The organism is Microbacterium sp. CH-015, assembly GCF_049707015.1.
Taxonomy (GTDB): Bacteria; Actinomycetota; Actinomycetes; order Actinomycetales; family Microbacteriaceae; genus Microbacterium; species Microbacterium aurum.
Window position 1 is genome coordinate 57672 of the sequence record NZ_JBNAFJ010000008.1, and the last position, 57671, is coordinate 115342.

Consider the following 57671-nt stretch of genomic DNA (forward strand, 5'->3'; position numbering starts at 1 on the left):
AACTGGTTGATGCCGGGGTTGTCGCCGCCGAGCACTGCGCCGACCTTCTTCGTCGTCGTGAGCGAGCCGGCGACATAGCCGCCGAGGAAGCTCGAGTCGTTGACGTTGATCGAGTAGGCCTGCACGTTGTCCGGCAGCTCGTCGACGTAGATATCACTCGGCACGCCGAACAGCTGGTCGGGGTTCTCGTTCGCGACGGCGAGCAGCGAGTCAGGGTCGAGGCCCGGCGCGAGGATGATGTCGGGGTGCGTCGCAACCGTCGAGCGCAGGACGGCCTCCTGCTGCGAGACCGATTCAGCCTCGACGACGCGGCCCGTCACGCCGAGCTCCTGCTCGGCGAGCTTCGCGCCCGCGATCGACGAGTCGATGTAGCCGCCGTCGCCGGCAGCGCCGGGAGTCACGAGGGCGTAGGTGAAGGTCGCGTCATCGGTGCTCGTCGCGGCGGTGGACTCGCCGGCGCAGCCGGCGAGGGCCAGCACACCGGTGAGAGCGAGGGCGGCGGCGGCCGCCATTCGGGTTCGGGTCATCGGTTCTCTCCTTGAGTGGATGTGGAAGTTGGAGCAGGGTGGGGCGTCTTTCGGCGGAGGGACAGGCGCGAGCTGCGTACCCACAGGCGCGTCACCTGCCCGCGGGATTTGGCGCGCAGTCCGACCAGGACGAGAGCGACGAACGCCGCGCCCTGGGGGATGAACTGCGTGAGGTTGGCGGGTACGTCGAATTGCTGCAGGCGGATGCTGGCGGCGCTGGCCAGTCCGAAGATGCCCGCCGCAGGAATCAGGAAGGCCGGCCTGTTGAGGGCGAGCAGGGCCGCCGTGATGCCGATCCAGCCGCGCTCGGCGCTCATGTTGCGGGTGAACAGACCGAGGTCACCGATCGACAGGTAGGCGCCACCGAGCCCGGCGATCGCGCCGGCAGCGATGAGCGTGAGCACCTGTGTGCGTCCGACCTTGAGTCCCGCGCTCGCGGCGGCGCCGGGTGCCTCGCCGACGGCGAGCAGGTGCCGGCCGGGCCGGGTGCGGAACCAGATCGCGATGAGCGCCACGAGGATGTACGCGAGGTACACCAGCCAGTTGAGTCGCGAGAGCAGGTTGCCGACGAACGGCAGGTCGCTGAGCAGAGGGATCACGATCGCGGGCACCGTGTCGACGTCGGGCTTGTAGGTGCCGACGCCGCCGAGGAACGACCGCATGAAAAAGACGGTCGATTGCAGCACCAGGATGTTCAGACCGATCGCGAGCACGACGAGGTCGACGCCGAACAGGTGCGCCATCGCCATGATCGCGCCGATGACTGCTCCCGCCGCCGCGGCCGCGAGGACGCCGACGAACGTGTTGCCGGTCGTCGCGGCCACGAGGATGCCCACGAAGGCGCCCATGAGCACCTTCGACTCGATCGCGAGGTTCAGCACGCCCGCGCGCGCCGAGAGCATCGACGCGATCGCGGCGAACAGGATCGGGGTCGTGAGCCGGATGCCGGAGTTCAGGAAGTCGGCGAAGAAGATCATGAGGCGGGTGCTCCGATTCGGCGGGGCGGCTCCGCGGCATCCATCACACGATTCGCCCGACGTCGCTCACGTGCCCGCTCGATGCGGGTGAGCAGCGGCGCCTGCACCGCGACGAGCACGATCATGAGGGCGAGCACCGTCGAGCCGATCTCACGCGGGACGCCGAGCATGATCTGCAGTCCGTTGACGGCTCCGACCGTGACCCCCGCGTAGAGGATGCCGACGATGCCGGCGCCGATCGCGGTCGTGCCACCGAGGATCGCGGCGGTCAGGCCCGTGAGGCCGGTGCCGTCGCTGAACCCCTCGACGACGCGGTAGTTCGCGCCGAGCACCTGGATGCCGCCGCCGATGCCGGCGAGCGCGCCGCCGATGAGACCCGCGCGCAACACGCTCGACGACGCCGACATGCCCGCGTATCGCGCGAACAGGGTCGCCTCGCCGCTCATCCGCTGCTCGTAGCCGCGCGTCGTGCGGCTCATGTAGAACCACACCGCGACGCATGCGATGACCGCGAGCACGAAGCCGACGCCGACCTTCGTGGAGGTGTCAAAGAGCGCCAGGCGCGCGGTCGGCAGGATCGACGGGGTGTAGCCGACGGTCGACGCCTCCGCGCGGAGCGGGTAGTTCACGAGGAAGTCGAGCAGGAGCCCCGCCATCGCGTTGAGGACAATCGTGATGATGAGCTCGTTGACGCCGAGGTAGACCTTGAGGATGGCGGGGATCACGCCCCACAGCGCGCCGATGATCGCCGCGGCTGCGAGGCACAGGACGGGGTGCACGCCGGCCGGTGCGGGGATCGCGAAGCCGACGACGGCCGCGGCGAGGCCGCCGAGCGCGTACTGGCCTTCCTGCCCGATGCTGAACAGACCGCTGCGCAGGCTCACGACGGCGCCCAGCGCACAGAAGATGATGGGGCCCGCGAGGCTCAGCGTGCCGCCGAGGTTGCAGTAGGCGGGGTCGCAGCTGAATCCGGCCTGGATCACGGTGCCAGCGGCCTCCCACGGCGAGACGCCGAGGGAGGAGATCAGGAGTCCGCCGATGGCGAGCGCGAGCACGACCGCGATGGCCGGCAGCGCCAAGCGCCACGCGTTGCGCTGCACACTCTCTCGCATCTGCTGGTCCTCGTTCTGCGCCGTCTGAGCCGAAGGTTTCGGCGGTGGCTTTCGGCGTGGTTCGAGGATGCCGGGGGCGTGTTACGAATTCACATGGGTGATGTTTCCCTGGTGTTACGAATTCACATGGATGGGGTGGGGCGGCATCCCTTCACGTGGCAGTCGTGGTGAGCCCGCGGGGTTGAAGGGCACCACAAGTGCCACCCCGGCGGGAGTCAGGCTGCGACGAAGGCGCCGGCGCGGAGGACCGGGACGGCGGCGACGGCATCCAGTTGCGCGGCGTGCAGGGTCTCGTCGCGCAGGTCGCGGGCGAGGAGCTCCTGTCCCGACCCGCTCGAGGTCAGCAGGTGCCGGGTCGCGCGTGCCAAGCCCCGGTGAGCCTCGCACGCGGCGGCCGCCTCGGGCGACGTGTGGTCCAGCCCCAGCGCGCCGATCGCGTCGATGACGGCACCCGCGCCGAGCAGATCCTCGACAGCGAAGCGCAGCGGTGCGCCGGGCTCGCGGCCCGTGAGCTCGCCCGCCGCGATGACCGCAACGCTCGTCCGCGCCGCGCGGCGGGTCTGCTCGGCGAGCACCTCGCGAGCGACGGCGGCCGCGTTGCGCAGGCATCCGAGCAGGACGACGGGGCTGTGCGCGGCGGCCGCGGCGTGCGCCGCGACGCGGGCACCGTTGAGCGACACGGCATGCGCCGCGGCATCCAGCGGCACCGTCTCGCCCTCAGCAACCCGGTCGGTCACCGTGGAGCTGAACCGCAGCACATCGACCACGACGACGATGTCGGATGCCGCGAGCCGGTCGAGCCCGTCGACTCCCCACTCGAAGCGGATCTGATAGCGGGACTGGTCGAACGGCGTGCTCACCGCTCCAGCGTAGGCGGCGGCGCCGCGCGCCGACGCCGCCGCAGCCCCGCCCCGCGCGCCGCCGGCGCGCCCGCGCGCCATCTCCGCGCCTCAACCCCGCGCGTCCACCACGGGGGCGAGCGCGAGCACGAGCCCCAGCACGTTGCGGGCGCCCCGCTGCAGCTCCCCGCGCGTGAGGCCGTCCGTCCGGGCGAGGGAGGCGAGGATCGAGTCGTCGGCGTAGGCCTGGGGGCCGGCATCCGTCTTCACGCCACCGGGCATGAGCACATCGACCTGCGCCCGGACGCGGTAGGCGTTGTCGGCGAGGTCCGGGAAGTCGGGGTCGACGGCATCCTCCATCCACCAGTCGGTGATGACGCAGCCGGTGTAGCCCCATTCGCCCCGCAGGATCGTCGTGACGAGGTCGTGGTGGTAGTGCGCCCACACCCCGTTGATCTTGTTGTACGAGGTCATGAGCGTGCGGGGCGCCGCCTCACGCACGCAGATCTCGAAGCCGCGCAGGTAGATCTCCCGCAGCGCGCGCTCCGACACGCGGGAGTCGTGGCGAGTGCGGTTGGTCTCCTGATTGTTCGCCGCGAAGTGCTTCGGGCAGGCCGACACCCCCGCCGACTGCACTCCCGCGACGACCGCCGTACCCATCCGCCCGGTGACCAGCGGATCCTCGGAGTAGTACTCGAAGTTGCGCCCGCACAGCGGGTCGCGGTGGATGTTCATGCCGGGGCTCAGCAGCACGTCGGAGCCCTTGCGCACCATCTCCTGGCCGTGCAGCGCCGCGAGCTCGCGCACCAGCGGGGCGTTCCACGTCGAGGCCAGCGCGGTGCCCGACGGCAGCAGCGACGCGTAGGCCGCGAGGCGCAGGCCGCTCGGTCCATCCGTCGTCGTGACCGGTCGCACGCCCCGCTCGCGCAGCCCGGCGCTGACGCCGCCCAGCACGCCGGCGTTGCCGGCGGCTCCGAGCGGGCTGTGCATCGTGATGTCGCCGCGGGCGAGGAGGGCCAGCTCATCGTCGGAGAGCTGCGCGACGAAGGCGTCGAGCGTCGCGTCGCCGGCGGCGACGTCGTCCAGGCGGATGCCGCGGTCACCGGTCGGGGCGATCTCGGCGGGCAGGGCGTCGAGCACACGCTCGCGCCGGGAGACCGTGCGGGTGGGCACGTCCTCCCACGCCGGCACGGGCCGGCCGGCGTCGTCGCGGCCGCGGGTCATGCGGCGGAAGGCGTGCGCGGGATCCACGGCGGCGGCCTCGCTGAGCTGCCGGACGACGCGCAGGCGGTCGACGCGGCGCACGGCGACCTCGGTCGCGGTGCGCACGTTCGTGCCGACGAAGACGGGGTACGCACCCGGTTCGAGCACGTACGCGCTGCGATGACCGGTCACCCCGCCGTCGTCATACGACGCGAGATCGCGGAGGTCGAAAGTCAGCTCCAGCCGGGCGCTCTCGCCGGGGGCCAGCAACGGTGTCTTCGCGAAGGCGGCGAGCCGGCGCGCGGGCTGGGCGAGCAGGCCCTCGGGCGCACCGACGTAGACCTGCACGACCTCCTTGCCGGCGTGCTCGGCGCCGGTGTTGCGCACGTCGACGAGGATGCGGACGATCTCGGCATCCGCCCCGCCCGCGTCGCCCGCCTCGCCCCGGCGACCGGCACCGTCCGAAACCTCGGCGACCTCGACCGCGAAGGTCGTGTACCCCAGGCCGAAGCCGAAGGGGAACTGGACGCGCTCGGGGGCGAACGTCTCGAAGTAGCGGTAGCCGACGAAGACGTCCTCGGCGTAGACGCCGACGTCGGGATCGCCGAAGTTGCCGGCGCTCGGGTAGTCGTCGTAGCGCCACGCGATCGTGTCGGTGAGGCGCCCGCTCGGTGCGACCTCTCCGGCGAGGACGGCGGCGACGGCACGTCCACCCTCCATGCCGCCCTGCCACGCGTACAGCACGCCGCCGATGCGGTCTCCGTAGTCGGCGAGCCAGCCGAGGTCCATGACGTTGCCGGCGTCGATGACGACGACCGTGCGGGCGAAGGCGGCGGTGACGGCGTCCAGCATGGCGCGCTCGTCGTCGGTGAGGAAGTAGCTCCCCGGCGTCAGCGTGCTCTCGCGCGCCTCTCCGGCGGCCCGCCCGATCACCACGACGGCCGTGTCGGCGCGCGTCGCGGCATCCGTCGCGACAGCGGGATCCAGCGGCATCTCCGGGAAGTGGTGCGGCCAGTTGCCCCACGTGCCGTCGAAGCTCGGCCGGTGCGCCGCGCACCACTGCCGGTACTGCTCGGCGACCCCCTCGTCGACGGCGACACCGGCGTCGCGCAGCCCCGCAGTGAGGTTCCAGACATAGGGGACCTTCACGTCGCCGCCCGAGCCGTAGCCGACCGCGAACCAGTCGTACTGGACCCGGCCGAACACCGCCGTCGGACGGTCTCCGAGCGGCAGGACGCCGTCGTCGTTGCGCAGCAGCACCACGCCCTCCGCCGCGGCCTGGCGGGCGAGGGCCGCGAGCGCCGGGTCGAGGGTGGGATCGGCGTCCTGCAAGATGCTGGAGATCTGCGCGACCGATTCGACCGGCGGCAGCGCGTGGGACCGATCGCCGGACTCGATGGCGGCGGGCTGGGGCATGGAGCACCTCGTGGTCGTGATGGGGTCGTGTTGGGGGTTTCGCTCGGGGTCGTGCCGGGGTTGCCTCGGGGGGTTATACCCGGGGGGGTGCCGGGGTGCCTCGGGGGCTTGTCCCCGGGGTTGCGCCGGGCGTCGCCTCCGGGTTGTCTCTGGGCTCTTGCCCGGAGTCCCCCAGGCTGGGAGCGCTCCCACACTAGCGCACCATGCTGTTCGCGATGGGTGCGACACTGGAGCATGCGGATCCTGCTGAAGCTCGTTCTCGACTGCGACGCCGACGCCGCGTGGCGCGCGCTGCACTCCCCCCGCGCGATCGCGGAGCTCTACGGCCCGCTCGTCGACATGGCGCCGATGGCCGCCGCGGGCCTGCCCACCAGGCTCGATCCGGGCGCCGACGTGCCCGTCGCGCTGCGGCTGGGCGGTGCGATGCCGCTCGGCCAGCAGCTCATCCACGTCAGCGAACGCCTCACCCGCGACGAGCGCGGCCCGGTGCGGATCCTCCGCGACAGCGGCATCCCACTGACCGGACCGCTGTCGGCGCTCGACGTCTGGGATCACCAGATGGCGGTCTCCCCTGCGCTGGGCGATGCCGGCAAGACCTTGTGGCGGGACCGCCTCGTCATCGGCGGCGCTGCGGCCCCCGCGCTGTGGCCCGTCCTGTGGGCGACGTGGCAGTGGCGCGGTGCGCGGCTGCGCGCGCTCGCCCCGACGTGGGCGCACGACCCGGAGCCGGACCCGGCCTGACGCGCGAGGCCCACGCGCGCGGGGCCTGGCGCGCCGGCCGGGCTTGCGGGCGCACGGGGAGGGTCCGAGGGCACGCGGCCGCCGCGGCGCGGCTACTCCGCGAGAGCCTCGACCGCGGTAACGCGGGTCGCGAGCCGAGTCGGGACCACCGTGGCCACGGCGGTGAGCAGCGCGGTGGCGACGACCACCACGAGCACCGGCAGCCACGGGATCGCCGGCGCGACGAGCGTTGGCGACGACCACGCGGGCGGCACCGACACCGAGCCGAGCAGAGACTGCGCCGCGACCCAGCCGTAGACGACCCCCAGCACGAGACCGAACAGCAGAGCCGTGATCGTGACGTGGACGGCCTCGAGCAGCACGACGCGGCGCACCTGCGCGGAGGTCAGGCCGAGCGCGCGCAGCAGCCCCAGTTCGCGCCGCCGCTGAACGATCCCGATCGTCAGGAGGTTCACGAGGCCGACGCCCGCGATGACCGCCGACACCGCAACGAGCCCCATCATGATGGCGGCGAAGGTATCCATGACCCGCATCATCTCCGCCGGCGGCTCGCCGCCGGACGAGGCCGTCATGACGGCCTTGACCGACTCGTTCGCGACGGCGAACATGACGACGAGGGTGACGCCCATGACGACGCCGATCGCCATGCGGCTGGCTCGTTCCGGGTAGCGCAGCGCGTTCTCGGCCGCGAGTCGCGCCGGCGCGGAGCGTCCGAACAGCCGGCCGGTGAGCCGCAGCAGCGGCGGCATGATGAGCACCGCACCGAGCGCGAGGCCGGAGAACGAGAGGATGCCGCCGACGAACGCCACCACGACGCCGAGCGGGTTCAGCATCCCGACCACGACGCCGAGCGCGAGAAGCGCGGCACCGGCGACGAACAGCGCCACTGCGGCGACGTTGCGCCCGCGGGACGCGGCCGCCTCGTCATGCCGACGGGGCGTCGAGCCCGCAATCGCCTGCAGGGGCGTCACCGACAGCACACGGCGCGACCCGCTCCACGCGCCCGCCCACGTCGTCAGCGCGACGACCGCCGCGGGGAGCACGAGGACGGGCTGCAGGATGTCGTAGGCGACATCGAGGCCGAGCGCGTTCCCACCCCACCACAGCAGCAGCGCGGCCGCCGCGACACCCGCGACGAGGCCGACCCCGGCGCCGAGCGTGCCGACGATGAGGCCCTGGCGGGCGACCTCACCCCGCTGCGACCGCGCCGACGCCCCGATCAGGCGCATCAGCGCGATGCGGCGGACCCGGCCGGCCACGATCGTCGCGAAGGTGTTGGCCGTCACGATCGCGGCGACGTAGATCGCGACGCCGACGAGCAGCACGCTCAGGATGCCGAGGACCACCGTCACCGTCTCGCCACCGCCGAGATAGGGATCGGCATCCACCCACGCCGCGATGTATCCGGTCGCGCTCAGCAGCAGGACGCCGAAGGCGGCCGAGATCGCCGACACGAGGATCGTCGCGCCCATCCCGCGCTCGCGCAGCCACGCCGCGGACCGGGTGCGCCGCGGCATCCGGGTCGCCGTCTCCGATGTCGTCTCCGGCGTCTCCGGCGTCGCGACGGCGGTCATACCGCCACCTCCGCAGCGAGCATGAAGGCCGAGACCTGTTCGACGCTCTGGCGCGGCTTGTCGGCGACGACGCGACCGTCGCCGAGGAACAGGACGCGGTCGGCGTGGCTCGCGGCGACCGGATCGTGGGTCACCATCGCGATCGACTGCCCATGCTGACGGCCGGCGGCGGCCAGCAGGGCGAGCACCTCACGGCCGGAGCGGGAGTCGAGGTTGCCGGTGGGCTCGTCGGCGAAGACGAGGTCGGGCGCCGTGGCGAGGGCCCGGGCGATCGCGACGCGCTGCTGCTGCCCTCCGGAGAGCTCGTGCGGGCGGTGCCGCAGCCGCGGCCGCAGGCCGAGGGAGTCGATGAGGCCGTCGATGCGCGCACGCTCCAGCGCGCTCGGGGTGCGACCGTCGAGGTCGAACGGCAGCAGGATGTTGCCGAGCGCGTCGAGGGTCGGCACGAGATTGAACGCCTGGAAGACGAAGCCGACGCGGCGTCGCCGCAGGATCGTCAACTCGAGGTCGGACAGGCCGGTGATCTCGGTGTCGCCGATCCAGGCGCGGCCGCTGGTCGGCGCATCCAGGCCCGCCATGATGTGCATGAGGGTGGATTTGCCCGACCCCGACGGCCCCATGATCGCGGTGAACTCCCCGCGGCGGATGCCGACGGTGACGTCGTCGAGCGCCCGCACCCCGGTCTCGCCCGCGCCGTACGTCTTGCTGAGGCCCTGCACCCGCGCCGCGAGGCCGAGTTCTGTCGTCGTGATCTCCATGCCGTCGACGCTACGGAGGGCGCGGCGTCGGCCGCGTCCGCCGCGGGTCGCGCCCGCGTACATCGCGAGGATGATCCGCCCGGTGCGGTCGGCCGGCCGGCGCCGGCCACGGTCGGCCGGCCGCGGTCGGCCGGTCGCGGTCGGCCGGTCGCTCGGTCGGGTCGCTCACCCCGTCACCCCGTCCCGCCGTCGCGAAAGCAGGCTGAACCGGCTCATCGGGGCGTGCGGCGGCCGGTTTCGGTCGATTCGCCCTGCTTTCGAGACACGCTGGACGGGGGACGGCGCGGACGGGGCCGCCGAGCGGGCGCGCCGACGGGGCGGGGTCAGGCCAGGCCGTGCTCGAAGGCGAAGACGACGAGCTGGACGCGGTCGCGTAGGGCGAGCTTGGCGAGGATCCGGCTGATGTGCGTCTTCACGGTCGCTTCGGAGAGGAACTCGCGCTGCGCGATCTCCGCGTTCGACAGTCCGCGGGCGGCGAGCGCGAAGATCTCCCGCTCACGGTCGGTCAGCTCCTCGAACGCCGGGGGCGCGGGGCGCACCGCCGGTGCGGCGAAGTGGGCGAACAGGTCGCGGGTGGCGGATGCCGCGATGACGGCCGACCCGGCGTGGACCGTGCGGATCGCGGCCAGCAGGAACTCCGGATCGGCGTCCTTCAACAGGAACCCGCTCGCCCCCTGCCGGATCGCGCGCGCGGCGGCCTCATCGAGGTCGAACGTCGTCAGCATGACCACGCGCGGCGGGGCGTCGGCGAACGACGTGTCGGCGAGCAGCTCGGCAGTCGCGGTGAGTCCGTCCATCACCGGCATCCGGATGTCCATCAGGACCACGTCCGGACGGGTCGCGCGGATCACCCGCAGCGCCTCGGCGCCGTCACCGGCCTCGCCGACGACCTCGAGATCGGGTTGCGAGGCGACGACCATCCGGATGCCGGCGCGGAACAGCGCCTGATCGTCCACCAGAACGACGCGGATCGGCACGCTCACTCGCCGCCGCCGATCGGGAGCGTGGCGCGGACGACGAAGTCGCCGCCCTCGCGACCGGCGTCGAGTGTGCCGCCGACGAGCTGCGCACGCTCCCGCATGCCGATCACGCCGTGCCCGCGGGGCGCCTCACCCTCACCGGCGGGTGTCCCCGACGCCGGGACGCCGGGCGCCGTGGTCTCGTTGCGCACGCTCAACTCCACCCGGTCAGCATGCCACGCCAGCGCGACGTCGACGGGCGCGCCGGCGCCGTGCCGGAGCGCATTGGTGAGCGCCTCCTGCAGGATCCGATAGACCGCGAGCTGCACCCCGGTCGGAACCTCGCCCGCCGGCGCCGGATCGACGTCGACCCGCAGCGCGATGCCCGCCGCGCGCACCTGGGCATACAGCTGTTCGAGGTCGGCGAGCGTGGGCTGCGGGCCGTCGGCCTGCCGGTGTCGCAGCTGCGCGAGCAGCATGCGCACGTCGGAGAGCGCGGCCCGCGCGGTCGTGGAGATGGTGCCGAGGGCGGATGCCGCGGCATCCGGATCGGACGCACTCGCGTAGCGGGCGCCGTCGGCCTGCGCGATCACGACGGCGAGGGAGTGCGCGACGACGTCGTGCATGTCCCGGGCGATCCGCGTGCGCTCGGACTCCGCCGCCGCCTCGGCCTCGGCCACCTCCTGGGCGCGCCGGTTCTCGCGGGCGCGGATGCCGGTGCGCACGAGCGCGCCGACCGTCCAGGCCAGTCCCAGGCCGAACATCGCGGCGAGGGCGACCGCGAGGGCCGTCGTGATCGTCGACACGCTGAGGCCGCCATCCGTCAGCGGCGCGAACAGGTAGATCGTGATGACGAGCGCGCCGACGAACGTCGACGCGAGCCCTGCCCAGAAGGTACGGCGACTGCCGTAGGCGGCCGTGGCGTACAGCACCCCGAAGACGGCGATGTCCGCGGTGCTCGGCGGGCGCGCCATCGCCATCTGCACGATCGCGCCAGCCCAGGCGACGGTCAACGCGAGCCCGGGCGCGGCCCGGCGCAGCGCGAGCGCACCGCCCATCAGCAGGGCGACCAGCACGGTCCCGAGCGCGTTGTTGTCGTTGAAGCGGCCGATCGACAGGTCGAAGGGGAGGGCGACAAGCGCGAACAGTCCCGCCACGACGATGTCGATGACGAGCTGCGTGCGGGTCAGCCGGCGGAACACGCTTCGACGCTACGCGACCGGGCGTGGGGCGGCATCCACCGCGAGATGTATCCACGAGGTCGGCGCGTCCTCCACGAGGTCGCCGCTTCACCCGCGAGGTCGCCGCTTCGCCCACGAGGTCGCCCCTTCCCCCACGAGGTCGCCGCTTCGCCCGCGAGGTCGTCCCTCCGGCCGCGAGGTCGCCGCGGCGACCTCGGCACCCAACCGGCGACCTCGGCACCAAACCGGCGACCTCGGCACCAAACCGGCAACCTCGGCGCCCAACCGGGGACCTCGGCGGCGGATGCGGCGAGATGGGGTCGGTGGTCAGGTCGCGGGGATGACGGGACGGTGCTCGTAGAAGGTCTGCAGGACGACGGTGGTGCGGGTGCGGACGTTCGCGGCGAGGCGGATGTCGCGGACGAGATCTTCCAGTGCGCGCGGCGAAGCGACCCGAGCCAGCAGCATGTACGCCGCGTCGCCGGCGATCGAATGGCAGGCCTCGATGGCGTCCAGGTGCTCCAGCAACTCCGGCGCGTTGTCGGGCTGCGCCGGGTCGAGCGGCGTGATCTCGATGAACGCCGCCAGCGGGCGACCGACCTGCTCGGGATCGACGACGGCGCGGTAGCCCACGATGACCCCGCGTGCCTCGAGGCGCTTGAGCCGGGCCTGCACGGCCGACACCGACAGTCCGACCGCTGCCGAGAGGTCGGCGAGGGTCACCCGCCCGTCATGGGAGACCTCGGCGATGATCCGCTGGTCGACAGCATCTTCCATAGATGGAAGAATATCGGAAGCAAGACGGTATCACCGTAAATTTTCCTGCAATCGAAGATCGGAGGTTCACATGAGCATGATCGCGTCCGCCCGCACGTCCATCATCGGAGAGCCCGAGGTCGTCGAGGACGGCCGCCCCGTCCAGCACCAACCGGCGTGGCTCGCGCTGAAGGATGCCGCCACCGCCCTCCAGGACCTGCAGGCGCAGGACGGGTCGATCGCCGACGCCGACGCCCGCGGCGAGGCCCGCTCCCTCATCGAGATCATCGTCGGCGCGATCCGCGCGCTGACACCGCTGTTCCCGCACGACGCCGAGTACCTCTCGGCGTCCGTCCACGACTTCGAGCGCTGGGTCGACACCGGCCTCGGCATCCCCGACTTCCTGGAGTCGCTCGTCGCGTTCCAGCCGCAGCAGCATCGTGTCGACGGGCTCACGCACCTCGTCGTGTTCCCGATGTACACGCAGAACGGGTCGCGTGACCGGCACGTCGAGGCGGTGCTGTGCGAAGTGATCTGGCCGGAGTTCATCGCCGAGCTCGAGGAGACCTACACCAACGGGCTGTTCGTGAGCCTGCGGTTCATCGACTTCACGCCGGGCTACGACACCGATTCCGCCGTGCTCTTCCCGGAGACCGTCGCGATGCGCGAGATCCCGGCCTTCACGTGGGGGGCGATCTTCCAGGACCGAGAGGCGGCACGGTACCGGCGCGTCGTGGCCGCGGCATCCGAGATCACGAAGCTCGAGGTGCCCGAGGCGGCGGCGCGGATGCTGGCCGACCAGCAGCTGGCGGAGGAGACCTTCGTCATGTGGGATCTCATCCACGACCGCACGCACATGCGCGGCGATCTGCCGTTCGACCCGTTCATGATCAAGCAGCGGATGCCGTTCTTCCTCTATTCGCTGGAGGAGCTGCGGTGCGACCTGACGGCGTTCCGCGAGTGCGTCGCACTCGGCGCGCGCGACGACGCCATCGGCGAGCACGCGCGGCTCGTGCAGTACGCCGTGATCTTCGACCGCATCTTCCGGTTCGCGATCACCGGCTCGCGCGTGCGCAACTACGACGGGCTCGGCGGTCAGCTGCTGTTCGCGTGGCTGCACCAGCGCGGCGTGCTGCACTGGACCGACACCGCGCTCGCCTTCGACTGGGACGAGGTGCCGGCGGCGGTGGTCGCGCTCGGCGACGCGATCGACCGGCTGTACTGGGAGTCGATCGACCGGCCGAAGGTCGCGCACTGGCTCGCCGCGTACGAGCTCGTGCGCAGCGTGCTGACCCCACACCCGGCGTCGCAGTGGGCGCGAGGCCTGCCGGGCGACGTGCTCGCCGGGCCGCCGAAGGGGTACACGGATGCCGTGATGGACGACGAGTTCCCGCTGTCGATGTTCTTCGAGGCCCTCGAGAAGAAGATGCGGGAGGTCATTTCTTCCACCCGCGGCATCACGGGTCGCGATGCCTGAGCCCGCCGGGGTGGGCGGGCGCTGCGTGCTCGTTGCGGGGGCGACGAGCACGAGCGGGGATGCCGCGGTCCGGGCTCTCGTCGCGGGCGGCGCCACGGTGATCGCGGTGGGGCGCGATGAGGATCGCCTCGCGCCGTTGCGCGCGCGGGGAGGGCGCACCGCGGTGTGCGACCTCACCGACGAGGCATCGGTGCGGGCGCTTGCAGACGAGCTGCACCGAGAGGGCCTGCGCGTCGACGGCATCCTGCACCTCGTCGGCGGGTGGCGCGGGGGCGGCGGGATCGCGGGCCAGAGCGACGCGGACTACCGCGCACTCGAGGGAGGGCTCACGGCGCTGCGGCACGTGAGCCGGGCGTTCTGGGACGATCTCGTCGCCGCGCCCGCCGCGCGCACCGCGATCGTCTCGTCGACCGCGGTGGCGCGTCCCCTCGCCGGCGGCGCGAACTACGCCGCCGTGAAAGCCGCCGAGGAGGCCTGGGCTCGCGCGATGGCGCAGGGCTTCGCGAAGGCCGCGGATGCCGGCGCCTCGGCCGCGGCGTTGCGCGCGGCATCCGTCATCTTTCGGGTGCGCAGTCTCGCGGGGCTCGAAGACGATCTCGCCGCCGCCTTCGTCGGGCTGTGGGATGCCGAGGCATCCGCCGTCAACGACCAGGTCATCACCCTCGGGGCGTAGGTGCCCCGCGCGCATTCACTTGGCAGTTGTGGCTGCTACCCCGGGCGGGAAACCACCACCACTGCCATGGCAACCGCCCACGCCGCGCGGGGAGGAGGCCTGCGGCTATGAGCCGGACTGGTCCGCAGACCCGCCGCGCACCTGGGCTGCCGACGCCGGCGAAATGGTCCCCGCAGCACCCGCAACAGCACCCGCACCCGCACCAGCACCCGCGTCGCCCTCGGGCGTCGTCGGGGCGACGGCGTACTCGGCGGAGAGGATGCGGTAGGACCGGGTCGCGAAGGCGAGGGCGCCGATGACGATCATGATGATCCCCGCGAACAGGAACACGAGGGCGATCCCCCGGCCGGCGCCGTCGCCGAGCAGCCATCCCCAGGTGCGGCGTCCGGCGTCGGATTCCATGTAGGGGATGATCCAGAACTCCGCGATCGGCGCGATGAGGAAGGACGTGATCGGCGCCGCAGACACCTCGATCGCCGCCGCCGCCCCGAACACGCGTCCCTGCTTCTCGAACGGGACGACGCGCTGGATGACCGTCTGCTCGGCGGCCTCGACCGCCGGAACGAGCGCCATGTAGATCCAGATCCCGAGGACGTACACCCACCACCAGTCGCGGATCGTGAACAGCGCCCCGACGAGACCCATCACCATGACCGTGATCAGGAGCGTGCGGATGGGGTTGCGCCCGAGCCCCTTCGCCGCCACGATCGCCCCGCCCGCGATGAACCCGGTCGAGGTCACGCCGAGCACGACACCCCACCACTCCACCGGGAAGAGGGTGAGCCCGTACGGATCCATCAGCGCCATGTAGACCCCGCCGATGAGGTTGTTGAACGTGGAGAAGATGATCAGCGCGAACAGCCCCGGCACTGCACGGATCGCCGCCGCCGCACCGCGCACGTCGATGAACTTCGCCTCGGGATCGCGCTCGGGCTCGTCCTCGGGCACGCGCAGCATGAGGAGGTGCACGAGCGCGACGGCCGTCAGCGCGACCGCGATCACGAGCGTCCACCCCATGCCGAGCAGTCCGATCGACAGCCCGGAGAAGACGCTCGTCACGAGGAACGCCAGCCCCTGCACGGTGCCGACCATCCCGTTCGCGTTCGCGTGCCGCTCGGTGGGCACGAGCAGCGTCACCGTCGTCGACAGCGCGATGTTGCGCATATTCTCGATGACCGCGCCGGCGAGGATGATGCCGGAGAACAGCCAGAACCACGGTCCGCCGAGATCGAGCAGCGCCGACTCGGGCTGCACGAGGTACAGCGCGGCGGCCATGATGAAGGCGGCGAGCGTCACGAGCGCCGACAGCACCATCACCCGATGCTTGCGGTGACGGTCCACGACGGTGCCGAAGACCATGCCGAACACGGCCAGCAGCAGCAGGTACGCGCCGCCGATGATGCCGGTCGCGAGCACCGACCGCGTCTGCAGGTACACCCAGAACGTCAACGCGAACCACAGGTAGCTCGTGGTGATGTTCGCCACGGCCGTGTTGACGAGCACGTGCACGAACGTGCGCATGCCGTGCGGCGGGACGGTGCGAGCGGATGCCGGTGGCTCGGACATACGGCGAGGGTACGGGAGACTGCCGACATCCGATACGGGGCGGAGCGAGGACGAGATGCCGTGCCCGCCCGCGACGCGGAACGTAGGCTGGATGCCGTGACCACCCTGCATGACACGGCCGTCCGCGGCTTCGCGAGCGACAACTACTCCGGCGTCCACCCCGAGGTGCTCGCGGCCATCGCCGCCGCGAACGACGGCCACCAGATCGCCTACGGCGAGGATGCGTACACCGCCCGCCTGCAGGAGGTGTTCGCCCACCACTTCGGCGAGGGCGTGCAGGCGTTCCCGGTGTTCAACGGCACCGGCGCCAACGTCACCGGCCTGCAGTCGATGCTTCCCCGCTGGGGCGCGGTGATCGCGGCATCCACCGCCCACATCAACGTCGACGAGGGCGGGGCGCCCGAGCGCGTCGCGGGGATCAAGATTCTGAACGTGCCGACCGAGGACGGCAAGCTCACGCCCGACCTCGTCGACCGCGAGGCGTGGGGCTGGGGCGACGAACACCGCGCGCAGCCGCTCGTCGTGTCGATCACGCAGTCCACCGAGCTCGGCACGCTGTACACGCCGGAGGAGCTCCGCGCGCTCGCCGACCATGCGCACGCGCGCGGCATGCGGCTGCACCTGGACGGGGCGCGCATCTCCAACGCCGCCGCCGCGCTCGACGTGCCGTTGCGCGCGTTCACGACGGATGCCGGTGTCGACGTGCTCAGCTTCGGCGGCACCAAGAACGGGGCGCTCGGCGCGGAAGCCGTCGTGGTGCTCGACCCCGCGGCATCCGAGGGCCTGCTGTATCTGCGCAAGCTCAACATGCAGCTGAGTTCGAAGATGCGGTTCGTCTCGGCGCAGCTCATCGCCCTGCTCGAGCCCTCAAGCCATAAGGGCGGCGACCTGTACCTCCGGAACGCCCGGCACTCCAACGCGATGGCGCAGCGGCTGCGCGCCGGCGTCGAGGCGGGCATCGCCGACGGGTCGATCTCGGGCGTCGCCTTCAGCCAGCCGACGCAGTCCAACGGGGTGTTCGCGACGCTGCCCGACGGTGTCGCCGACGAGCTGCGGAAGGCGTTCCGGTTCTACGACTGGGACGCGGCGAAGAACGAGGTCCGCTGGATGTGCTCGTTCGACACCACCGCGGACGACGTCGACGCCTTCGTCGCCGAGCTCGCGCGCCTCACCTGACGCTGATCCCGCCGCGCCGCGATCAGCGGCGGAGCGCGCCATTCCCGCGGGGGTGATAGAGCGACCGGGGGCGACAGAGCGACTGATCAGCGGCGGAGCGCCGCGAGCACGTCGACGAGCGCGTCCGGACCGCCGACGTTGGCGGGGACCACGACGTAGAGCCGATCCTCGCCCTCGGCCGAGACGAGGTCCCACACCGAGACGCCGGGCAGCACCTGCCCGCGCACGAGCGCGCGGCTGGCGCCGACCCCCGTACGGGCGAGCTCGGCAGAGGTGATCCCACCCTTGGCGACGACCGCCTCGACGTCGGGCATCCGCTCGCGCACGGCCGTCGTCAGCGCCTGCATGACCAGCTCGCCGTGGCGCAGCGTGTTGTGGTCGGCGCGGCGGTGCCGTTCGGTGGTGACGACGGCGAGGCCGGTCGCCGCGAGACGCTCCCGTGCGGCGCTCGCCGCGGCGCGCCCGGCGGCCACGGGGTCGGCGAAGGCATCGTCGGTCGGGATCACGACGGCGGGGCCGTGGGCGGCCTCGACGCGGTCGAGCTGCGCCGTCGCTCCCGCCGTGTGCGAGCGCACGCGACGAGCGTGGGCACCGGGGCCGGCACGAGGGGTACCTCGAGCAGCCCGTCGCTCTGCACGTTCGCGAGCGCGGCGGCCAGGGGCGCCGCCGAGCGCACCACGACGGCGCGGCCGGCACGGCGGGCGATGCGGATGCCGTCGGCGATGCGGACGATGTCGGCGTCCGTCTCGGCATCCGGCAGCACGACGGCGCCCGCCGGAGCGCCGGCGATCGCCGTGGCGACCCCGCCGGCGCGCACGGCGGCGAGCGGGACGGTGACCGCGACGCGATCGGACTTCTCCACGACGTAAGCCGTCAGCACGCCGGAGGCGAACGGGAACACCGGGTCGTCGGCGTACTCGGTCTCGTGCGCCGGCAGCACCTCATCGCCGATCTGGACGAGGTGCACGCCGTCGATCGTGGTCCGGCCGCCCGCCGGGAAGGCGGGGCAGAAGACGATCACGGCGTCGGGGCCGAGGAACTGCTCCGTCTCGGCGAACACGTGCCCGCGCAGGGTCGAATCGCCGCGCAGCACGAACTGCACGTCCTCCCCCAGCGCCGCCGCGGCCCGCTCGCCGGCCTCGCGGACGCGGCGGACGAGCGCGATCGCCTGCTCCTCGTCGATCGCGCGGGAGTTGGTCTGCACGTAGACGGCGTCGGCCCGCTCGAGCGCGGAGCGGATGAGCTCCTCGTCATACTCCAGCAGCACGACGACACCGGATGCCGACTGGGTGCCCGTCGGGTCGTCGTCGAGGACGATCGTCTTCATCGCTTCTGGATCAACGCGCCAGAGCACGCGAGGAGCACGCGAGGAGGTCAGTCCGCGGCGGGGGCCTCCGCGGCGTCGTCCGCGGATGCCGGGGCCGCGGCATCCGGTCGGATCAGCTCCTTGACCTCGCTCATGAAACTCGTCAGCTGCTGCTGCTGCCAGCGCAGCTGCCGCGTCCGGTCCTCCGCGTCGCGCAGGACGGACTGCGAGTGCGCCGTCACGGTGTCGATGATCTTCTGCGCCTTGGTGCCGGCGCGGTCGAGGATCTCGCGGGCGCGCAGCTTCGCATCCGCCTCGAGCTGCTGCGACTGCGCGCGCATCAGCTTGTCGAAGTCGTCGGCCTTCGCCGTGATGCGCTGCGCGTGCTCGAGCGAGGCGGCCACCTGGTCGTTGGCGTCCTGCGTGATGCGCTCGGCGTGGGCGACGGCCTGGTTGTGCAGCACGAGGAACTCCTGCTGCGCGTCGTCCTGGCGGCGGGTCAGCGACTCCTCGAACTCCAGCGCGCGCATCCGCTGCTCGCGCACCGCCTCCTCCGCCTCGGCACGCGCCTGCTCCGTCTCGCGCGCGACGAGGGAGCGCAGCGCCGCCGCACCCTTCTCCGCCTCGGTGCGGATCGCGGCGGCCTCCTGCTCGGCCTGCGTCACCTTTTCGTCGGCGTGGGCGCGCTCACGCTCGAGCTGCGCCTGGTGCGCGGTCAGCTCGGTCTCGATGCGCAGCCGGGCCTGCTGCGCGTCGGACTCCGCCTGCGACAGCAGCACGTCGGCATCCGCCTGGGCCTGCGCACGCCGGGTCGCGATCTCCTCGCGCGCAGCCTCGAGCAGCCGGTCGGCCTGCACGCTGGCGTTCTTGATGATGACGCTCGCCTGCTCCTCGGCGACGCGGAGGACCTCCTCGAACCGCTCTCGGCCCTTCGTGGACTCGTCGGCCGCGTTCACCAGCTCATCGCTGAGGGTCGCGACCTTCTCCTCGGCGTTGCTGGCCTTGGCGGCCTCCACCGCGAGGTCGGCCTCGAGTGCGGCGACGCGGGATTCGAGATCGTCGATCGTGGCGAGGTGGGTCTTGATCGTCGCGACGGCGCGGCGGTACTTGTCCTTCAGCTGCGCGAGCTCTTCGGAGTGACCGCTGCGGGCCGCGGTGAGCTCGGCGATCGCGGCGTCGACCTCGGCCTTGTCGTAGCCGCGGAAGGTCGTCGTGAACGACCCGGATGCGGCGGGAGGTCCCGCCATGAGCTCGTCGAACGGCGACGTGTCGGCGCTGTCGTCGCGGGTGGGCTGCTGGTCGGACTCGGACGGCACATGGGACACGGGGGTCTCCGCTTCGGCGCGGGCGACGCGGGGGCGACGCCGGGTGGGGGATCGTCGGCTCGGGCAGCCGACAGGGGGAAGGATACCGGAAGCGGGACGGGTTCTCAGCGCCCGGCGAGCCACTCCCGGTAGGCGTCGAATCCGTAGTCCCGGCCGAGGAAGGCTCGCACCAGATCGGCGGCGTCCCGGCTGCCGCCGGGCTCGAGGATCTCGCGGCGGTAGCGGGCGGCCGCGTCGGGGTTCATGAGGTCGCCGCCGAAGCCCGAGAGCAGGTCGCGCGCGATGACGAGCGACCACTGGTACGTGTAATAGCAGGCGCTGTAGCCGGTGAGGTGACCGAACCCCGCGTAGGGGTGCCGCCCGCGCAGCGGCTTCACCGGACTCGTCACGTCGTACCAGTGCTCGGTCGCCGCCTGCAGGTCGGCGGGCCGGTCCACATGCAGGTGGTACGAGACCTGGGCGTGACCGAGCTGGCGGCGCACTTCGAGGGCGCGACCGAAGCCGTCGGCTACCTTCATCCTCTCGACGAGGTCGGCGGGGATCGGCTCGCCGTCGGCGTTGGCGGTGAAGCTCGAGAGGACACCGGCATCCCACGCCCACTCCTCCAGCAGCTGGCTCGGCGCCTCAACGAAGTCCCACTCCGTCGCGACGCCGGTGAAGCGGGCGAAGCGCTGCGCGCCGCCGAGGATGTCGTGGACGAGGTGGCCGAACTCGTGGAAGAAGGTCACGACCTCGTCGTGCGTCATGAGCCCCCGCGCGAAATTGCACAGCAGCACGGCCTCGGGGAGCACCCGCCCCACCACGCCCGGCGCCAGGCCGAAGCAGGCGGCGTGCGTGTACTTGCCGTCGCGGGGATGCAGATCGAGGTGGATCCGGCCGAGTCGCGCCCCGGCGCGCACGACGTCGTAGGAGTGGACATCGGCGTGCCAGGTGGGGACGTCGACCGGCACGTACTCGACATCGAGCAGGCGGCCGGTCGTGGCGAGCAGTCCCGGCAGCACGCGGTCGAAGCGGAAGTAGGAGCGCACGAGCTGCGCGTCGACGTCGTGACGCTCGCCGCGCAGCGTGCTCAGCAGATAGAAGAGGTCGGCGATGGTGACCTCGGTGGCATCGGGGTCGTCCTGCTGCAGGCGCGCGAGCAGGATGCCGTACTCGCGCTGCGCGGCGTCGGCGGAGGCCTCGTCCAGTCGGTCGAGGAACTCGGCGATGGCGCGCCCGCCGTTCTTGCCGCCGCCGATCATGCGCGGCTCGGTCTCGTAGTCGGCCCAGTCGCCGTAGCCGAGCAGACCGGCCCGCTCCGCGCGGACGGCGAGGAGTTCGGCCAGAACGGCGTCGTTCTCGGGCCAGGCGAGGTCGTTGTAGGCGGCGACGATCGCCGTGCGGGTGGCGCGGTCGCGGGCGTACTCGCGCACCGGCATGAGGTCGGGGTAGTCGGTGGTGAGCACGACGAGGCCGTCGTCGCCGACGGGATGCGCGTCGAGGAAGTCCTGCGGCAGCCCCGCGAGCGCCTCGGGCGTCACGCGGATCTCACGGCGGCCGTCGCGGATGTTGCGGGAGAAGGTCAGGCTCAGCTCCGTGTCGCGGTCGGTGAGCTCGCGCACGCGTTCGCGCTCGGCGCCGGGAAGATCGACGCCGCCGCGGCGGAAATCCTGGAGCACCTTCGCGAGCAGGCGCCGCTGCTGGTCGTCGAGGGCTGCGGCGGTTGCGGTTGCGGTTGCGGTTGCGGTTGCGGTTGCGGCAGCGTCGTCGGCTGCGGCGGGTGCGGCGGGTGCGGCGGCCATCGCCTGAAAGAGATCGCGGTCGAGGAGGCGGGATGCCGAGAGGGCTTCGAGCCGCTGGACCTGCTCCTCGGCGATCGCGCGCACCGCGGCATCCGGGTGGGCCTCGCTGAGCAGGTAAGACTCGTTCGTGGCTGCGAGGAGCGCGATCTCGGCGTCGTTCCACAGCTCCAGCCGCGCGGCGGCGTCGAGGTCGGTCCCGGCCACCAGCCGGGCGTCGACGTCGGCGACGACAGCAACCGCCGCCGTCGGCCGCTCGGTCGCGAAGGCGGTCCAGCCGGCCGGGTCGGTCGGGAAGGCGAGGGGCTCGGGCGTGGTCATGAGCTCGAGCCTACGCGGGCCCCGATCGCCGAGACGGGGAATCCGCGACGAGACGGAACGCGTGGCATCCCGTCTCATCGCAGATGTGCCGTCTCGCGGGGCGCGAGCCCTCAGCGTCGCGGGGCGCGAGCGGTCAGCTGCGCGCGCGAGCGCTCAGCGGCGCGGGCGCAGCAGGTCGCCGAGGCTCGGCTTGAAGTGGCGGGCGACATAGGTGACGGCCTCGTCGACGCCGAACGCGCGCGTGGAGTTGCCGACCCGCACCCACAGATCGGTGCTGCCGCCCTGCGCGACGAACACCGGCTCCGACGAGCGCGGGCAGCGCACGGCGCAGACTTCGTGGCCGTCGACGTCCGCGAATCGGATGCGGGGCAGCGCTGCGGCGTTCGTGCCGAGGCTGGTGGACAGCATGTCGCGCAGCCAGAGCTCGAATCGGTCGGCATCGGGGGTGCGCAGCGTCGCGTAGTCGCGGTCGAGTCCGAGCGCTCGCCCGGCGTCGTCGACGCCGATGACGAGCGTGCCGCCGGAGCTGTTGAGGAAGGCGGCGACGGTCTTCGCCACCACCTGCTCCATCCGCGGGTCCTTCTTGTCCTCGCGGACGTTCCAGCGGGCGGTCTCCTTGAACTCCACGCCTTCGCTCTCACCAGCCGCGATGAGCGCGGCGACGTCGACGCCGCCGGGGTCGCTGCGCACGAGGGCGGCGACGGCGGCGACCAGGAGCGACAGTCCCAGGCTGCATCCGACCGCCAGCATGAGCGTCGTCGGCATCCACAATCGCTGTCCGTAGAAGAAGAGTCCGGTGATCAGCAGCCCGACGCTGACGCCGACGAGCGACACGATCGTCATGATCGAGACCGGCAGCGACAGTCGCGCGCCGAAAAGGCGGCGAAGCACCACCGCGATGAGGAACGCGACGAGGAGCGTCAGCGGGAGGGCGATCGCGAACTCGACGAGGGCGGAGCTCTGCGGCGTCACCGCAGCGCACCCACGCTCGCCAGGGCGAGGCGCAGCAGCGTCGAGCGGCCGCCCTCCATCTCCTCGGCCAGTGACGCCGACGACGCCTCCTCCGGAGTCATCCACGTGACCTCGAGAGCATCCTGGCGCGGCTCGCAGGTGCCCGTGACGGGGACGACGAACGCGAGCGAAACGGCGTGCTGCCGGTCGTCGTGGAACGCGCTGATGCCCGGGATCGGGAAGTACTCCGCGACCGTGAACGGGACCGGCTGCGGCGGCAGCTGGGGGAAGGCCATCGGCCCGAGGTCGTTCTCGACGTGGCGGAAGAGCGCATCACGCACGGTCTCGCCGTAGCGCACCCGCCCCGACACGATCGACCGCGTGATCTCCCCCATCGGCGTCGCGCGCAGCAGCACACCCACCTGAGTGACCGTGCCGACCCCGTCGGTGCGCACCGGCACGGCCTCGACGTAGAGGATGGGCAGCCGTCGCCGCGCCTCAGCCAGTTCGATCTCGGTCAGCCAGCCGGGATTGGCGGCGCTGCCGGGTGCCGGCGAGCCGAAGGAGCCGTCCCCGACGGGATGCCCGGGGCGCCCGCCCTGGCCGAGCGAGGACCCGAATCCCGCCAGCGGGTCGCGGGGCGTCCCGTCGTCGCCCTGCTCGTTCGGGTCGGGGTCGGGGGTGCGAACGGCCATGCTCCATGTATACCCCGGTGCGGCGACGCGCACGCGAACCCTCCCGATGGTGAGACGGCCACCGCGCAGTGTCGGGCGCTGCTGAGAAGATGGGCGGATGAGTGAGATGGTGCCCGTGGATGCCGATGCCGTGCTCTGGTCCGCTCCCGCGGACGAGCGCGCGGGTCGCCCGCTGCTCGTGCTGCTGCACGGCTACGGCTCGGACGAGCGCGACCTGTTCGGGCTCGCGCCGTCCCTCCCGGCGGAGTTCGTGGTCGCCGCCGTGCGTGCTCCACTGTCGCCGCCTTTTCCGACGCCCGGCTGGTCGTGGTATCCGATCGAGGGCCTGGATGCGCACGGCGGTGACGCGGTGACGACCGCCGCGCGGAGCCTCATCGACTGGCTCGACGCGGCGACACCGGCTGAGGGGACGGTCGGTCTGCTCGGCTTCTCGCAGGGGGGCGCCGTGGCGTTGCAGGCGCTGCGTCTGCAGCCGGACCAATTCGCGTTCGTGGTCAACCTCGCCGGGTACGTCGACGGCGGGGACCTGCCCACCGACGAGCACCTCGCCGAGGTGCGCCCGCCGGTGTTCTGGGGCCGGGGTGCGCGCGATGAGGTGATCCCGGCGGCTCGGGTCGAGCACACGATCCAGTGGCTTCCCGATCATGTCGAGTTGAGCGGCCGGGTCTATGCGGGGCTCACCCACAGCGTGTCGCAGGAGGAGCTCGACGACGTGCGCGCCTTCCTGGAGAAGCAGCTGACCGCGCAGCGGCCCTGACGCAGAGGGGTGAATGCCGAGGGATGCCGGGCGATCGACTCGCGCGCCGCGGGGTGTGCGCCGGCATCCGCCCGGGAGTTTTGCGGTAGACTGTGCCGGTCCCCGTCCCGAGTGTGAGGAAGACCGTTGAAGGGTTTCGACGCCGCGCTGTGATCCCGCGCTGAGCCGTCGACCCTCCGCTCCTTTCGGATGCCAGGGTTTCCGACGTTCGGCGCACCCCATCCGCGCCGGCTCGTCGGGCCCTCCCGCCTCGCGCTGTCGTGCGCTCGCGGGACCTCGGTGCCGTTCGCGCCTGCGCCCGAACCTTCGGGAGGCACGTCATGCCGATCTCCACTTCCGCGGTCACCCTCGACCGCATCACCTTCACCTGGCCCGACGGCACGCCCGCCCTGACCGATGTCACGGGCGCGTTCGGCGCCGGCCGCACCGGGCTCATCGGCCGCAACGGGTCGGGCAAATCCACACTGCTCGCGCTCATCGCCGGCACGCAGACCCCGGCATCCGGCACCCTCGTGCGCACCGGCACCGTCGATCTGCTGCGGCAGCGCCTGGACGCCACCGAGCGCGTCGCCGACGTGCTCGGCGTCTCCGGGGCGCTCGACGCCGTGCGCGCGATCGCCGCGGGCAACGTCGACCAGCGCCATTTCGACGCGGTCGGCGACGACTGGGACGTCGAGGCGCGCGCGACGACCGCGCTCGCCGAAGCCGGGCTCCCCCACGACGCGCTCGACCGGCACGTCGGGGACCTCTCCGGCGGCGAGGCCATGCTCGCGGCGATCGTCGGTGTCCGCCTGCGGGCGCACCCCATCGCCCTTCTCGACGAGCCCACCAACAACCTCGATCGCGACGCCCGCGCCCGCGTGTATGACCTCGTGCGCGCGTGGCGGGGCACCCTCATCGTCGTCAGTCACGACACGCAGCTGCTCGAGCTGATGGACGAGACGGCGGAGCTGTACGCCAACACGCTCGCCACGTTCGGCGGTCCCTACTCCGCGTGGCGCGAGGCGATGGATGTCGAACAGGCCGCCGCCCGTCAGGCGGAGTCGGCCGCCCGGCAGCTCGTGCGCCGCGAGAAGCGCGACCGGATCCATCAGGAGCAGGTGCTCGCCACCCGCGCCGCCATGGGCCGGAAGGCCGCCATCGAGAAGCGCGAGCCGAAGATCATCATGGGCGGCAAGAAGCGGGCGGCGCAGGTGTCCGCCGGGCGACTGCGCGTCGAGGCCTCCGGCAAGGAGGCCAGCGCGCGGGCGGCGCTCGACGCCGCCGAGCGGCGGGTGCGCGACGACGAGTCGGTGCACATCGACCTGCCTGACCCGGGCGTCGCCGCCGGGCGGCGGATCGCGACGATCGGCGACGACGAGCGGTCCTGGGTGATCCAGGGTCCGGAGCGCGTGGCGCTCATCGGCCCGAACGGCGCCGGCAAGACGACGCTGCTGGAGCGACTCGTGGCGGGGGCCGCGGGGGCGGAGGGTGAGTCTCCGGCATCCGGTGTTCCAAAAGCAGGCCGGATCGACTCGTCGGGCCCGGATGACACCCCCACGGGCCGGTTCAGCCTGCTTTCGGCACGCGCGGAGGCGCACACCGACCGGATCGGGTATCTCTCGCAACGGGTGGACGGGCTGGACGACGGCGCCTCGCCGCTGGAGAATCTGCGCCGCGCAGCGCCGGGCATCGGCGATGTGGAGCTGCGCAACCGGCTGGCGCGGTTCCTCCTGCGCGGCGACACCGTGCTGCGGCCCGTGCGGGCGCTGTCGGGCGGGGAACGGTTCCGGCTGGCCCTCGCCTGCCTCGTCATGGCCGACCCGCCCCCGCAGCTGCTGGTGCTCGATGAGCCGACGAACAACCTCGACCTCGACACGGTCGACCAGGTGGTCGAGGCGCTCGCCGCCTACCGCGGTGCCGTGCTCGTCGTCAGTCACGACGACGGCTTTCTGCGTCGGATCGTGCCCGATCTCGTGCTCGAGCTGCGGGAGGGGGCGCTGACGGAGGTCGGGTGATCCTACGCGGGCTGTTCGCCCGGCGCGAGCGCCCGCCCCGATGTCGGTGGCCCGCGGGAAGATGGGTCGATGGCGAATGTGCTCGAGCGGTTCGGTCCTGCGACGCAGGACTGGTTCCGTGGCGCCTTCGCGCAGCCCACCACCGCCCAGACCGGCGCGTGGGAGGCGATCTCGGCGGGCCGGCACGCTCTGGTGGTGGCGCCCACCGGGTCGGGCAAGACGCTGTCGGCGTTCTTGTGGGCCATCGACCGGGTCTTCCACGAGAAGGCGGCGGCGCCCGCAGCCGACGCCGGCGCGGCCACGACGGGCACGAGGCAGAAAAAGGGCACGACGCAGAAGAAGCGTGCGACGAAGGATGCCGGTGGCACCCGCATTCTCTACATCTCCCCGCTGAAGGCGCTCGGCGTCGACGTCGAGCGCAACCTCCGCTCGCCGCTGGTCGGGATCGGACAGGCGGCGCGGCGCCTCGGCATCCCGCTGCCGGAGATCACCGTGGGGGTGCGCTCGGGCGACACGCCCTCGGCCGACCGGCGCAAGCTCGTCACCGACCCGCCCGACATCCTCATCACCACGCCCGAGTCGCTCTACCTCATGCTCACCTCGCAGGCCGGGCAGACGCTGCGGGGCGTCCACACCGTGATCGTCGACGAGGTGCACGCCGTCGCCGCGACCAAGCGGGGGGCGCACCTGGCGGTGAGCCTTGAGCGGCTCGACGCGCTGCGTCGCGCGGAAGACCCAGACCTGCCGCCGGCGCAGCGCATCGGGCTGTCGGCGACCGTCCGGCCGATCGACGAGGTCGCGCGCTTCCTCGGCGGATCGGCCCCGGTGGAGATCGTCGCGCCGCGCGCGACCAAGGCGTTCGACCTGAAGGTCGTCGTGCCGATGGCCGACATGCTCAATCCGCCGCCGCCTCCCGGTGCCGCCGGTGACGAGGGGACGGATGCCGAGGGGACCGGCGACGCGGACGGCGACGGCGACTGGTTCGCGCCGTCACAGCCGTCCGAGATCACCGGATCGGTGTGGCCGCACGTCGAAGAGGCGATCGTCGATCGGATCCTCGCGCACCGGTCGACGATCGTGTTCGCGAACTCGCGCCGGCTCGCCGAGCGGCTCACCGGGCGGCTGAACGAGATCTACGCGGAGCGGCTCGACCCGGGCACCGGTGGCGGCGCGCCGCCCGGCGGCGGCGCCGGCGGCGCGGGAGGAAAGCCGCCGGCCGCGATGATGGCTCAGGCCGGCGCGTCGGCCGGGGCGCCGCCCGAGCTGGCGAAGGCGCACCACGGCTCGGTGTCCAAGGAGCAGCGGGCGCAGGTCGAGGACGAGCTGAAATCCGGCATCCTGCGCTGCGTCGTCGCGACCAGCTCGCTCGAGCTCGGCATCGACATGGGCGAGGTCGATCTCGTCATCCAGGTCGAGGCGCCGCCCTCGGCGGCGTCGGGTCTGCAGCGCGTCGGCCGCGCGGGGCACCAGGTCGGCGAGGTCAGCCGCGCCGCGCTGTTCCCGAAGCACCGCGGCGACGTCCTGCACACGGCGGTCGTCACCGAGCGGATGCTGGCGGGCCAGATCGAGGCGGTGCGCATTCCGCAGAACCCGCTCGACATCCTCGCGCAGCAGACGATCGCCGCGTGCGCGCTGGAGCCGCTCGATGTCGAGGGCTGGTTCGAGACGGTGCGGCGTTCCGCGCCGTTTCGGACGCTTCCCCGCTCGGCGTACGAGGCCACGCTCGATCTGCTGGCGGGCAAGTACCCGTCCGACGAGTTCGCCGAGCTGCGCCCTCGGGTCGTGTGGGACCGCGATCACGGGACGCTGACGGGACGCCCCGGCGCGCAGCGCATCGCGGTCACGAGCGGCGGCACGATCCCGGACCGGGGACTGTTCGGTGTGTTCGTGGCCGGCGAGACGCGCAACGCCCGCGTCGGCGAGCTCGACGAGGAGATGGTCTACGAGTCGCGCGTGAACGATGTGTTCACGCTCGGCACGACGAGCTGGCGCATCGTCGAGATCACGCACGACCGGGTGAACGTGCTCCCCGCCTTCGGGCAGCCGGGCAAGCTGCCGTTCTGGCACGGCGACGGCCTCGGCCGGCCGGCCGAGCTCGGCGAGGCGTTGGGCCGCTTCTCCCGGGAGGTGTCGGCGGCGGCCCCCGAGACGGCGACCGAGCGTCTGCGCGAATCCGGGCTGGACGACAACGCGATCGAGAATCTGCTGGCGTATCTGGCGGAGCAGAAGGACGCGACCGGGAGCCTTCCGACCGACCGAACCCTGACCGTGGAACGCTCGCGGGACGAGGTCGGTGACTGGCGCGTCATCTTGCATTCCCCCTACGGCATGCACGTGCACGCACCGTGGGCGCTGGCGGTGAACGCCCGTATCCGGGAGCGGCTGGGGGTCGAGGGATCGGCCGTCGCGAGCGACGACGGCATCATCGCGCGAGTGCCGGATGCCGAGACCGAGCCCCCGGGCGCGGAACTGTTCGTCTTCGAGCCCGACGAGCTCGAGCAGCTCGTGACTGACGAGGTGGGCGGCTCGGCGCTGTTCGCCTCGCGGTTCCGGGAGTGCGCGGCGCGGGCGCTGCTGCTGCCGCGGCTCAATCCGAACAAGCGGTCGCCGCTATGGCAGCAACGGCAGAAATCGGCGCAGCTGCTCGAGGTCGCGAAGAATCACCCGACGTTCCCGATCATCCTGGAGACCCTCCGCGAGGTGCTGCAGGACGTCTACGACCTGCCCGCCCTGCTGCGGATTGCACGCTCGATCGGTGACCGCCGCATCCGCCTCGTGGAGACCACCACGAGTCAGCCATCGCCCTTCGCGCGCGACCTGCTGTTCGGATATGTCGGTGCGTTCATGTACGAGGGCGACTCGCCGTTGGCCGAGCGCCGCGCCGCCGCGCTGTCGGTCGATCCGGCGCTGCTGAGCGAGTTGCTCGGCAAGGTCGAGATGCGCGAGCTGCTCGACCCGGAGATCATCGCGCAGTTCGAGCGCGAGGCCCAGCGGCTCGACCCCGCCCGCCGCGCACGCGGAGTGGAAGGCGTCGCAGACCTGCTGCGGCTGCTGGGCCCCCTGACCGCGACGGAGGTCGCCGCGCGGCTGCAGCCGGATTCGATCACGGGGCAGGAGGCGAGCGCCGGGCGGGCGGACGCGGGCGGAGCCGGGCGGGCGGACGCGCCGAGCGCGGGCAGCGCGGCCGGCGGCGGGCAAGCGGACGGCGCCGGGCGAGCGGACCGAGCCGAGCCGCCGCACGCCACGCCCGAGGAGGCGGCGGCGCTGCTGGACGAGCTGATCGGCGCGCGGCGCGCCATCCGGGTGAGCGTCGGCGGTGCCGAGCGGGTGGCGGCGATCGAGGATGCCGGGAGGTTGCGCGACGCGCTCGGAGCGGCGCTGCCCGTCGGCATCCCCACCGCGTTCCTCGAGCCCGTCGTCGATCCGCTCGCCGACCTCGTCGCGCGGCACGCCCGCACGCACGGGCCGTTCCGCACGTCCGATGTCGCAGCGCGGCTCGGGATCGGCGCGGCCGTCGCCCGGCAGACGCTGCAGCGGCTGGAATCGCAGGGTCGCCTGGCGAGCGGCTTCTTCCTGCCCGACCCGGCGGCCGGCTCGGGCCCTGGGGCTCAGGCCCGGAGCGGCGCGGATGATCTGGAATGGTGCGACAGCGAGGTGCTGCGGCGGCTGCGACTGCGGTCGCTCGCCGCTATCCGCGGTGCCGTCGAGCCGGTGTCGCCCGAGGCGTTCGCCCGGTTCCTGCCGACGTGGCAGCACCTGACGCGACCCCTCGACGGGATCGACGGCGTGCTCGCCGTGATCGAGCAGCTCGCCGGCGTCCCCCTGCCGGCCAGTGCGTGGGAGTCGCTGATCCTTCCCGCACGGGTGCGCGACTACTCCCCCGCGATGCTCGACGAGCTGACCGCGACGGGCGAGGTGGTGTGGTCGGGGCACGGGTCGCTGCCCGGCCGCGACGGCTGGATCGCCCTGCATCCGGCCGACGCCGTCCCGCTCACGCTGACCCCGCCGGACGACCCCGAACCCCCCACAGAGCTGGAGCAGCGCGTCCTCGACGTGCTCGCCGCCGGCGGGGCGTACTTCGCCGCGCAGCTGACGGCGATGACGCAGGCGGAGAACGAGCAGTCGGTCGTCGACGCCCTGTGGAACCTCGCCTGGACCGGGCGGATCACGAACGACACGTTCGCGCCGGTGCGGGCGCTCCTCGCCGGCGGGTCGCAGGCCCACCGCACGGCGCGACGCACACCGCGGGCGCGGATGTTCCGCGGAACGCCGCTCGCGGCATCCGTCCCCCGCCCCGCCCCGCAGCGCCCGCCGCTCATCGGCGGTCGCTGGTCGCTGCTGCCCGAGCCCTCCACCGATGCGACGCTGCGCGCGACGGCGGGCGCCGGGCTGCTGCTGGAGCGGTACGGCATCGTGACGCGGGGATCGGTGCAGGCCGAGGGGATGCCGGGGGGGTTCGCGCAGGCGTACCGGATTCTCGCCGGCTTCGAGGATGCCGGTCACTGCCGTCGCGGGTACTTCATCGAGCGGCTCGGGGCGGCGCAGTTCGCGGCATCCGCGACGGTCGACCGCATCCGCGAGTTCGCCGGGCTGCCCGACCCCGCGCCCCTGCAGGCGATCACGCTCGCGGCGACCGATCCGGCGAACCCGTACGGTGCCGCTCTGACGTGGCCGGCGCTGGACGGCGTGGCGCACCGGCCCGGGCGCAAGGCGGGCGGTCTCGTGACCCTCGTCGACGGCGCGCTGGTGCTGTATCTCGAGCGCGGCGGCCGGTCCGCTCTCGCGTTCACGGACGACGAGGAGGTGCTCGCGGCGGCGGCGCGCAGTCTCGTCGAGACCGCCCGCGCGCGGCGGCTCGACACCCTGACGATCGAGCAGGTCTCCGGCGCGTTCGTCTACGGCACACCGGCGGGCCGGGCGCTGCAGGCCGCCGGGTTCGTCGAGGCGAGCCGGGGATTGACCCTGCGGCGGGCGCGATGACCCCGGGGACTGCCGACCGTGCTGAGCGGCGCGACTGTGCCTGAGCGGGGCGACCGTGCCTGAGCGGAGCGACTGTGCCTGAGCGGAGCGAACATGCCTGAGGGCGACACCGTCTTCCGCACGGCGCGGCGGCTGCACGAGGCGCTCGCGGGCGAGGAGGTGACGCGCTTCGACATCCGCGTGCCGCGGCATGCGACGGCCGACCTCACCGGCGAGGTCGTCCACGAGGTCGTGCCGCGCGGCAAGCATCTGCTGATGCGGATCGGCGCGTTCACGCTGCACTCGCACCTGAAGATGGAGGGGCGCTGGCTGGTGTTCGCGCACGGCGAGCCGTGGCGCACGCCCGCGCATCAGGCGCGCGCGATCGTCGGAACGTCGCGGGTGGATGCCGTGGGTTTCGAGATCGCGATGGTCGATCTCGTGCCGACCGAGGAGGAGGATCGGCTCGTCGGGCACCTGGGACCCGACCTGCTCGGCCCCGACTGGGACCCCGTCGAGGCGGCGCGGCGGCTGCACGCCGACCCCCGCCCCGTGCACGTCGCCCTGCTGGATCAGCGGAACCTCGCCGGGCTCGGCAACGAGTACGTCAATGAGCTGCTGTTCGTCCGCGGCATCCTGCCCACGCGGCCCGCGACCGAGGTCGACGTCGCCGGTCTCGTCGACACCGCCGCCCGCATGATCCTCGCGAACCGTGACCGCTCGGGCCGCACGTTCACCGGTGATACCCGACGCGGTCGGCAGACGTGGGTGTACGGACGCGATCGGCGGCCGTGCCGACGCTGCGGCACGCTGATCCGGCGAGCGGAGCTGGGTGCGACCGACACGAGCGAACGCAACGTGTTCTGGTGCCCGCGCTGCCAGAGGTGACCGCAGCCTGACGCCGCGGCGAGGGGGGACGGCTCCCTCGACGCCCGTCGGGTCAGCACTCCACGACGTTGACAGCGAGGCCGGCCTCGCTGGTGTCCTTGTACCGCGCGGACATGTCGGCGCCGGTCTGGCGCATCGTCTCGATGACGGTGTCGAGGGTCACGACGTGCGTGCCGTCGCCGAGCAGCGCCAGCCGCGACGCCGTCAACGCGGTCGACGCGGCGACGGCGTTGCGCTCGATGCAGGGGATCTGCACGAGACCGCCGACGGGGTCGCACGTCATGCCCCGTCAGCAGGAACATCTGCACATCACCCGGGTCGAAGCCGCCGACCCGGCACGCGTGGTACATGACCGCGGGCAGCACACCCGCAGCGCCGTTCGTCGGAGTGGGGTCAGTGGCCCAGGTAGCGGCCAGGACGGTGGTTCAACGCGAGCACGAGGTTCAACAGCACGGCGCCGGCGGAGCTCATCACGACGTTCGGCCAGGGCATGACCAGCACCGCGGCGAGGATGATCAGCAGGTCGAAGATCATCATGGTCCAGCCGGCGCGGAAGCCGGTGCGGTCCTGCACCTCGAGGCCGATGATGTTGACGCCGCCGACGCTCGAGCGGTGGCGGAACAGGATCAGCACGCCCACGCCGGCGAGCAGGTTCCCCGCGAGGGTGCCGTACCAGGGCTCGATCTGCGTAATCGGGAAGAGCGCGTTGTGCACGAGCGCCCACACCGACACGAGCGCGATCGAGATGATCGTGCGGATGGTGAAGTCCCACCCGCGCCGCCAGACGGCGAGCAGCGCGAACGGCACGTTGATCACCGCGAACAGCAGCCAGAACGGCCACGCCGTCGCATACCCGAGCAGTAGCGAGAGCCCTGCGGTCCCGCCGGTGACGGCGTGCGCCGCGTGCAGCAGGTGCAGTCCGAGCGAGGCGAGGAACGTCCCGGTGAGGATGCCGAGGACGTCCTCGGCGACGGAGTGGGCATGCGCCTTCTCGTCGAACACGAGCGTCGGCCCGGTCGTGGGGTCATCGGCGTCGGGCGTGGTCACGGCATCCATCCTCGTCCATGCGTCCACGACGGGAATGATCCTTGCCCCGCGGTCGTTGCAGAAAGCGGAGGGTTTTTCGTGGGAAAGAACTACATCGACATCGAAGACGACCAGGGACAGACGCTGCGCTACCGCAAGCACGTCAATGGTCGCGGCCTCGTCGCCAACGGCGCCAAGGTCCACTCCAGCGCGCTCGTGGAGGCGGGGGCCTACATCGAACCGGGAGTCCAGATCGCCGCGGGCGCGCACATCGGCCGCGGCGTGTGGATCGAACCCGATGCCGTCATCGGCCCTGACGCGGAGATCGCACCGCACGCCCACATCCGCTCCGGCGCGGCGATCGGCCGCGGCGCCAAGATCGGCGTCCGCACCGTCGTCGGCGCGCACGCGCGCGTCGCCGGCGGCTCGCTCATCGGCGACGACGAGCAGATCGGCGACGGCGAACAGGTCGCGACCGACCGCCGCGGACTGCGTCTGGCGGCCTGACCGGCCTCGCCCCCTCGGACGGCGCTGCGGCGATGGGCGCCCGCCCGGCCGTCACGGCGCGGGGTCTCGGCGGCTGACTGTCGCGAAAGCAGGCTGAATCGCACATTCCCCGGTCCCGCGGGCGCCAAACGGTCGATCCGGCCTGCTTTCGCGACGCCGGGGCGCGCTAGGTCAGTACAGCTAGGGCCGACGCGCGCGGACCCTGACGCGCATTGACGCCGGGGCGGGCTAAGGCCGGGGCCGCGGCGTCTCGGCGGCTGACTGTCGCGAAAGCAGGCTGAATCGCACATTCCCCGGTCCCGCGGGCGCGAAACGGTCGATTCGGCCTGCTTTCGCGACGCCGGGGCCGCGGCGTCAGGCGAACAGGAAGAGAACGAAGCCGATCAGCGGCAGCGTCCCCTGGATCGCCGCGGGTCGCAGGTACTTCGCGCCGCTCGTGACGAGGACGAGTGCCGCCGCGAGCATCGACCCGAGGCTGAACAGGACCAGCGCGCGCCCCGCCACCTCGGCGGTCGTTCCGGCATCGCCCGCCCAGAACAGCGCCAGCCCGATGACCACGCCGATTGCGAGGAACAGGTTGTAGAACCCCTGGTCGTAGGCCATCGGCTTCGTCACGTCGGCGGCGGCCTGATCGGCCACCCCGAAGCGACGCCAGACACGGGGCTGGGTCCACTGGATGGATTCCATGACGAAGATGTACACGTGCAGGAGAGCGGCGAGAGCCGCCACAGCGGTCGCGATGATCGGCACCATGTCCGCACCCTACCGCGGGTACGCTGGCCGGATGGCCGGTCGAGCGTCACCGCGGGGCGGAACCCCGTCGCGCCGCCCGCGCGGCGGCAAGGGCACGGGCGGCAGGACCCCCGGTGCCAAGACGCCCACCGGCAAGACCCCCGGCGGCAAGACCGGCGCATCGGCGAACCGCCCCGCCGCGACCCCGCCCCCGCGCGGCCCGTTCCGCCTCGGCGCGATCGAGGGTGCGACGCCGGGCAAGTGGATCGACATCTGGCAGGAGCGGATGCCGGGCGTCACCCTCGAACTCACACCCCTCACGATCGCCGGCCAGCGCGCGGCGCTGACCTCGGCATCCGTCGACGCGGCACTCGTCCGCCGGCCACTCGATGAGGCGGGCTTGCACGTCATCCCCCTCTACGAGGAGGTCGCGGTCGTCGTCTGCGGCGCGGACTCCCACCTCACCGCCGCCGACGAACTGACCCTTGCCGACCTGGCCGGCGAGGTCGTGATCACGCCGCACGACGCCCCGCTGCAGCTCCACGTCCCCGGAGCGCTCGCGCCGCGGTTCGACCCGCCGGAGACCGTCGGCGACGCGATCGCCACCGCCGCCACCGGCGTCGGGGTGGTCATCGTCCCGCTGTCATTGGCCCGATTGCATCATCGCAAGGACGCCGCGCACCGCCCGCTCGTGGACGGTCCCACCTCGCCCGTCGTCCTCGCCTGGCCGGCCGGCGATACCTCGCCGCTCGTCGACGCGTTCATCGGCATCGTGCGCGGGCGCACCGCGAACTCGTCCCGCTGAATCCCGCGCACCCCCGCCGGCGGAGGCCGCCAGACAGCGGCCACCCCGCCATACCGCGCCACCCCCGAGGGCACGGCGAGGGGCCGGCGAGTCCCCACCCACCGGCCCCTGGACGGACACAGAATCCCCCCGGACAACCGTCCTTGCGAAAGCGCCGATCCCCGCTCCCCAGAAGCGGCCCCTGTCGGACCTGCTCGACCCTTTCACCGATGAAGAGCGCCGAACGGGCGCGGTGATACACGCCCGGTCAGAATCCGTTGCCGTGCACGAGGAACGGCGAGCGGATGCCGGTGCGCGCGCTCGCGGCGGCGAGGGCGACGGCCGGGGGCTCCCCCGCGGCGAGGCCGGTGTGGAGCGCGCCGAGCAGTTCACAAGCGTCGTCGTCGGCGACCACCACGGGCGCGGCAACGACCGCGCCGGCACCGGCGTGCAGCCACGCCCGCGTCATGCCGACGGCCTCCTCGCCCCAGCGCACGGCCGAGCGGCCCGACTCGCACGCCGACAGCACGACGGCCCGAGGGACCGCCGGCATCCGATCGATGTCGTAGCCGAACAGCGCCCCGTCGGCCAGCTGCAGACCGGAGAACAGCGGGTTGTCGAGGGCGTGGCGGCCGTGCGCGCTGATGTGCAGCACGTCCGCTGTCGTTGCGGCGCCGGCGACGGCATCGACGGTCGCCTCCGCGCCGGACAGGACGATCCCGGCATCCCACGCCGCGACGGCGAGGGTCGCCTCCTCCAGACCGCGCGCAACGCGCGGCCCCACGGCGACGACCGTGGTCGCGGCCCCTGGGGCGGAGGGCACCACCGGGCCGGCGGAGCCCTCAACCCCCGCAAAACCTCCCTCTCCGCGGCCGCGCACCCAGTGCGACATCGACGTCGCGAGGGTGACGGCGCGACCCTCGAGCCCGGGGAGCATCGCCCACGGCAACCCCGCCAGCACGCCCGGCGCCGTGATCACGACGCGCCGCGGCGACAGCGCACCGGGGGCCACCGCCAGCGGACGGTCCACGATCAGGGCGGACAGCCGCTCGAGCCGTTTCTGCAGCGACGCGCGGACGACGCCGGCCATGGGCCCCGACCGCACCGCGGCCGACATGTCCAGGTCGGAGCGCAGCGCGGGGAGCGAGGTGCGCGCCTCCGCCCAGCCGGCGAGGTCGACGAGCGCTGCGCCGGCGGCGGTGACGACGACGCACGAGACCCCGTCCCCGGTGAAGACGTAGGACAGGAGGGCGGTCTCCGCATCCAGCGCGCCGGCGGCCGCGGGCAGGTCGACGGGACGCTCGAGGTCCGCCGCTCCGGTCGTCGTCCACTGCCGGCGGCGCAGCCGTTCGCCGAGCGCGATCGCGCGCGGGTCGCTCGTCCAGTCGTCGCCGGCGGCGTCGGCGCGCAGCAGCCGCAGCTCGCTGAGATCGGCGGCCTGCTCAGGGTCGGGCGGCGGGCGCAGCGGCACGACCTGCGCGCTGAGGTGCCGCGCCCGCTCGGACCACTCGAACACGACGTCGGGCCGCCGCGACCGCACCGCCGCCCGCAGCCCGGTCAGCATGAGCGTGCTGCCGTGCATCGCGAGAGAGGTCTGCAGGTCGAGGCTGCCGAAGGACGCCCGCCAGGTCGCGAGCTCGTCGATCCCGGATGCCGCGTACCGGCGCGCCTGCGCGTCACGACCCGCGCGGGTGGCGCGCTCCGCGCGCACCTCGTGTGCCAGCATCCGCACCTCGAGCGGCGCCGTCTCATCCGGCGTCGGCACCCGCCCCGCGCTGCGGCCATGGCGCGCGCGCCAGAGCTCCCGCGTCAGTCGCAACGCGATCGCGTCGGAGCGCAGTCCGGCGCGCGTGAGCGACGCCGCCACCGGTGCCACGTCACGCTCGTCGACACGCAGGTCCGCCACGGCGCGGCCGGCGCGATCGATCGTGCCTCCCGACAGCTGGGCGCGCAGCTGGACGCCCCGTGCTCGATGCGCCCACGACCGCGCTCCCAGCGCCGTGAAGTGCCGTGCCGCACGCCCCGCGACGCGGGCGGCTTCGGCGGGGTCGTGGCGCAGCAGGGAGCGCGCGAGGTGGAGTTCGGCCTCGGCGCGCGCCTGCGGCATGCCGTTGGCGTGGAAGGCGCGAGCGGCCTCGCGCAGCAGGCGCTCGGCCTCGGTCACCAGGCCCGCCTCCCGCAGCGCTTCGGCCATGTCGACGTCGCCGATCGCGGCGTTGGCGGCGGAGGCGGCCGCGATGACGGGACGCGCCGCGCCCATTTCGCGCATCGCGCGGACGAGGTCGCCGCCCAGCAGCGCCGTGTAACCGAGGTTGTGGCGGGCTTCGGCGACCTCGACGGGATCGCCGTGCCGCTCGTAGGCGGCCACCGCCGCTTCGAGGTCCGCGGTCGCCGCGGCGAGCTGGCCGCGCTGCATCGCGACGAGGCTGCGGTTCATCCGGAGGTTGGCGACCGCCAGCGGGTCGTCGGGGATGGTGTCGATCGCGCGGCCGAGCCACTCCAGCCCCTCATCGAGGCGGCCGCGGTGCATGAGGATGCTGCCGAGCTGCCCCTCGATCACCCCGCGCGTGTGCGCCGTGAGCGCATCGCCGGCGAGCACGCGCCGGCACAGCGCTTCACCCTCGTCGGGACGGCCGAGCTGGTCCAGGACGAAGGCACGCGTGCCCGCGATGCGGGCGCGCAGGTTGTCGTCAGCGCCGGATGCCGCGGCATCCAGCGCTGCCTCGGCCTCGCGGTACCGCCGCTCATTGGTGAGCGTGAGCGCGGCGGTGTAGAGCCCGGCCGGGTCGGAGGTCACGCCCCCAGCATGCCGGTTCCCGGGCGGCCAGGGGAACACGCGCCGCCCGGCGCGTCAGCCACCACGCTCACCCGAGCGCGGCGAGCGCCTTCTCGGCCGCCGCGCGGGCAGCGGCGATCGCGTCGGCGACGTGCTCCTTCCCGTCCGGTGGGGTGCCGAGGCCGGCGGCGATCAGCCCCGCCACGAGCGGCGCCGCGAACGACGTGCCGCTCCACACGGCGAAGCCGCCGCGGTAATCCTCGGGGGCGATCGTCAGCCGCCGCCGGGCGTACTGGTCGTCGCGGGCCGACGCCTGCAGGCCACCGCGGAAGTCGGGAAGCGTGCTCAGCACCGCCGCGCCCACCGCAAAGGTGCGCACCCAGGGGCCGACGTTGGAGAACAGGGCCGTCGTCGCCCGGTCCGGGTTCAGGGCGCCGACGGAGACGTGGGCGGCGAGGTCGTCCGGCACGAGGCCGTTGTCCGACCCCGGCCACGGCCACAGCGACGCGGGGAAGCTCGGTCGGTCGGTCGCGTCGTTGCCCGCCGACACCACGACGGTCACCCCGAGCCCGCGCACCACCGCGAGCAGGTCGTAGAGGTCGCGGGTGTAGAGGCCGTCCTCCGGGGTCTCGTGGTAGTAGCCGAGCGACATGTTCAGCACGTCGATCGGACGCCCGCCGCGCACGCCGTCGCGGTAGCGCTGCACGAGCACGCCGAGGTCCTCCACGACGCGCAGCAGGTTCGACTCCTCCACGATCCCGCGGGCGTCGGCGACACGGATGCCGAGCATCTCGGCATCCGGCGCGATCTGACGCACGATGCCGGCGATGAACGTGCCGTGCCCGGCGACCGGGTCGAGTTCGCCGTCGAGCGGGCCGAACAGGTCGGGGTACACCTCCGGGTTGGCCTCGTCGTCCAGCCCCACCGGATGCCCGTCGAGGCGCACGTCCCGGGTGACGAGGTCGTCGGGCAGCCACGTGTGCGCGCCGATGCCGGTGTCGAGCACCGCCACGACCGCGCGACGCCGACCGTCCGCGACCTCGGTGCACACGGGCGGCGGACCCACCCAGGCGACCGGTTGGCGGCCGCCGGATCCGCAGTCGCCGTACTCGCCGACCGGGTTGGAGCGGGTGTAGGGGTTAGACCGGGTGTACGGGTTCGACCGGGTGTACGGATTCGACTTCGTGTACGGGTTCGATTTGGTGTATGGATTGACCCCGATCGGGTCGACCGTCAGCACGTGGTCCAGGCCGATGCGATCGAGTCCCGCCGCCCGCAGCGACGCCGCCGCGTCGATGCGGCCGTCGCGGCCGCGCACGACGTCACGACCGGCGAGGATGCGGCGGCGCACCTGCTGCAGCACTCGCCAGGCATCCGGGAGCGCGGGCGAGACGGCATCCTTCGCCTCCGGCGTCGTGAGGCGCACGCGGATCACCACCGGCGCGCCGGGCAGTCGCGGTTCGGGACGCTCCCCCTCGCCGAGCTCGCTGCCGTCCAGGCGCTCGCGCACGACGCCCCAGCCGAAGACGGCGGCCGCCTCGCGGACGCGATCGAGGTTGCCCTCCATCCGGGCCGCCCCCGCGCCGTCCGAGACGAGCAGCCGATCGGGCACGTACGCCGTCTGGAACGCCTCGACGCCGTCGAGGGGCTCGGCTCCGGGGTCGAGCACGGTGGCGGAGATCACGGAGCCGCGGGCGCGGTCGCGCCACGACCACCCTTTGGGCTGCGGGGCGGCGTCGTACTCTTCAGGGCTCATGCGATCTCCTCAGGTCAGGCGGCGGGCAGGGGCGGCAGGTGCGGGGCGCGGCGCGGCGGCGCGGGTCAGATCTCGAAGCGGGGCGTCTGCAGGTCGGTGGCGCCGTCGGGCTCGGATGCCGCGGCCAGCAGCACCCGCAGCCGTGACAGGCCGTGCGGCACGCCGTCGAACGAGAAGCGGCCGCCTTCGAGGTCGGCGAGGTGCTCCCCGGCATCCTGGATCAGGCGCACTTCGGCGACGTCCCCGTCGACCCAGCCGTCCAGGCGGCAGGCGTCGCGCTCGGCGGGGGTGACGTGCACCAGCATGTTGGTGCGGCCGTCGCTGAACTGCAGGGTCAGCATGTCGGCGTCGCCGCGGACGGCGGTGGTGGCGTCGCTGTCGATGAGGCTCAGCAGCGCGTACTCGCGGGCGAGGTCGGCCGTCGCGACGGCCGCGATCATCGCGTCGGCGAGATGGGCCGGCGCCGGGTCGATCGCCCCCCAGGCGCGCCGGATCGCGGCGAACAGCGCCGTGTCGTCGAGCATCGATTCAGAGGTCACGGTCGTCCCCGTTCCATCCCGCCGCTTCGAGAGCGGCGCGCAGTTTCCCGAGGCAGCGGCCCCGGGTCGGTCCGATCGAGCCGATCGGCATGTTCAGGTCTCGCGCCAGATGCGCGTAGTCGGGGCGCTCCTCGAACGCGATGACGCGCAGCAGCCGCCCGCAGCGCGCGTCGAGCCCGGTGACGGCCGACCAGAGGCGGCGGTCGCGGTCGGCGATGTGGGCGCGGCTCTCCGCGGAGTCGTCCGCGGGGATCAGCGGCTCGAGGTCGGCGTCGTCGGTCGCGCGCACGCGCTGCTGCGCCCGGCCCGCCCGCCAGGCCTCGCGCCGCGCGCAGGTGGTCAGCCAGCCGGCGACGGCGCGGGCGTCGTGGATCGTGTCGTGCCGTCGCACGAGCGTCAGCCAGGTGACCTGCACGACGTCTTCACTCAACTGGGCGTCGAGACCGTACGCGCGGACCACGTGCCAGAGCACCGGCGTCATCAGCCGCACCAGGTCGTCCATCGCGCGGGGGCGTCCCTCACGCCACTGGGTGAACAGGTCGGCGGCGTGGTCCCAGATGGTGGCGGGCACGCCGCCGGCCCCCTCGGTTCCCGCGGCGCCGGCCGCCGAGACGGAATCCGGGGCCTGATCAGGGGAGGTCGAGGGGTCGGCATCGGTCATACCGCCCATTCTGGCCATACCGACAAGAGGCGGGCGAGGGGGCCGGTGATACATCCGATCGGATGGGATTCTCGGGCGGGTTTCTGCCGGCATCCGACCTGTCCTCGCGAGACCCCGTCTGCGCGCCGAGACCCCGCGTTTTTTCGCGGGGTCTCGGCGCGGGGAGCGGGTCTCGCGGTGGCCGCCTAGACTTCTCGGCATGGCCCCGCTCGTGTATCTGTGCGCTCGTCCGCAGGCCGGTGCCGCGGCGGCCGAGTACGAGTCCTTCCGCACGGCGATGCACCTGGATGCCGATGAGCTGGAGCGCTGGGACCTCGTGCAGGACGAGCTGCCCGCCGACTTCGCGAGCCGTTGGCGCGGCGCCGTCGTGGGCGGCAGCCCCTTCAACGTCGCCGACCCCGAATCGGCGAAGACGGACGTGCAGCGTCGCCTCGAGGCGGGACTCGCGCGGCTCGCCGAGACCGCGGCATCCGGCGGCGTGGCGGCCCTGTTCACCTGCTACGGCATCGGCGTCGCCACGCGCGCCCTGGGCGGCGAGGTGACGCGCGCGTACCCCGAGGACACCGGCCCGACGCGGGTGACGCTCACCGATGAGGGCCGGCGCGACCCCGTCTTCGGCGGGCTGGCCGACACCTTCACGGCGCTCACGGCGCACAAGGAGGGCACGGGGCGGATGCCGGCGGGCGCGACCCTCTTGGCGACCAACGACGCCTGCCCCGTGCAGGCGTACCGGGTCGGCGAGCGCCTGTATGCGATGCAGTTCCACCCCGAGCCGACCGGGCAGGCCTTCACCGAGCGGATGGCCGTCTACCGTGACGACGGATACTTCGCCGCCGGGGATTACGACCGCATCGCCGCGCTCGTGCTCGCAGCGTCGCTCACCGAGCCCGCGCGGATCCTGCGCGCCTTCGCCACCGCGTTCTGATCCCGGGTGGGGCCCATGCCCACGCCCGGGCGCCCGCTCCGGGGCGCTCACCCTGGTGCGGTCCGGCCGCCCCGCCGCCGAACCCTCGCCCCCGGCACCCTCACCCCGGCGCGGTCCGCCCGTTCCGCCGCCGAACCCTTGCCCCGGGGACGAACCCTTACGCCCGGGCGCGCTGGGGCATGAGGGTTCGGTCCAGGGGCGAGGGTTCGCGCACAGAGCGAGGGCGCGCGCCGGGTCAGCGAGAGACGCGCAGCGTGCGAGGGCGGTGCGCGAGTCCGCCGGCGGAGCGCGCGCGGGTCAGCGCGCGGGCGCGCAACCCGATGGCCGCCGCCAGCACCACGGCGGCGACGATGAAGGCCGTCGTCGCCACGGCCGGCGCGTGCGGCTCGCCCGTGGATCGCGCGATCCCGATCCAGACCAGGCCCCACGCCATTGCGAGGGCCGGCGCGATGCGCCCGTCCGTGCCGAATGCGATCGCGGCGCCGACGAGGGCGACCACCACGAGGACGAGCACGCCCCACAGCTGCTGGGCATCGGCATCCATGGGCGCGACGACATCCGCGGCGAGCCAGGCGGTGATGTTCGCGACCGTCGCGAGAGACACCCAGCCCAGATGGATGCCGACGGCGCCGTCCATGAGGAGCAGGTCGACCGGACTCTCGGGACGCTGCGCCACGAGTCGGCGCAGCGTCACGCCGAGCACCACCAGCAGCAGCACGATCGCGACGACCGTCAGTGGCAGCGTCAGGAACTGCGCGGCGAGCAGCCACCCGCCGTTGAGCACGGCGGTGGCGGCGATCCACCAGCCGGCGCGGCGCTGCCGTGCCCGGCCGCGCTGGGAGGGCAGCGCCTGCCACACGGCGTAGCCGATCGTCAGCAGGTACACGACGCTCCAGATCGAGAACGCCGGCGTCGCGGGCGCGAGCACCGTGGCGTCGGCGTCGAGCGCCCCGCCCTGCAGGTCGCGGACGTTGGTGCCGCCGAAGAATCCCGTGCCGACCATCGCGGCGATGATCATGAAGACGACCGCCGAGAGCACGACGATCTGCCGGGCGAGATCCGCCCCCGTCGGCGCTTCGGAACGCGCCTCGGAGCGCGCTGCGGCATCGCCGTGCAGGGTGGGCTCGCGGGACGGTGAGCGGTTCATACCCGGAACGGTATGTGACGTGGCGCCGGCCTCGTCAGGGCCTTGACAACCCGCCGCGGAGCCGGGTCACCGTCAGTCGACGGGGCGGTACTCGGCGAACCGGCGCTCCAGGCGCGGCTTTCGACGACCGCCGATGACGGCGGTCGAGTCGGGGCTCAGCACGACCGGTCCCTCCTCCACCGGCTGCCCGCCGTTCGCGGTCGTCGTCGCGATCCACACCTCACGCTCATTGCCGATGTCATCGACGGCCCACTCCTGCGGGGAGAGGTTGACGTAGATCGTCGCCGCGTCGCGGTGCAGCGCCCACCGGCCCGGCCCGGCGCACTCGGCCTGCTGGCCGGCGCGGCTCGGATCGGTGAGCTCGGGCTGCTCGCGGCGCAGCCGCGCGAGCGCGCGGTACAGCTGCAGCAGGCGCCGGTGGTCGCCCTGTTCGGTCTCGCTCCAGTCGAGCTTCGAGCGCTCGAACGTCGCGGGGTCGTTGGGGTCGGGCACGAGGGATTCGTCCCAGCCCATCGCGGCGAACTCGGCGCGCCGGCCCCGGCGGGTCGCCTCGGCGAGTTCGGGCTCGGGGTGCGAGGTGAAGAACTGCCACGGGGTGGACGCGCCCCACTCCTCGCCCATGAACAGCATGGGCGTGCCGGGTGCGGTGAGGGTCAGCACGGCCGCGACGGCGAGGCGGTCGAAGCTCAGCGTCTGCGAGAGCCGGTCGCCGGCGGCGCGATTGCCGATCTGGTCGTGGTCCTGCGCGAACTCCACGAATCGCCACGAGGCGACCTCCGCCGGTACGGGCCGCCCCCAGTCGCGCTCCCGGAACGACGAGAACGTGCCGTCGTGGAAGAAGCCGCCGGCCCAGGTCTTCGGCAGCGCTCCGGGGTCGGCGAAGTCGGCGTAGTAGCCGGCCGTCTCGCCGGTGAGCGCGACGTGCACGGCGTGGTGCCAGTCGTCGACCCACTGCGCCGCGAGCCCGTAGCCGCCGGCCTCGCGGGGCAGGATCATGACGGGGTCGTTGAGGTCGCTTTCCGCGATGAGGGTGAGCGGCCGGCCCAGGTGCGCCGAGAGCGCATCGACCCGCTCGGACAGTTCCTGCAGGATGTGCACGGGTCGGGATGCCGATTCGTGCAGCGCGTGCACGGCGTCGAGCCGCAGCCCGTCGACGTGGAAGTCACGTAGCCACATGACGGCGTTGTCCACGATGAACGCGCGCACGGCGGGCTCGTCGAGGTTGACGCTCGCCCCCCACGTGTTGCTCTGCCCGTCACGGAGATAGGGGCCGTACTCGGGCAGGTAGTTTCCGGACGGGCCGAGGTGGTTGTAGACGACGTCCTGGATGACGGCGAGCCCCGCCGCGTGCGCGGCGTCGACGAACCGGCGGTACGCCTCGGGGCCGCCGTAGGTCTCCTGCACGGCGTACCAGAGCACGCCGTCGTACCCCCAGTTGTGGGTGCCGTTGAAGGCGTTGACCGGCAGCAGCTCGACGTGGCTGACGCCCAACTCGACGAGGTGCGGCAGCTTGCCGATCGCCGCGTCGAGGGTGCCCTCGGGAGTGAAGGTCCCCACGTGCAGCTCGTAGATCAGGCCGCCGGCGAGCCCGCGACCGGTCCAGCTCTGGTCGGTCCAGGCGAAGGATGCCGGGTCGTCCCACGCCGACAGTTCGTGCACCCCGCGCGGCTGGCGCCGCGACCGCGGGTCGGGCCGGGCGGCGTCGGCATCGCCCAGGACGAACCCGTACTCCGCCCCCGGTGCGAGCGTCAGCGGAGCGCGCCACCACCCGGCATCCGTCGCCGTCAGCTCGACGTCGTCCCGCCCCGGTCGCCGTAGCCGCACCCGCGCCGCGCGCGGCGCCCACACCTCGATGGTCATGGACCCATCCTGCCCGCCGGCGCCCGCGGCCGCAGGGTGACGCCCCGCCGGCGCCCCGCACCGCCCCGAGCCGCCGCGCGCGTCGGCGGCTGCGGCTATGAGTCGTCGCCGTCGCCGGGGGTGTCGCCGGCGCGCGGCTGGCGGCTGATGATGAAGAACGTGATGGCGAGGTCGTGCCCGCGGCGCCTCCCCCGGGCGGGGGGAGAATGCCGCGGCTCACTCCTCCCAGCGGTACGGCCCGCCGGCGGCGGCGAACTCCGCCGCCGCGGCCTCGCGCAGCGCCGGGTCGCTCACGTACGCCACCGCCGTCGCGGCGAGGGCGGTCGCGGCATCCACCAGAGCGTCGAGGGCGGCCGGCAGCACGGTCAGGTCGGCGAAGTCGGCGTTGTGCGGGAACACGTCGTCGGGGCCGCCGAGCCCGATGGAGGGGTGGATCGACGGCACCACGCGGCTGACATTGCCCATGTCGGTCGACGGACCGCCCTGCGGAACGACGGCCGGCGGCGCCGGCACCTCGCGCCCGCGGGCGGTGAGCGCCGCTGCCCACCGCTCGGTGAGCGCGACGTTCGTCTGCAGCGGCAGGTAGGGCGGCACCGGGTCGACGTCGATCTCGGCGCGCGTGCCCGTGCTGATGGCGGCGCCCTCGAGCACCGCGACGACGCGCCGGGTGAGTTCGCGCAGGGTGTCGATCTCGGCTGAGCGCACGTAGAACAGTGCGGCGGCGCGCTCCGGGACCACGTTCGGCGCGGCCCCGCCGTCGGTGATGATCCCGTGGATGCGGTCGGTCGGCAGGATGTGCTGGCGCAGCTGCGCGACGCCCTGATACGCCGTCACGACGCCGTCGAGCGCGTTGCGGCCGAGCCAGGGCGCCCCCGCGGCGTGCGCGGCACGCCCGTGGTAGGTCACCCCGATCCGGCGCACGCCCGTCGTGCGCTGGCCGAGCACCGAACTCGTCCCCGATCCGCCGGCTGGATGCACCATCCCCGCGGCGTCGACGTCGTCGAATCCGCCGGCGCGGATGATCAGCTCCTTGCCGCCGCCGTTCTCCTCGGCCGGGGTTCCGATCAGCGACAGTCGGCCACCGAGGCGCGCGACCACGGGCGCCGCCGCGAGAAAGGCCCCGACTGCGATCCCGGCGATGATGTTGTGGCCGCACGCGTGCCCGACGCCCGGCAGCGCGTCGTACTCCGCGATGATCGCGAAGTGCGGGGCGGATGCCGCGGCATCCTCCCCCGCCCCCTCAGCCGCGCCGGGGTCACTCGCGCCGTCGGGCCCGACGGTCGCGCGCAGCGCCGTCGGCAGTCCGTAGGCTCCCACCTCGGCGGGGACCCCGTGCGCCGCAAGCAGCGCCGCGATGCGGGCGACGGTGGCGTGCTCCTCGAACCCGATCTCCGGGTGGGCGTAGAGATCCCGCACCAGCGCGGTGAGGTCGGGCCGGAGGGCGTCGACGCGCTGGCCCAGCTCGATGTCCTCAGCCACGGTGACCCCTTCCCTGGGCGGTTGTGGCGGCATCCTCCCCCGCGAAGCCGCCACAACTGCCCAGCCAACGGGCGTCCGCCCGCGACCCACGGGCGTCCGCCCGCGACAGCGCACCGCCCGCGACACCGCACCGCGCGCGGCCGTCACAGCTCGACGACCGCCCCGTCGGCGGTGCGGAGGGTCAGGCGGAACCCCGCTGCCTCCCCGGGAGCTGCGGCGACGACCTCGGCCGCGCCGTCGCCCAGACCATACGCGTCCAGCACCCGCTGCAGCGGCTCCGGGTCGGGCTCGACCCGCACGAACGAGACGAGCTCGATCGTGGGGATGTCGCCGAGTCCGGGCTGCGCCGTCGCGCCCCAGTCGATGAGGAAGGGGACGTCCAGGCGCCGGTTCTCCCCGCGCGTGAGCCGCCACTGCAGCAGCGTTCCGTCGGGGGTGCGTCGCGACAGGTCGCTGACGTCGCCCGGATCGTAGCCGCGCGCGCGGGCGGCCGCGACGGTCGCCTCGATGTCGTCGGGGTGGACGGCGTAGGCCTGCACGCGCGGCTCCCGCAACCCGCTGATCCCGAACGTCGCGGGCAGCTCGGGCTCGGACCGGCGCGGGTTCGGGCCGATGAGCTCGATGTACTGCGGCCCGCGGGCACCGTCGATCGTCAGCGCGACGAGCGCGTTCGCGGTCCCGGTCGGGTGCGCGCCGCCGGGTGCGGCGACGACGCCGGTGCGCTCGGCGAACCAGTCCACAAGATCCTGCAGGTCGGGGCCGGCGATGACGATGTGGTCGAGGAGGGTGGGGATGCTCATGCGTTCGCCCCCTCGGCGGCGCGGCGCGCCGGGACCTCGGGCTCGCCGAGCGAGAGCATGAGGCGGTTCGCCCAGTTGAAGAACGCGGCCCCTCCGATGACGTCGACGATCTCGGCGTCGCCGAGGCCGACGCCGCGCAGCCGCGCGATGTCGTCGGCGCCGAAGTCGAGCGGGGTGTCCGCGAGGGCGACGGATGCCCGGGCCACCGCGTTCCACGTCTCGTCGCCGAGATCGGCGTCGACGCCCTCGTCGAGCAGCCGCTGCACATCGGCCTCGCGTCCGGACTCGCGGGTCGCGGCGGCGGCGTGCACCGACGCGCAGAAGACGCAGCCGTTGCGTCGGGAGGTGGCCGCGGCGGCGAGCTCGCGCTCGGCGCGCCCGATGCCACCGTCGACGTTGAAGAAGATGTCGAGGTCGGTCAGGGTCCGTGCGCGCAGCGCCTCGGGATCGCGGGCGAGCAGCCGGAAGTAGGGCATCTTGGCGCGCGCCTGCTCGATGAGGGCGTCGCGCTGCTGGTCGGTGAGGGCGTCCTCGGCGACCGGCTCGAGCCACGGCACCCAGCCGAGACCCTGCTGCGTGAACGCGTCGGGACGGGCGAGGTCGGGGTAGTCGGTGACGACGGTCATGTCAGGCTCCTTCGGTGGCCGAGGTGGCCGAGGCGGCCGAAGTGGCCGAGGTGGCGAGGACGGGGACGGATGCCGCGGCGAGCGCGCGCAGCCCCCACGCGAGCCGCAGCTGGAAGGTCAGGAAGGCGACGAGCTGCGACAGCGACACGATGTCGTCGGCGCTCCATCCGGCATCCGTCAGCGCCTGCAGGGCCTCAGGGCGTGCCTCGCGCGGCCGGAAGACGAGCAGGTGGGTATGGGCGAGCGCCGCGGCCAGCCGGGGACCTGCGGCGGCGATGGTCCCGGCATCCGGCGCCCAGCGCAGGCCCGCACGGGACTCCGCGGCCAGTCCCGGCTCGCGGTACTCGCCGTACGGGCCGTCCGTCGCGGCGGCGGATGCCGCGGTCGCGACGGCGGCGGCGAGCTCCGGCGCCTCGTCGGCGAGCAGGTCGTCGTAGAAGGCGGTCGCCTCGGCGAACGCGTGCAGGCGGGCCGTGAACGCGGCGACCGCGTACCGGTCGGCGAGCGGGAACGTGCCGGGCTCGGCGGGTTCGAGCAGCGCTTCGAAGCTGCGCTGGGCGTTCTCGCGGGCCTGCGGGCGCTGGTCGCGCACCGCGTCGAGGGCGTCGCCGGGGCTGATCCCGGCGAGCAGATCGATGATGTCGGTGGTCATGACAGTCCTTCCGAGGAGGCGGTGACGAGGGCGCGGTGCGCGTGGTGGAGGTCGGCGGCGGCGTCGGGCCCGGTCGCGAACCCGAGGCGCGGGGCGACCTCGTCGGCGAGCAGCTGCAGTGAGCGCAGCGTCAGCTCGTGGGTCGCGGCGATCGAGTGCACCTGGAACGACACGTCGCTGACGGCGGCGAGGGTCAGATCCGCCGCGAGCGAGGCGGCGACCTCATCGACGGTGCCGACGTGGGTGTCGGTGATGCGGGCGAGCTCGTCGATGCCGAGCCCGTCGGTGTCGATGCCGAACATCGACTGCGCGAGCCGGCGCAGTCCGCCGTCCGCCAGCTCGAGCGCGCGCGTGCGGTTCTCCGGGTCCACGACGAGCGCGGTGCGCGAGGCGAGCACGCGCACCGGCGCGCCCTCCGGCAGCGCGTCGCGGTAGGCCTCGATGATGGGCAGCTGCAGGTCGTGCAGCGGCGCGTCGGGCGCGTCCGCGGGGCGGGGCTGCGTGCGCGAGAGCAGCAGGCCATCGCCGCGTTCGCCGGCGCGCCGGCCGCCGTCGGCCGAGAACGTCGCCTGCCAGATGCGCTGGTCGAGGTCGCCGGCGGCGGGATAGATGCGCGAGTCGGTGCCGCGGATGCCGCGACCCCCCAGCGCGTCGAGCAGCACCTCGAGGTGCTCGGCGAAGATCTCGCGTCGGCGGTCGGACTCGCGCCCGAACGCCGCGAACGACGACGGAGTGCCCCCCGTCGCCAGCCCCAGCTGCACCCGCCCGCCGCTCAGCTGGTCGAGGACGGCGGCGTCTTCGGCGACGCGCAGCGGATCGTCGATCGGGAGGGTGACGACGCCGGTCGCCAGCGCGATGCGGCTCGTGCGCTCGGCGGCGGCGGCCAGCAGTACGAACGGCGACGGCAGGCCGCCCTCGTCTTCGCCGAAGTGGTGCTGCGCGATCCACGCCGACGCGAACCCGCTCTGCTCCGCCTGGTCGATCTGCTCCAGCGCGAAGCGGTAACGGTCGGCGGCGGACGCGTCCTCGAGCAGCCGGGTGAAGAACCCGAGCCTGGGTCCACTCATGCGGGTACCTCTTCCTTCTGAGCCGGGCTCTGCCCGGTGTGGTCGGTGGCGCCGGTGCCGGTGGCGGGCCCGCCGCCGCGCAGGGAGGCGCCGGGGATCGCGGCGAGCAGCTGCTGGGTGTACGGATGCTGCGGCGCGTCGAACACCGCGCGCGCGGTGCCGTGCTCGACCTGGCGACCGCGCTGCAGCACCGACACGGTGTCGGCGATCTGCCGCACCACGGCGAGGTCGTGCGAGATGAACACGTACGTGAGGCCGAGCTCTGACTGCAGGCGCGCGAGCAGGCGCAGGATCTGCGCCTGCACCGTGACATCCAGCGCCGACACGGCCTCGTCGAGCACGACGAGCTCGGGCTCGACGATCAGGGCGCGGGCGATCGCGACGCGCTGCCGCTGCCCGCCGGAGAGCTCCCGCGGATGCCGCGCGGCGATCTCCGGGGCGAGCGAGACCAGCTCGAGGTGGTGCGCGACGCGCTCCTGACGCTCGGCGCGACCGCCCAGACCGTAGTTGCGGAGCGGTTCGGCGAGGATCGCGGCGATGCTCTGCCGGGGGTCGAGCGACGCGTACGGGTTCTGGTAGACGAGCTGGGTGCTGCGGTGGAACGCCCGGCGCGCTCGGCTGCCGCGGAGCGCGGTGACCTCGGCATCCGCCACCCGGATCGACCCGGCGGTGGGCCGGTTGAACCCGGCGATGCTGCGCCCGGTCGTCGTCTTGCCCGAACCGGACTCGCCGACGAGGGCGTGCGTCGTGCCGCGGGCGATCGTGAACGAGACGTCGTCGACGGCGACGAGCGGATCGCGCCCGGCACGACGGAACTCCTGCCGGAGCCCCGTGACCTCGACGAGGGGGCGGGCGGCGGCATCCACGACGGGAGGGGTGCGCTCCACGACGCTCGCGAGCGACGGGGCGTCGGCGAGCAGGGTGCGCGTGTAGTCGGCGGCGGGCGCGGCGAGCACGTCGGCCGTGGCCCCCTTCTCCTGCACCTGGCCGCCGCGCATGACGACGATCTCGTGGGAGCGGTCGGCGGCGACGGCGAGGTCGTGCGTGATGAACAGGATGCCGGTGCCGCTCTCCTCTCGCAGCGTGTCGAGCAGGTCGAGGACCGTCCGCTGCACCGTGACGTCGAGCGCGCTGGTCGGCTCGTCGGCGATGATGAGCTCGGGCTCGAGGGCGAGCGCCGCGGCGATCAGCACTCGCTGGCGCATGCCGCCGGAGAGCTCGTGCGGATGCTGCCGGGCGCGCAGCTCGGGATCGTCGATGCCCACGCGGTCGAGCAGGTCGATCACGCGCGCCTGGATCTTGCGGGCATCGTGCCAGCCGTGGATGCGGAGGGCTTCGGAGACGCTCGAGCCGATCGTCGTGACGGGGTTCAGCGAGTTGCCGGGATCTTGCGGGATGAGGGCGATGCAGCGTCCGCGCAGGTGACGCCAGCGCTTCTCGGACAGGCCGACGAGCTGGGTGAGCCCATCGGTCCGCTCGTTCAGCTCGATGCTGCCGGCGGCGACGTGGCCGTTGGCGGCGAGCAGGCCGATGACCGATTGGGCGACGGTGGACTTGCCGGAGCCGGACTCGCCGACGAGGGCGGTGACCTTGCCGGCCTCGACGTCGAACGAGACACCGCGGACGGCGTCGACCGTGCCGCGGCGGGTGCGGTACTGCACGGCGAGGTCGCGGATCGACAGCAGGGGCGCGGTCATGCGGCATCCTTTCGGCCGATCGCCTGGCTGAGGCGGTTCGTGGCGAGGACGACGAGCACCACGACGGCGCCCGGGAGCACCGTCAGCCACCACGCCGTCGCGACGTAGTTGCGGCCCTCGGCGATGAGCAGTCCCCACTCCGGGGTGGGCGGCGGCGCACCGTACCCGAGGAAGCCGAGGGTCGAGATCTGCAGGATCGCCGACCCCAGCTGCAGGGCGGCGAGCGCGATGACGGGAGTGAGCGAGTTGGGGAGCACGTGGCGCCACAGCACGCCGAAGAACGTGCCGCCCGAGCCGTACGCGGCCTCGACGAAATCGCTGACGCGCACGCTCACGACGCGGGAGCGTGCGAGGCGCGCGAAGACGGCGATCGAGGTCACGCCGACGGCGATCGCGGCGTTGGTGGTGCCGAACCCGAGCAGGATGACGACGCTGAGCGACAGCAGCAGCCCGGGAATCGCCAGCAGCACGTCGACGAGGCGCATGAGCACCTCGTCGAGCGCGCCGCCGACGGCGCCCGCCGTCACGCCCAGCGCGGTGCCGACGACGAGGCCGACGGCGACGGCGACGATTGCGCCGATGATCGACTGCGAGGCGCCGTAGACGACGCGGGCATAGAGGTCGCGCCCCGTGGCGTCGGTGCCGAACCAGTGCTCGGCGCTCGGGGCGAGGAGGGACGGCGCGACGGTCTCGGTGGGGCTCTGCGACGTGAACAGGCCCGGCGCCACGGCCCAGAGCACCGCGAGGGCGAGCACGACGAGCGGGATGAGCACACCCGGCTGCAGCAGGGCACGCCGGCCGTCGGCGCGGGCGCCGCCGGGGGCACGCGTGGGGAGCCGGAGCGAGGCGAGGGCGGTCATGCCGGGACTCCGATCGGGTCGGCGCGCACGGCTTTCGCGGCGCGGGGCGTGCGCAGGCGGGCATCGAGCACGGGGTAGAGCAGGTCGACGATGAGGTTGATCGCGACGAAGGCGACGGTCGAGATGACCACGACCGCAAGCAGCACGGGGGTGTCGCGGTTCGCGACGGCCTGCGCCGTCAGCTGCCCGATGCCCGGGCGCGCGAACACCGTCTCGGTGACAACGGCGCCGCCGACGAGCTCGCCGAAGAGCAGACCCGCCATCGTGAGGGTCGGCAGGAGCGCGTTGCGCGCGACGTTGCGCCACAGCAGCCACGAGGTGCTGGCGCCGCGCGCGCGCACGACCGTCACGAACGGCTGCTCGCGCACCTCGTCGATCGAGCGCATGAGCACCTGCGCGAGGGGCGCGGCGATGGGGATCGACAGGGTGATCACTGGCAGGATGAGCGCCTGCACCGGGTTGGCGCCGATGACCGGCACGAGGCCGAGTCGGAACGAGAAGATTTGGATGAGGATGATGCCGATCCAGAACACCGGCAGCGACACGAAGAACGGCGGCACGCCGCGGAAGAAGCGCCGCAGCCACGTGCCGCGGCCGTACGTCGCGGTGAAGGCGATGACGACGCCGAGGAAGATCGCGAGTCCCAGTCCCAGCACGGCGAGGGTGAGGGTCGCGGGCAGCGCCGTCGCGATGAGGTCGGAGACGGCGGCGCCGCTGGCGACCGAGTAGCCGAAGTCGCCGGTGAGGAACCCGGCGATGGATTTCACGTACTGGACGATCAGCGGCTGGTCGGCGCCGAGGGCCTCGCGGATCGCCTGGATCTGCGCGTCGGTGAGGCCGAGGTCGGGGTTGGCGTACCGCGCGATGATGGCGTCGCCGGGGAGGGCGGCCAACAGCAGGTAGGCGCCGGTGTAGGCCAGCGCCAGCACGAGCACCGCCTGCCCGGCGCGGTGCAGAACGTACGACATGGGGATCCTCTCGGTCGCCCGGCGGGCGGGGCGTCGTGCCCCGCCCGCCGGGCGACGGCGGCTCAGTTCGCGAGCCAGGTGGAGTAGAACGACGGGCGGCCGACCGACTCGGTGGCGAAGCCCTGCACCTTCGCGGTGAGGCCGAACACCTGCGGCTCCTCGAAGATCGGCAGGATGTAGGCGTTCTCGGCGAGGTACTGCTGCGCCGCGGCGGAGGCCGCCGTGCGCTCGTCGGTGGTGGGCTCGGAAGCGATCGCCTGCAGCAGCGTGTCGAGCTCCTGGTCGCCGACCGAGCCGTCGGCCTTGCTGAAGTTCAGCAGCGTGTTGCGGTTCTTCGAGAAGTACTGCGACTTCAGCACGTCGAAATCAGCGCGGCCGACCATGGAGTGGTAGACCTGCACGACGCTCTGGTCGGCGGATGCCGCGGTCTGCGCCGCCTGGTCGCCGGCGTACAGCTCGACGTCGATGCCGATCCTGCCCAGCTGCTCCTGGATGAGGGTGACGACCTCCTTGGAGCGGGGCTGCGGCAGCGCCTCGTTGAAGGTGAGCGTCAGCTTCTGGCCGTCCTTCTCACGAACGCCGTCGGAGCCGAGGGTCCAGCCGGCCTCGTCGAGGAGCTCGGACGCCTTGTCGGGGTCGTACGCGTAGTACGAGGACGTGTCGACGTAGCCGAGCGCGGTCTTGGCGAGCGCACCGGTCGCGAGCGGGTAGTTCTCGGTGAAGAGGGTGTCGACGATCTGCTGCCGGTCGATGCCCGCGATGATCGCCTGACGCACGCGGATGTCGCTCAGGCGCGGCTCGCGGAAGCGGAAGCTGAGGCCGTTGTTGACGCCGTTGGTCGATGCGGCGACGAGCGAGAGGCCGGAGGCGGTGAATTGCGCCTCGTCGGGCGCCTCGATCTGGCGGGCGATGTCGGCCTGGCCGGCGACGACGGTGCCGACGCGGACGCTGTCCTCGGCGGCGACGACGTAGTCGATGCCGTCGAGGTAGGCGCGGCCCTGGTGCTCGAGCGAGGCGGGGGCCCAGTCGTAGTCCTCGCGGGCCTTCACGCTCGTCTTGGTGCCGATCTCCTCGGCGGAGATGACGAACGGGCCGCTGCCGATGATCTCGGTCGCGTTGCCCGGGCCGAACTGCTCGCTGGTGCGGTCGAGGGTCGCGTCGGAGAGCAGACCGGAGTTGATGGTCGACACGGCCTGTGCGAACCCCGGGGAGGGTGCGGTGAAGCGGAACACGACGGTGTCGGCATCCACCACCTCACCGTGGTCGTAGTTGTTGATCGCTTCGGAGACGGGGAGGGCGCGGTCGGTGTCGCCCTTGCCGTAGAGGTCGATGTTCTTGACGACGTTCTCGGCCGTCAGCGGCGTGCCGTCGGAGTAGGTGACGTCGGTGCGCAGGTCGAACGTGTACTCGGTGGCGTCGTCGTTGACCGTGTAGTCGGTCGCGATCCACGGCTCGAGCTCGAGCGTCTCGGGGTTCTGGTACAGCAGCCGGTCGGTGATGTTGTTGACGAGGCCGCCGTTGGGATAGAAGCCCGCGGACGGCGGGTAGAGCGTGCCCCACGCCTGCGGCTCGAGGTAGGTGAGGGTGCCGCCGGTCTTCGGTTCGCCGGCGGCGGTGGATGCCGGGGTGCCGCCGCCGGACGAGCATCCGACGACGAGGGCGGCGACGGCGACAGCGGATGCCGCCGCGAGGACCGCGCGAGTGGTACGGGACATGGTGACTCCAAGTGAGGCGGGGTGCTGTGGTCGGGAGAGTCCAGCCCACCACTGGCGGCGGCGATGCCGCCAACCGCCGGTCACGCGGCGTAAGCGTCCGCCACACGCCGTAACGAGGGGTCATGCGCCGTAACGAGGGGTCATGCGCCGTAACGATGTCGGGTCGCGCGGCGCGCCGTCGGCTCAGTCGGCGGCGGTGAGCAGCGCGACGGGGTACCGGTCCAGCAGCGCGGCCAACGGCACTCCACCGCCGTCGAACTCGGCGCCGGTGAACGCGTCCCGCCAGCGTCCAGCGGGCACGAGCACGGCCGTATCGCGCCAGCCGCCGGCGGCGGCGAGCCCGACCGGGAGGCGCATCGCGACGGCGATCGCCCCGCCGCGGTCGAAGCCGATCGCGTGGGCGGATGCCGCGCCCACCGCCTCCAGCGGCGTGTACCGCGTGAAGAGGTCCGGGCGGTCGCGGCGCAGCCGCAGCGTGCGCGAGGTGACGAGAAGCTTCGCGGCACCGGCATCCGCCCCCTCGTCATCGACCCCCGGCAGCCACCCCTCGTCGAGGCGCGCCAGGAGCGCGCGGCGAGCCGCGAAATCGACCGGGCGGCGGTTGTCGGGGTCGACGAGGGAGTGGTCCCACAGCTCGGTGCCCTGATACACATCCGGCACGCCGGGACCGGCCACCTGGAGCAGCTTCGCCGACAGCGCGTTCACGCGCCCGGGGCCGGCCACCGCTGCGACGATCGTCTCGATCGTCGGCCGCGCCGCGCCGAACGCGGCGTCGATCAACGCGTGGACGCGCGTCTCGAAGTCGGCATCCGGGTCTTCCCAGCTCGTGCCGACGCCGCCCTCGCGCGCCGCCTTCTCGGCGTAGGCGTGCAGCCGCTCCGGCAGGGCGGGGTCCTCGGACCACGCTCCCACGACCGCCTGCCACAGCAGGTCGTCGAGCGACCTGTCGCCGGTCGACGCGATCGCCCGCAGGTCGTCGAGGGTCGCCACCCACCGCTCCGCCACCTCGGCGATGACGGTGATGCGGGCGCGGGTGTCCTCCGACCGCTTCGTGTCGTGGGTGGTCAGCGTCGTCAGCGCGTGCGGCCACGACGCCTGCCGCCGCGCGAACGCGTCGTGGAACGCCTGCGGCGCAAGCGAGAACTGCGACGGGTCGCCGCCGACCTCGTTCAGCGACGTCAGCCGGCTGTAGCGGTAGAACGCCCGGTCCTCGACGCCCTTGGCCATCACCGGCCCGGTCGTCTGCATGAACCGCGTCGCGAACTCGCCGCGTGGATCGCGGCGGATGAGGCGCGCCACGGTGCGGATCGGCACCGCGAGGTCGGGCCGGCGGGCGGATGCCGCGGCCACCGCCTCCGCGAGGTACTCCGCCCCCGCGGGCAGATACGCGCGGTACACGCCGAACGCGGCGAGGAGCTCAGCAATCGCGTCGCGCGCCTCGTCGTCGTCCTCGAACGCGCTGCCCTGACCGTCGGGGATCGCCCGGATGATCCGGCCCACCTCCGCGGCCTGTGACGTGTCGGCGACCTCGCGCTTGGTCCGGGCGATCAGCTCGTGCCAGTCGGGCGCGTGGGTCCGTGGCCCGATGCGCGGGAGGTCGTGCGGCGGCGGTTCGTGCGGCTGCGGGTGCTGGGCGAGCACCGGCGCGCCGCCGGGGTCGGTGAGCACCCGGTCGATCTCCCCGAGCGCGTCGTACCCGGTCGTGCCCTCGGTCGCCCACCAGCCCGGCAGCTGCTCGCCGGGCTCGAGGATCTTCTCGACGTAGACGGGGAGCGGGTGGGACAGGGGTGACTCGGGGCGGTGATCGGCGGAAGGGTCGGGGCGTTTCGTCTCGCTCGTTCCTCGCTCGCCCAACGACCGGGCGGTGGCTGCCGCGGCGGCGAGGCGGTCGAGGTAGCCGCCGGGGTCAGCGAGACCGTCGGGGTGGTCGATGCGCAGACCGTCCACGAGCCCCTCGCGCAGCCACCGCAGGATCTCGACGTGCGACGCGTCGAACACTTCAGGCAGCTCCACGCGCACCCCCGCGAGCGAGGTCACCGTGAAGAATCGCCGGTAGTTCAGAGCCTGCGCATCCCGTCGCCAGTTCTCCCACCGCCAGTGCTGGCGGGCGAGCACGTCGCGCACGACCGCGGCATCCGTGGTCTCCTGCTGTGGCGCCGTCCCCTCGGCCAACGGCAGCACGAGGTCGTAGTAGCGCGCCGTCCCGAAGGGGGCCGGCGCCCCGGCATCCGACGCCCCGGCATCCGACGCCCCGGCATCCGCCGGCGCCACCGTGATCTCCCCGGCCGCGAGAACCTCATCGAGGTCGCCGCCCAGCACGGGCAGCACGACCCGCCCGTCGCCGAACTCCCAGTCGATGTCGAACGCGGCGGCGTGGGGCGACGCCTCTCCGCGCAGCAGCACGTCCCACCACCACGGGTTCTCCGCCGGATCGGCCACGCCCTGATGGTTCGGCACGATGTCGACGAGGATGCCGAGACCCGCCGCCCGGGCCGTGTCGACGAACCGGGTCAGCGCCGCCGCTCCCCCGCGCGCCTCGTCGACGCGCGTCGGGTCGACGACGTCGTAGCCGTGCGCGGAGCCCGTGGCCGACTGCAGGATCGGCGACAGGTACGCCCAGTCGACCCCGAGCGCAGCGAGGTAGTCGGTGACGGATGCCGCGGCATCCAGATCGAACTCCGCCCGCACCTGCAGGCGGTATGTCGAGCGGGGTCGGGGCGCGGAGGTCACGAGCGCCTCAGTGGGGCAGCTCGACGGTCGGCGCCTGGGCCGGCACGAGGTCGATCGGCGTCGTCAGCGCCGCCAGCGACGCGGCGACCGAGTGATCGGTCTCGGGCGTGTCGTCCTCGTGGTCGCGGAGCACGACGAGCGAACGCGCGTCGAGCGCGATGACATCGCCCCCCGAGCGCGGCCCGGAGTCGGCGAGATGCCCGGCGGTGTCCACCACGACGTCCCACCGCGGGCTGTACTGCGCCGCCGGGATCGTGAAGTCGATCGGCTCGTCGCTCCCGTTGAACAGCACGAAGAAGTGCCGATCGGTGATGGGCTCGCCGCGGCGATCGCGCTCGCGGATCCCGTTGCCGTTGAGGAACACCCCGATCGCGCGGCCGAACCCGGAATCCCAGTCCTCGGGCTGCATCTCGGTGCCGTCGGGCCGCAGCCACGCGATGTCGGGCACCGGC

The 57671-nt window shown here is 73.0% G+C and carries 47 protein-coding genes and 1 pseudogene (2 of these 48 cut by a window edge); 11 read left to right on the top strand and 37 right to left on the bottom strand.

What is annotated here, in order from left to right; translation table 11 throughout:
- The 5 genes from ACPYN4_RS12200 to ACPYN4_RS12220 all read right to left on the bottom strand — a co-directional run.
- Positions 1-527: the 5' portion of a BMP family ABC transporter substrate-binding protein gene (locus ACPYN4_RS12200; RefSeq protein ID WP_287271562.1), read on the bottom strand. Its footprint begins 559 nt before the window's first position; 527 of the gene's 1086 nt are visible here — the first part of the coding sequence; the start codon lies at positions 525-527; its stop codon lies beyond the left edge, outside the window.
- Positions 524-1504 carry an ABC transporter permease gene (locus ACPYN4_RS12205; protein WP_287271564.1) on the bottom strand — a complete coding sequence of 327 codons (981 nt, stop codon included), beginning with the start codon at positions 1502-1504 and terminating at the stop codon, positions 524-526. The genes ACPYN4_RS12200 and ACPYN4_RS12205 overlap by 4 nt, the downstream gene beginning before the upstream one ends.
- On the bottom strand, positions 1501-2616 hold the full coding sequence (locus ACPYN4_RS12210) for an ABC transporter permease (protein WP_239281449.1): 1116 nt from the start codon (positions 2614-2616) through the stop codon (positions 1501-1503). The genes ACPYN4_RS12205 and ACPYN4_RS12210 overlap by 4 nt, the downstream gene beginning before the upstream one ends.
- A gap of 215 nt (positions 2617-2831) precedes the next feature.
- Positions 2832-3476, bottom strand: a complete 645-nt coding sequence (locus ACPYN4_RS12215) for a 2-phosphosulfolactate phosphatase (protein ID WP_239281451.1) — start codon at positions 3474-3476, stop codon at positions 2832-2834.
- A 90-nt stretch (positions 3477-3566) separates the two neighbouring features.
- Complete coding sequence (locus ACPYN4_RS12220) at positions 3567-6074, bottom strand: glycoside hydrolase family 3 protein (RefSeq protein ID WP_424446519.1); 2508 nt, start codon at positions 6072-6074, stop codon at positions 3567-3569.
- A gap of 234 nt (positions 6075-6308) precedes the next feature.
- On the opposite strand from ACPYN4_RS12220, the gene ACPYN4_RS12225 reads away from it, so the two are divergent.
- Positions 6309-6815 (top strand): hypothetical protein, encoded by a 507-nt coding sequence (locus ACPYN4_RS12225; RefSeq protein WP_424446520.1) that lies wholly within the window; start codon positions 6309-6311, stop codon positions 6813-6815.
- A gap of 92 nt (positions 6816-6907) precedes the next feature.
- Here ACPYN4_RS12225 and ACPYN4_RS12230 read toward each other — a convergent pair whose 3' ends face one another.
- The 5 genes from ACPYN4_RS12230 to ACPYN4_RS12250 form a co-directional block, all read right to left on the bottom strand.
- Entirely contained in the window at positions 6908-8389 is a 1482-nt protein-coding gene (locus tag ACPYN4_RS12230; protein ID WP_424446522.1) for an FtsX-like permease family protein, read from the bottom strand.
- Positions 8386-9147 carry an ABC transporter ATP-binding protein gene (locus tag ACPYN4_RS12235; protein ID WP_424446523.1) on the bottom strand — a complete coding sequence of 254 codons (762 nt, stop codon included), beginning with the start codon at positions 9145-9147 and terminating at the stop codon, positions 8386-8388. Before ACPYN4_RS12235 ends, ACPYN4_RS12230 begins: the two co-directional genes overlap by 4 nt.
- A 323-nt stretch (positions 9148-9470) precedes the next feature.
- Positions 9471-10130, bottom strand: coding sequence for a response regulator (locus ACPYN4_RS12240; protein ID WP_281652575.1), 660 nt, complete (start codon positions 10128-10130; stop codon positions 9471-9473).
- Positions 10127-11308, bottom strand: coding sequence for a sensor histidine kinase (locus ACPYN4_RS12245; protein ID WP_424446524.1), 1182 nt, complete (start codon positions 11306-11308; stop codon positions 10127-10129). Before ACPYN4_RS12245 ends, ACPYN4_RS12240 begins: the two co-directional genes overlap by 4 nt.
- A gap of 306 nt (positions 11309-11614) precedes the next feature.
- Positions 11615-12064 (bottom strand): Lrp/AsnC family transcriptional regulator, encoded by a 450-nt coding sequence (locus ACPYN4_RS12250; RefSeq protein WP_287271574.1) that lies wholly within the window; start codon positions 12062-12064, stop codon positions 11615-11617.
- 70 nt (positions 12065-12134) lie between these two features.
- Between ACPYN4_RS12250 and ACPYN4_RS12255 the strand changes: the two genes are divergently transcribed.
- Positions 12135-13520 (top strand): DUF6421 family protein, encoded by a 1386-nt coding sequence (locus ACPYN4_RS12255; protein WP_287271575.1) that lies wholly within the window; start codon positions 12135-12137, stop codon positions 13518-13520.
- Positions 13513-14193 carry an SDR family oxidoreductase gene (locus tag ACPYN4_RS12260; protein ID WP_287271576.1) on the top strand — a complete coding sequence of 227 codons (681 nt, stop codon included), beginning with the start codon at positions 13513-13515 and terminating at the stop codon, positions 14191-14193. Before ACPYN4_RS12255 ends, ACPYN4_RS12260 begins: the two co-directional genes overlap by 8 nt.
- 105 nt (positions 14194-14298) lie before the next feature.
- Here ACPYN4_RS12260 and ACPYN4_RS12265 read toward each other — a convergent pair whose 3' ends face one another.
- Positions 14299-15759 (bottom strand): MFS transporter, encoded by a 1461-nt coding sequence (locus tag ACPYN4_RS12265; RefSeq protein WP_424446525.1) that lies wholly within the window; start codon positions 15757-15759, stop codon positions 14299-14301.
- Between the two features lie 96 nt (positions 15760-15855).
- On the opposite strand from ACPYN4_RS12265, the gene ACPYN4_RS12270 reads away from it, so the two are divergent.
- Positions 15856-16935: a threonine aldolase family protein gene (locus ACPYN4_RS12270; protein ID WP_424446526.1), complete on the top strand. Its 1080-nt coding sequence runs from the start codon at positions 15856-15858 to the stop codon at positions 16933-16935.
- Positions 16936-17021: 86 nt separating this feature from the next.
- Here ACPYN4_RS12270 and ACPYN4_RS12275 read toward each other — a convergent pair whose 3' ends face one another.
- The 6 genes from ACPYN4_RS12275 to ACPYN4_RS12300 form a co-directional block, all read right to left on the bottom strand.
- Positions 17022-17510 carry a nucleotide-binding domain containing protein gene (locus ACPYN4_RS12275; protein WP_424446527.1) on the bottom strand — a complete coding sequence of 163 codons (489 nt, stop codon included), beginning with the start codon at positions 17508-17510 and terminating at the stop codon, positions 17022-17024.
- Entirely contained in the window at positions 17438-18262 is an 825-nt protein-coding gene (locus ACPYN4_RS12280; protein WP_424446528.1) for a four-carbon acid sugar kinase family protein, read from the bottom strand. The genes ACPYN4_RS12275 and ACPYN4_RS12280 overlap by 73 nt, the downstream gene beginning before the upstream one ends.
- A gap of 47 nt (positions 18263-18309) precedes the next feature.
- Entirely contained in the window at positions 18310-19566 is a 1257-nt protein-coding gene (locus ACPYN4_RS12285; RefSeq protein WP_281652584.1) for a DivIVA domain-containing protein, read from the bottom strand.
- 104 nt (positions 19567-19670) lie between these two features.
- Entirely contained in the window at positions 19671-21665 is a 1995-nt protein-coding gene (locus ACPYN4_RS12290) for a M3 family metallopeptidase (protein ID WP_424446530.1), read from the bottom strand.
- A gap of 153 nt (positions 21666-21818) precedes the next feature.
- A complete protein-coding gene (locus ACPYN4_RS12295; protein WP_424446531.1) occupies positions 21819-22637 on the bottom strand; it encodes a helix-turn-helix domain-containing protein in 819 nt (272 codons plus the stop codon).
- Positions 22634-23311 (bottom strand): NUDIX hydrolase family protein, encoded by a 678-nt coding sequence (locus ACPYN4_RS12300; protein ID WP_287272149.1) that lies wholly within the window; start codon positions 23309-23311, stop codon positions 22634-22636. Before ACPYN4_RS12300 ends, ACPYN4_RS12295 begins: the two co-directional genes overlap by 4 nt.
- A 97-nt stretch (positions 23312-23408) precedes the next feature.
- On the opposite strand from ACPYN4_RS12300, the gene ACPYN4_RS12305 reads away from it, so the two are divergent.
- The 4 genes from ACPYN4_RS12305 (at position 23409) to ACPYN4_RS12320 (ending at position 31912) form a co-directional block, all read left to right on the top strand.
- Positions 23409-24068 carry an alpha/beta hydrolase gene (locus tag ACPYN4_RS12305; protein ID WP_424446532.1) on the top strand — a complete coding sequence of 220 codons (660 nt, stop codon included), beginning with the start codon at positions 23409-23411 and terminating at the stop codon, positions 24066-24068.
- Positions 24069-24388: 320 nt separating this feature from the next.
- Positions 24389-26065, top strand: coding sequence for an ABC-F family ATP-binding cassette domain-containing protein (locus ACPYN4_RS12310; RefSeq protein ID WP_424446533.1), 1677 nt, complete (start codon positions 24389-24391; stop codon positions 26063-26065).
- 69 nt (positions 26066-26134) lie between these two features.
- Positions 26135-31045 carry an Lhr family ATP-dependent helicase gene (locus ACPYN4_RS12315; RefSeq protein WP_424446534.1) on the top strand — a complete coding sequence of 1637 codons (4911 nt, stop codon included), beginning with the start codon at positions 26135-26137 and terminating at the stop codon, positions 31043-31045.
- Positions 31046-31138: 93 nt separating this feature from the next.
- A complete protein-coding gene (locus ACPYN4_RS12320) occupies positions 31139-31912 on the top strand; it encodes a DNA-formamidopyrimidine glycosylase family protein (RefSeq protein ID WP_424446535.1) in 774 nt (257 codons plus the stop codon).
- A 52-nt stretch (positions 31913-31964) separates the two neighbouring features.
- On the opposite strand, the pseudogene ACPYN4_RS12325 reads toward ACPYN4_RS12320, so the two are convergent.
- Positions 31965-32198 (bottom strand): annotated as a pseudogene (locus tag ACPYN4_RS12325) (L-serine ammonia-lyase, iron-sulfur-dependent, subunit alpha); the annotation flags it as partial.
- 107 nt (positions 32199-32305) lie between these two features.
- The gene (locus ACPYN4_RS12330; protein ID WP_424446549.1) at positions 32306-32968 is read right to left on the bottom strand and encodes a YitT family protein; all 663 of its coding nucleotides are present in this window, start codon (positions 32966-32968) and stop codon (positions 32306-32308) included.
- Between the two features lie 69 nt (positions 32969-33037).
- Here ACPYN4_RS12330 and ACPYN4_RS12335 point away from each other — a divergent pair, with 69 nt between their 5' ends.
- Positions 33038-33445 (top strand): transferase, encoded by a 408-nt coding sequence (locus ACPYN4_RS12335; protein WP_239281592.1) that lies wholly within the window; start codon positions 33038-33040, stop codon positions 33443-33445.
- 354 nt (positions 33446-33799) lie between these two features.
- Here the strand turns inward: ACPYN4_RS12335 and ACPYN4_RS12340 are convergent, their stop codons facing one another.
- On the bottom strand, positions 33800-34198 hold the full coding sequence (locus ACPYN4_RS12340; protein WP_424446536.1) for a DUF1304 domain-containing protein: 399 nt from the start codon (positions 34196-34198) through the stop codon (positions 33800-33802).
- Between the two features lie 31 nt (positions 34199-34229).
- Here ACPYN4_RS12340 and ACPYN4_RS12345 point away from each other — a divergent pair, with 31 nt between their 5' ends.
- A complete protein-coding gene (locus ACPYN4_RS12345) occupies positions 34230-34982 on the top strand; it encodes a LysR family substrate-binding domain-containing protein (protein ID WP_315550885.1) in 753 nt (250 codons plus the stop codon).
- Between the two features lie 247 nt (positions 34983-35229).
- Here ACPYN4_RS12345 and ACPYN4_RS12350 read toward each other — a convergent pair whose 3' ends face one another.
- From ACPYN4_RS12350 to ACPYN4_RS12365, 4 genes are all read right to left on the bottom strand, one after another.
- Positions 35230-37758, bottom strand: coding sequence for a CHAT domain-containing protein (locus ACPYN4_RS12350; protein WP_424446537.1), 2529 nt, complete (start codon positions 37756-37758; stop codon positions 35230-35232).
- A gap of 67 nt (positions 37759-37825) precedes the next feature.
- A complete protein-coding gene (locus ACPYN4_RS12355; RefSeq protein WP_424446538.1) occupies positions 37826-39493 on the bottom strand; it encodes a S8/S53 family peptidase in 1668 nt (555 codons plus the stop codon).
- Between the two features lie 65 nt (positions 39494-39558).
- The gene (locus ACPYN4_RS12360) at positions 39559-40032 is read right to left on the bottom strand and encodes a hypothetical protein (protein ID WP_281652953.1); all 474 of its coding nucleotides are present in this window, start codon (positions 40030-40032) and stop codon (positions 39559-39561) included.
- A complete protein-coding gene (locus ACPYN4_RS12365) occupies positions 40022-40693 on the bottom strand; it encodes an RNA polymerase sigma factor (RefSeq protein ID WP_287271759.1) in 672 nt (223 codons plus the stop codon). Before ACPYN4_RS12365 ends, ACPYN4_RS12360 begins: the two co-directional genes overlap by 11 nt.
- 199 nt (positions 40694-40892) lie before the next feature.
- On the opposite strand from ACPYN4_RS12365, the gene ACPYN4_RS12370 reads away from it, so the two are divergent.
- Complete coding sequence (locus ACPYN4_RS12370; RefSeq protein WP_239281604.1) at positions 40893-41618, top strand: glutamine amidotransferase-related protein; 726 nt, start codon at positions 40893-40895, stop codon at positions 41616-41618.
- Positions 41619-41853: 235 nt separating this feature from the next.
- Here ACPYN4_RS12370 and ACPYN4_RS12375 read toward each other — a convergent pair whose 3' ends face one another.
- The 13 genes from ACPYN4_RS12375 to glgX all read right to left on the bottom strand — a co-directional run.
- The gene (locus tag ACPYN4_RS12375) at positions 41854-42636 is read right to left on the bottom strand and encodes a tryptophan-rich sensory protein (protein WP_424446550.1); all 783 of its coding nucleotides are present in this window, start codon (positions 42634-42636) and stop codon (positions 41854-41856) included.
- 201 nt (positions 42637-42837) lie between these two features.
- Complete coding sequence (gene treZ / locus ACPYN4_RS12380; protein WP_287271757.1) at positions 42838-44625, bottom strand: malto-oligosyltrehalose trehalohydrolase; 1788 nt, start codon at positions 44623-44625, stop codon at positions 42838-42840.
- Positions 44626-44841: 216 nt separating this feature from the next.
- Positions 44842-46104 (bottom strand): amidohydrolase, encoded by a 1263-nt coding sequence (locus tag ACPYN4_RS12385; RefSeq protein ID WP_424446539.1) that lies wholly within the window; start codon positions 46102-46104, stop codon positions 44842-44844.
- 143 nt (positions 46105-46247) lie between these two features.
- The gene (locus ACPYN4_RS12390; RefSeq protein WP_424446540.1) at positions 46248-46904 is read right to left on the bottom strand and encodes a VOC family protein; all 657 of its coding nucleotides are present in this window, start codon (positions 46902-46904) and stop codon (positions 46248-46250) included.
- Entirely contained in the window at positions 46901-47530 is a 630-nt protein-coding gene (locus ACPYN4_RS12395; protein ID WP_239281610.1) for an alkylhydroperoxidase domain protein, read from the bottom strand. The genes ACPYN4_RS12390 and ACPYN4_RS12395 overlap by 4 nt, the downstream gene beginning before the upstream one ends.
- 1 nt (position 47531) lies before the next feature.
- On the bottom strand, positions 47532-48182 hold the full coding sequence (locus ACPYN4_RS12400; protein WP_315550909.1) for a CMD domain protein: 651 nt from the start codon (positions 48180-48182) through the stop codon (positions 47532-47534).
- On the bottom strand, positions 48179-49249 hold the full coding sequence (locus tag ACPYN4_RS12405) for a putative FMN-dependent luciferase-like monooxygenase (protein WP_315550913.1): 1071 nt from the start codon (positions 49247-49249) through the stop codon (positions 48179-48181). The genes ACPYN4_RS12400 and ACPYN4_RS12405 overlap by 4 nt, the downstream gene beginning before the upstream one ends.
- Complete coding sequence (locus ACPYN4_RS12410; protein WP_424446541.1) at positions 49246-50946, bottom strand: dipeptide ABC transporter ATP-binding protein; 1701 nt, start codon at positions 50944-50946, stop codon at positions 49246-49248. The genes ACPYN4_RS12405 and ACPYN4_RS12410 overlap by 4 nt, the downstream gene beginning before the upstream one ends.
- On the bottom strand, positions 50943-51806 hold the full coding sequence (locus ACPYN4_RS12415; RefSeq protein ID WP_076691709.1) for an ABC transporter permease: 864 nt from the start codon (positions 51804-51806) through the stop codon (positions 50943-50945). Before ACPYN4_RS12415 ends, ACPYN4_RS12410 begins: the two co-directional genes overlap by 4 nt.
- On the bottom strand, positions 51803-52774 hold the full coding sequence (locus ACPYN4_RS12420) for an ABC transporter permease (protein WP_424446542.1): 972 nt from the start codon (positions 52772-52774) through the stop codon (positions 51803-51805). The genes ACPYN4_RS12415 and ACPYN4_RS12420 overlap by 4 nt, the downstream gene beginning before the upstream one ends.
- Before the next feature lie 62 nt (positions 52775-52836).
- Positions 52837-54489 (bottom strand): TIGR04028 family ABC transporter substrate-binding protein, encoded by a 1653-nt coding sequence (locus tag ACPYN4_RS12425; protein ID WP_239281619.1) that lies wholly within the window; start codon positions 54487-54489, stop codon positions 52837-52839.
- A gap of 183 nt (positions 54490-54672) precedes the next feature.
- On the bottom strand, positions 54673-57219 hold the full coding sequence (gene treY, locus ACPYN4_RS12430; protein ID WP_424446543.1) for a malto-oligosyltrehalose synthase: 2547 nt from the start codon (positions 57217-57219) through the stop codon (positions 54673-54675).
- A gap of 7 nt (positions 57220-57226) precedes the next feature.
- Positions 57227-57671: the end of a glycogen debranching protein GlgX gene (gene glgX, locus ACPYN4_RS12435; protein WP_424446544.1), read on the bottom strand. It continues 1766 nt past the right edge of the window; 445 of the gene's 2211 nt are visible here — the last part of the coding sequence; its start codon lies off the right edge, out of view — the gene reads right to left on this strand; the stop codon is at positions 57227-57229.

Excerpts from the sequence above, each read along its gene's own strand:
- ACPYN4_RS12205 (WP_287271564.1), bottom strand. The coding sequence starts at position 1,504 with ATGATCTTCTTCGCCGACTTCCTGAACTCCGGCATCCGGCTCACGACC.
- ACPYN4_RS12210 (WP_239281449.1), bottom strand. The coding sequence starts at position 2,616 with ATGCGAGAGAGTGTGCAGCGCAACGCGTGGCGCTTGGCGCTGCCGGCC.
- ACPYN4_RS12220 (WP_424446519.1), bottom strand. The coding sequence starts at position 6,074 with ATGCCCCAGCCCGCCGCCATCGAGTCCGGCGATCGGTCCCACGCGCTG.
- ACPYN4_RS12225 (WP_424446520.1), top strand. The coding sequence starts at position 6,309 with ATGCGGATCCTGCTGAAGCTCGTTCTCGACTGCGACGCCGACGCCGCG.
- ACPYN4_RS12230 (WP_424446522.1), bottom strand. The coding sequence starts at position 8,389 with ATGACCGCCGTCGCGACGCCGGAGACGCCGGAGACGACATCGGAGACG.
- ACPYN4_RS12235 (WP_424446523.1), bottom strand. The coding sequence starts at position 9,147 with ATGGAGATCACGACGACAGAACTCGGCCTCGCGGCGCGGGTGCAGGGC.
- ACPYN4_RS12250 (WP_287271574.1), bottom strand. The coding sequence starts at position 12,064 with ATGGAAGATGCTGTCGACCAGCGGATCATCGCCGAGGTCTCCCATGAC.
- ACPYN4_RS12255 (WP_287271575.1), top strand. The coding sequence starts at position 12,135 with ATGAGCATGATCGCGTCCGCCCGCACGTCCATCATCGGAGAGCCCGAG.
- ACPYN4_RS12260 (WP_287271576.1), top strand. The coding sequence starts at position 13,513 with ATGCCTGAGCCCGCCGGGGTGGGCGGGCGCTGCGTGCTCGTTGCGGGG.
- ACPYN4_RS12265 (WP_424446525.1), bottom strand. The coding sequence starts at position 15,759 with ATGTCCGAGCCACCGGCATCCGCTCGCACCGTCCCGCCGCACGGCATG.
- ACPYN4_RS12280 (WP_424446528.1), bottom strand. The coding sequence starts at position 18,262 with ATGAAGACGATCGTCCTCGACGACGACCCGACGGGCACCCAGTCGGCA.
- ACPYN4_RS12290 (WP_424446530.1), bottom strand. The coding sequence starts at position 21,665 with ATGACCACGCCCGAGCCCCTCGCCTTCCCGACCGACCCGGCCGGCTGG.
- ACPYN4_RS12300 (WP_287272149.1), bottom strand. The coding sequence starts at position 23,311 with ATGGCCGTTCGCACCCCCGACCCCGACCCGAACGAGCAGGGCGACGAC.
- ACPYN4_RS12305 (WP_424446532.1), top strand. The coding sequence starts at position 23,409 with ATGAGTGAGATGGTGCCCGTGGATGCCGATGCCGTGCTCTGGTCCGCT.
- ACPYN4_RS12310 (WP_424446533.1), top strand. The coding sequence starts at position 24,389 with ATGCCGATCTCCACTTCCGCGGTCACCCTCGACCGCATCACCTTCACC.
- ACPYN4_RS12315 (WP_424446534.1), top strand. The coding sequence starts at position 26,135 with ATGGCGAATGTGCTCGAGCGGTTCGGTCCTGCGACGCAGGACTGGTTC.
- ACPYN4_RS12320 (WP_424446535.1), top strand. The coding sequence starts at position 31,139 with ATGCCTGAGGGCGACACCGTCTTCCGCACGGCGCGGCGGCTGCACGAG.
- ACPYN4_RS12330 (WP_424446549.1), bottom strand. The coding sequence starts at position 32,968 with ATGGATGCCGTGACCACGCCCGACGCCGATGACCCCACGACCGGGCCG.
- ACPYN4_RS12340 (WP_424446536.1), bottom strand. The coding sequence starts at position 34,198 with ATGGTGCCGATCATCGCGACCGCTGTGGCGGCTCTCGCCGCTCTCCTG.
- ACPYN4_RS12345 (WP_315550885.1), top strand. The coding sequence starts at position 34,230 with ATGGCCGGTCGAGCGTCACCGCGGGGCGGAACCCCGTCGCGCCGCCCG.
- ACPYN4_RS12355 (WP_424446538.1), bottom strand. The coding sequence starts at position 39,493 with ATGAGCCCTGAAGAGTACGACGCCGCCCCGCAGCCCAAAGGGTGGTCG.
- ACPYN4_RS12365 (WP_287271759.1), bottom strand. The coding sequence starts at position 40,693 with ATGACCGATGCCGACCCCTCGACCTCCCCTGATCAGGCCCCGGATTCC.
- ACPYN4_RS12370 (WP_239281604.1), top strand. The coding sequence starts at position 40,893 with ATGGCCCCGCTCGTGTATCTGTGCGCTCGTCCGCAGGCCGGTGCCGCG.
- ACPYN4_RS12375 (WP_424446550.1), bottom strand. The coding sequence starts at position 42,636 with ATGATCATCGCCGCGATGGTCGGCACGGGATTCTTCGGCGGCACCAAC.
- treZ (WP_287271757.1), bottom strand. The coding sequence starts at position 44,625 with ATGACCATCGAGGTGTGGGCGCCGCGCGCGGCGCGGGTGCGGCTACGG.
- ACPYN4_RS12390 (WP_424446540.1), bottom strand. The coding sequence starts at position 46,904 with ATGAGCATCCCCACCCTCCTCGACCACATCGTCATCGCCGGCCCCGAC.
- ACPYN4_RS12395 (WP_239281610.1), bottom strand. The coding sequence starts at position 47,530 with ATGACCGTCGTCACCGACTACCCCGACCTCGCCCGTCCCGACGCGTTC.
- ACPYN4_RS12400 (WP_315550909.1), bottom strand. The coding sequence starts at position 48,182 with ATGACCACCGACATCATCGATCTGCTCGCCGGGATCAGCCCCGGCGAC.
- ACPYN4_RS12405 (WP_315550913.1), bottom strand. The coding sequence starts at position 49,249 with ATGAGTGGACCCAGGCTCGGGTTCTTCACCCGGCTGCTCGAGGACGCG.
- ACPYN4_RS12410 (WP_424446541.1), bottom strand. The coding sequence starts at position 50,946 with ATGACCGCGCCCCTGCTGTCGATCCGCGACCTCGCCGTGCAGTACCGC.
- ACPYN4_RS12415 (WP_076691709.1), bottom strand. The coding sequence starts at position 51,806 with ATGACCGCCCTCGCCTCGCTCCGGCTCCCCACGCGTGCCCCCGGCGGC.
- ACPYN4_RS12420 (WP_424446542.1), bottom strand. The coding sequence starts at position 52,774 with ATGTCGTACGTTCTGCACCGCGCCGGGCAGGCGGTGCTCGTGCTGGCG.
- ACPYN4_RS12425 (WP_239281619.1), bottom strand. The coding sequence starts at position 54,489 with ATGTCCCGTACCACTCGCGCGGTCCTCGCGGCGGCATCCGCTGTCGCC.